This window comes from Exiguobacterium sp. s125 (genome assembly GCF_018618605.1).
Taxonomy (GTDB): Bacteria; Bacillota; Bacilli; order Exiguobacteriales; family Exiguobacteriaceae; genus Exiguobacterium_A; species Exiguobacterium_A oxidotolerans.
The window spans coordinates 1-54,428 of record NZ_JACSMI010000009.1; the positions used below are offsets into that span (position 1 = coordinate 1).

The window sequence follows — 54,428 nt, forward strand, 5'->3', positions numbered from 1 at the left end:
CGCCAGCGTTCGTCCTGAGCCAGGATCAAACTCTCCATAAAGTGTTTGACTTGCTCGTTTTTGTGACTAAAAGTCACGTTGACGAAGCTCGCGCTTCATTCATTGTTTGTATCCGAAGATACGTTTTTTGCCTCATCGTTCAGTTTTCAAAGTCCGATATGTCATTTGACGACTTTTAAATCTTACAGTAAAGTATTAACTGATGTCAATTCTTTTTTATAAGTTTTTTTCGTTGTATGACGCTCGCTTTCGGTGTGTGCCTCAGCGACATGTATTAATATATCAACTCTTGTTTTTCACGTCAACTGTTTTTCTAAAAAAACTTTTAAAAAAGATGGACTCGATGGAATAGGTCAGAACAACCATCCCTCGAGTCCTTTTCTTATGCCTGTTTTTGCGACTGTACTTTCGCTGGAGCAGGCTTTTCTTGCAGGCGATGCAACATCAGGATTTGATACGCATTACAAACCAAGAGTGTCGCCAGTGCGGCCCAAAGCATCCGCTTGTCTTGCGTTGCCTGAAGAGCTGGTACCCATTCAATCAACGTGATGACCGTCATTAAGAATAACGTCGGGATGAAAGCACTGAAATTTGTTTCACGGGCTTTCGTACGCGCGACGAGAAATGCGACGAACAATAAGACAACCATTTCACCAATATAGAGGCTTGTTTTATCGAATCCGAACGCAAGTCCACGTAAGTAGACGCCGTCAAACAAGGCGAAGGCAATCAAAACGACCTGAACCCGATTCCATAACTTTGCGCCGCGGAACAGATCAAGTCCGACCCGGTGCAAAATCAAATAAGAGAAAAAGCCCATCAGGCTGATTGCCGTCCATGTACTACTGTATGCCAAGGCCGTAATGTATCCGCTAATCGATTGATTGCGGACGTACCCTGGTTCAGCGACAAGGTTAAACACGAAGCCGGCTAGCGTCCCAATTAGGAGCGTCATCCAGAACAGCTTCAAAAATCCTTTAATCTTCATGTATTATCCCTCTACTTTTTCGATGACACGCGCTGCGAGTTCATTATAGTGTGTTTCAAATGGATGGTCATCGCGATAAATCGATGGTGCAAAGTCCGATTCATTCGCATATGGTTGTCCAAGTGGAATCTTAGCTAGAATATCTGTTTTTAGCGCTTCTGACAACTTCTCTCCGCCACCTGATCCGAAGACATACTCTTTTTCACCGGTTACCTTGCTTTCGAAGTACGCCATATTTTCAATGATACCGAGCAAACGGTGGTTCGTCTTAATCGCCATCGCACCGGCACGAGCTGCAACGAATGCCGCTGTCGCATGTGGTGTCGTGACAATCAATTCCTGACAGCTTGGGAGCATCGAGTGAATATCAAGTGCGACGTCACCCGTTCCTGGCGGCAAATCGAGCAAGAGGTAATCAAGATCGCCCCACTCAACATCCGAGAAGAAGTTATTGAGCATCTTCCCGAGCATCGGTCCACGCCAGATGACTGGTGCATTGTCTTCGACGAAGAAGCCCATCGAGATGACTTTTACGCCAAACCGCTCTGGCGGAATGATCCGGTCATTGACGACGGTCGGTCGTGTTTCAATTCCCATCATATCCGGAACACTAAAACCATAGATATCCGCGTCGATCAAACCGACTTTTTTACCTGCCCGTGCAAGGGCAACTGCGAGGTTGACGGAAACCGTCGATTTTCCGACGCCCCCTTTACCAGAAGCGATCGCGATGAACGTCGTCCCTGACTCCGGTTTAAGAATCGATGGTGTCGTCGCTGCCTGAATCCCGTGATCGCCGAGTGCCTCGAAACGAAGTCCGACCGTCTTGAAGCCTTTTTCTTTTAACTCTTTAACGATTTCTTGTTGTAACGTCAACTGTTCACCTGAACCTGCTTGCGCAAGTGCGATTTTCAGGCTGACGTAGTCTCCTTTGATTCGGACATCACGAATCCCGTTCGTATCTGCAAGCGAGCGTTCGATCGTCGGATCAATTAACTGTCCGACTACCTCGCGAATTTCTTGTTCATTCAACATAGTGCCTTCCCCCTGAGAACGTTCGATTTATTCCATTTCAGTATAACAAAAATAAGATAGCGCTTGCACATTTCGGCTCATAAAGGATGACATTTCCTTGTCGACCCGGAAGAATCAGTCCAGCAGCTTCAAAAAAAGAGATCTCCTCCGCGCTGTCGCTAAAAGGGATCTCCCGATCTGTTAAAACATCCGATTCCAGGTTGCCGGTCCGACGACTCCGTCAACTGCTAATCCTTGACGTGCTTGGTAGGCACGGACCTTTTCAACCGTCTCTACATCAAATCGTTTCGTGACGGTTGCCTTGACCGCCCGCTGAATCCGCTCGATGTCCCGACTGTTCATCTGGACGGCCCCTCGATAGAGCGGCTGTCCCGGATAAGGCACTAAAACATCCGTCGTCACTGTATTTAACTCAAAGTGCGGATAATCTTTAAATCCACTCCAATCTCCGCCCCAGGAAAAACATTGCCGTTTCATTGCCTGGACGATTTGTTGAAAGTTGGCATCGGTATTAAAGATCGCTTCCGTTCCGTCCATGGAGTATTGAAACAGATCAACGGCAATCCCGCGGTTATGATTTGATTGTCCTCCACGGGCATGCGTGACAATCGCTCCCGGCGTCGTTCGTCCTTGCGCATAGAGTTTCTCCTGCTCGGCATAGGAACGGAAGCCTTGGGCCACTCCGACATAAATTCCTTTGACATGGAGTTCCCGGATGACTTGGCGTGTCTTTCGGGCGACTTCCGGCGAGAGTCCGGGAACATTCAGTTTTCGATTGGCTCGTTCGAGCAACCAACTGACTGATAGTGTCATCTTTCACCACACTCCTTTCTCCTCTGTTCCCGAAAACAGAATCCGGTATACTTAACGATGGACTTATCCTCACCAAGCATTCGGAAAAAGGAGTTTTTTGATGAAAAAAATGTTAGTCTTCGCAAGCGTCATCACAGTCTTCTTACATATCGGCTATGCGATTTACTTTTATGCAGGGCATGAAGCAAATGTAGCTTATCAACCCGCTCTCCCTGAAAACAGCACGGTGTTAAGTCAGGAGACGTCTTTTACCGGTACAGTCGGTTCACAGACGGCGAATGATCCTCTTGCATTTTTACAGCATCTGTTCCTCTGGAGTATCCCGCTGACGTTTGTTGCTCTCACAGCACTCTTATTCCTCATCCGAACAATACGACGACGTACGTTTTGAACGGCAGACAGTTGCTTGACCGCTTTTTTAATTAGAGAGCGGTCTTTTGGCATAAAAAAATCTCCCACCCGTAAGGATGAGAGATAAAACGATTAACGTTTTGAGAACTGAGGTGCACGACGTGCTGCTTTAAGACCGTATTTTTTACGTTCTTTCATACGAGCATCGCGTGTTAAGAAGCCTTTAGCTTTGAGTGTTCCACGGAAATCTGGATCCGCTTGAAGAAGTGCACGTGAGATACCGTGACGGATAGCGCCTGCTTGACCAGTGAAGCCGCCGCCTTTGACCGTTACCATGATATCGTATTTACCTTCTGTTTCTGTGAGTACAAGTGGTTCTTTTGCAGTCATGATTAAAGTTTCATAACCGAAGTATTCGCTGATATCGCGCCCGTTAACTGTGACTTTACCGTCTCCAGCAACGAGGAAAACGCGAGCTGCCGCGTGTTTACGGCGACCAGTGCCGTAGTAACGTACATCTGCCATCGTGTAGTTCCTCCTAAATTCGTATTAACCGCGAAGTTCGTAAACTTCTGGTTGTTGTGCTTCTTGCTTATGAGTATCTCCAGCGTAAACGTGGAGTTTGTTGAACATTTGACGACCGAGGCTACCTTTTGGAAGCATCCCTTTGATCGCGAGTTCAAGCATACGCTCAGGTTTGTTAGCGAGTAAGTCGCGTGCGACAGTCTGCTTCAAGCCGCCTGGATGACCAGAGTGACGGTAGTAGACCTTTTTGTCGAGTTTGTTACCAGTTAATACGATTTTCTCAACGTTGATGAGGATAACGTGATCCCCACAGTCAACGTGTGGTGTGAACGTAGGTTTGTGCTTACCGCGGAGAAGTGAAGCCACTTCGCTCGAAAGACGACCGAGTGTTTTGCCTTCTGCGTCGATAAGGAGCCATTTGCGTTCTACATCAGTAGCTTTCGCCATGAAAGTTGTGCGCATGTAAAATACCTCCTAAGGAATTTAAAAGTTTCTTTTTTGATTTTTCATTTATTCACTGTGTGAATCTATCAGAATCTTAGGTGTACGGGGCTAAGATTGTGGTTTCATAATAAATGAAATGCCAATAAACATTGTATGTTTTTTAGCGGCTAATGTCAAATGCCTTTTTTAGACTCTGGGTAGAAAACTTCCCAAAGGTACAACCCGTGCGGTGGTGCCGTCACACCAGCGACGTTTCGATCCTTCGCGGCAAGCATCTTCTTGATGTCCGTAGCGGCAAAACGTCCGCGTCCGACATCAAACAAAGTCCCGACCATGATACGAATCTGATTATAGAGAAAACCGCTTCCTTTAAACCGAAAGATCAGCTCTTCCCCGTACTCAATCAACTCCGCTTCATAAATCGTCCGGATCCGATTATCCGTTTCCGTCTTCGCGACACAAAACGAACTGAAATCATGGGTGCCGACTAAATACGTCATCGCTTGACGCATCACGTCGAGATCAAGCGCGTACGGAATCAATACCGATTGATGACGTCGAAACGCATCTTCGGTCCGGCGTACGAAGTACCGGTACTCTTTCCCCACTACATCATACCTTGCTTCGAAGTCAGAAGCGACCTCTTTACAGTCCCGGACACGAATATCGTCCGGTAATAACGTATTTAAGGCCTTGACCATGCTGTCCGGCGCAATCGCAAGTTCCGTATCGAAATGGATGACTTGCCCCTGTGCGTGCACACGAGCGTCTGTACGCCCTGATCCAATCACCTTGACCGGGTGCTTGTGCATCCGCGCAAGCGTCTTCTCGACGACCTCCTGGATCGTTACACCATTCGGTTGGACTTGGTAACCAGAGTAACCCGTCCCGTCATATTGAATCGTACATTTAAAACGTCGCATCAGAAACCTCCCCGTAAGTAAACAAGCAGGAGCGCGACGACGACGAGGAGACCCATCAAACCGGTATCACGTGCCGTCCATTTCGATTCCCGAAGACGCGTCCGTCCTTCTCCCCCACGGTAGCCGCGTGCTTCCATCGCAATCGCGAGGTCCTCTGCCCGCTTAAAGGCCGAGATGAACAATGGAATCAAAAGTGGGATGATTGCCCGCAGACGCTCTTTAATCGGTCCTGCCGCTAAATCAACACCACGTGCCTGCTGTGCTTTCATGATCTTCTCCGTCTCTTCTGCCAATGTCGGTAAGAACCGCAGCGAAATCGAGAGCATCAAGGCAATCTCATGCGTCGGAACGCGGACGACCTTGAATGGCTTCAAAAGCAACTCAATTGCATCTGTCAGCTCGATCGGTGACGTCGTCAAGGTGACGAGTGTCGTGATCGAGACCAAATAGAAGAAGCGGAGCGAGACGATGATGGCGAGACGCAGACCTTCCGAATAAATTTTAAACCATCCAAATTCGAACAAGACGGTTCCTTCTCGCGTAAAGAACAGTTGAACGATGAAGGTGAAGACGATTAGGAAAAGAATCGGACGTAAGCCCTTCAAGACGTAGCGGAGTGGCAATTTACTACTCGCTAACGCTAAAAACGTAAAGATGAGTAAAAAAATGTTCGTCGCTGCATTGTTCGCGAGGAACACGAGCGGGATGAAACAAAATGCAAAAATAATTTTTGCAAGCGCAGAAGAACGATGAAGATAGGACGTACCCGGAATATGTTGTCCGACGATCATATACGTCCCCCCTGTACCTGTAGAATCCAATCCACGACTTCCGGTTCCGTTCGTAAGTTCGGACGCGAAAGTCCGAGTCGGTCTGCCACCGGCCAGGCAAGTGCTAAGACGTGCGGAAGATCAAGATGGAACTGCTTCAGCAGCTCCGCCTGTTGGAATAATCCGATCGGCTCTCCATCATACGCGACTTGTCCATGCTCCATGACGACGACACGATTCGTATATTCGAGCACTTGATCCATATCATGCGTGATCAAGAGTAATGTCAAACCCGTTTCCGCATGAAGCCGGGCGAAAAGACTCAGCATTTGCTTACGTCCTTGCGGATCGAGTCCAGCGGTCGGTTCGTCGACGATCAACACGTCTGGTTGACTAGCGAGTACGCCTGCGATCGCAACACGCCTCATTTGCCCACCAGACAAGTCAAACGGCGATCGGGACCAGAAGACTTCGTCTAGCCCTACTGTGCGTAATGCCTCTTTTGCGAGCCGTTCCGCCTCTTCCTGCTCATGCCCGAAGTTCATTGGACCGAACATGACATCCTTTAAGACTGTTTCTTCAAACAGCTGGTACTCAGGATACTGAAAGACGAGACCGACACGTTTTCGTAGTGCCTTTAAATCTTGTTTTCGTTTTGGTTCAATGATGATGTCATCGACTTGGACTTTTCCTCTCGTCGGTTTCAGCAATCCATTGATGTGCTGGACGAGCGTCGACTTCCCAGACCCAGTGTGCCCTACAAACGCAACAAGCGCCCCTGACGGAATCTCAAGATTCACATCACGCAGCGCGACTCGTTCGAACGGACTATTAAGTTGGTACGTATAGTTCAATTCCTGGATTAGGATTGGCATAAGCGGTTCACCAATTCACTTTCATCTAGTATCGTGTCCCCATACGAGAGACCTCGCGCCCGCAATTGCTCCTGAACTCGAACGATGAAAGGAACATCGAGACCGATTTCTTGGAGAAACGCCGATTTCGCAAAGACTTCTTGAGGTGTACCTTCTAATACGATTTTCCCGGCATCCATCACGATGACACGACTGGCCTGTAAGACCTCGTCTAATTCATGTGTAATGGCGACTACCGCCATCGGATGTCGTTCATATAATTCTTGAACGGTCGACATAACCTCTTCACGTGCGAGTGGATCAAGCATCGATGTTGCTTCATCAAGCACGAGAACATCAGGGCGCATCGCAAGTGCCGAAGCAATTGCGACACGCTGCTTCTGTCCGCCGGATAGTTGATGGGGTTCCCGATCAACAAAATCCGTAAGGCCAACGCGCGCTAGACTGTCGTCAATACGACGAACCATTTCCTCGCGTGGCACACCCCAATTTTCAAGGGCAAATGCCACGTCGTCGCGCACGGTCGTGCCAACAAATTGATTATCTGGATTTTGAAAGACGATGCCGATTGCCCGACGCATCTCCCATAGTTGCTCCGGATTCGCACTCGAGAACGTCTCGCCTACGGTCACCGTCCCTGATTCAGGAAGCAACAAGCCATTAAACAATTTAGTCAGCGTTGATTTTCCAGAGCCGTTGTGTCCAACGATGGCGACCCATTCACCAGAATGAATCGTCAGAGAGACATCTTGTAACGCAGCTTGTTCCTGTTCCGGATACCGATACGTAACGTGATCCAGTTCAATTAGCTTCGTCATGTCTACTCCTCCTTCATCAAATCAATTAATTCCATTTGTAACAAAAGGGCAGAAGCGAGTTACGCACTGCCCTTTTATAACGAATCATTTAAAAATTAAACGAGTTCGATGATGACCATTTCTGCGCCGTCACCACGACGTGGTCCCATTTTCATGATGCGTGTGTAACCACCTTGACGCTCAGCAAAACGTGGAGCAACATCAGCGAATAATTTTTGGATCGCGTCTTGTGCTTTGCCCTCTGCGTTTTGACCAGCAGCTTCACGGCGAACGAACGATGCAACTTGACGACGAGCGTGGAGATCACCGCGTTTACCTAAAGTGATGAGTTTCTCAACGACTGGACGAAGTTCCTTCGCTTTTTGTTCTGTAGTTTGGATACGCTCATTGATGATGAGATCAGTCGCAAGGTCACGCAAAAGTGCCTTACGTTGTGAGCTTGTACGGCCTAATTTCGAGTATGCCATGGATGGATTCCCTCCTTCGTGCAATTAATAGTTTTTAGTCTTCTTTACGCAAACCAAGTCCGAGTTCGTCGAGCTTCGCTTGAACTTCTTCGAGTGATTTACGTCCGAGGTTACGAACTTTCATCATCTCGTCTTCGCTCTTATTCGCGAGTTCTTGAACCGTATTGATACCAGCGCGTTTCAAACAGTTGTACGAACGAACTGAAAGATCGAGTTCTTCGATCGTCATTTCAAGTACTTTTTCTTTTTGATCTTCTTCCTTTTCGACCATGATTTCGGCATGGAGCGCTTCGTCCGTAAGACTAACAAAGATGTTTAAGTGTTCTGTCATGATTTTCGCACCGAGTGACACTGCTTCTTCAGGGCGGATTGAACCGTCCGTCCAAACATCAAGCGTCAATTTATCGAAGCTCGCATCTTGACCGACACGTGTTTTTTCAACTTGATAGTTTACACGTTGAATTGGCGTGTAAATCGAATCAATTGGGATCACACCGATTGGCATATCGTCCCGTTTGTTATCTTCAGCCTGAACATACCCACGACCGCGACGAGCTGTCAGACGCATATGAAGTGATGCACCTTCTGCAAGTGTTGCAATGTGAAGTTCTGGGTTGAGGATTTCGACGTCGCTGTCATGCGTAATGTTTGCCGCAGTAACAACGCCAGCGCCTTGAATATCGATCTCAAGTGTTTTCTCTTCTTCCGAGTAAACTTTGAGGGCGAGTTTCTTAAGGTTCAAGATGATTTGGGTAACGTCTTCTACAACGCCATCAATCGTCGAGAACTCATGAAGAACGCCATCGATTTGGACTGCAGTGACTGCAGCACCCGGAAGTGAAGATAATAGGATACGACGCAATGAGTTACCAAGCGTTGTACCGAATCCACGCTCAAGCGGTTCTACTACGAATTTACCAAACGTAGCGTTTTCGCTTAATTCGACCGTTTCAATCTTCGGTTTTTCGATTTCGATCATCTGAACCCCTCCTTGAATATCGTCCTGTTGGCCATCGCGTTCAATCGCCAACCGTCTCGTGTACGTGTCTACTGCTTGATTTGGTCAAACGATCAACAAAAGTCTACTCGATTTCCCGCTTTGCAGTACAAGACGGGTTACACGCGACGACGTTTTGGAGGGCGGCAACCGTTGTGTGGAACTGGAGTTACGTCACGGATCGCTGTAACTTCGAGACCGATTGCTTGAAGCGCACGGATAGCAGCTTCACGACCTGCACCAGGACCTTTAACGTTGACTTCTACAGTACGCATACCGTTGTCCATTGCAGTTTTTGCAGCTGTTTCAGAAGCAAGTTGTGCTGCGAATGGAGTCGATTTACGTGAGCCTTTGAAGCCCATGTTACCTGCAGTTGCCCAAGAGATTGCATTCCCTTGCACATCAGTGATCGTAACGATTGTGTTGTTGAATGTTGAACGGATATGCACGATACCAGACTCAATATTCTTTTTGACTTTACGTTTACTACGAACGTTCTGTTTACGTTTTGCCATATTAGTTTACCCTCCCTTACTTCTTCTTGTTCGCTACTGTACGGCGTGGGCCTTTACGAGTACGCGAGTTGTTTTTAGTGTTTTGACCACGAACTGGAAGACCACGACGGTGACGAACACCACGGTAGCAACCGATTTCGATCAAACGTTTGATGTTGAGTGAGATTTCACGACGAAGGTCACCCTCAACTTTTACTTTATCTAAACCATCACGAAGTTGGTTGAGTTGTTCTTCAGTCAATTCACGAGTACGAGTATCTTCAGAGATACCAGCTTCTTTCAAGACTTTCTGAGCAGTCGTTTTACCAACACCATAGATGTAAGTGAGTGAGATAACGATGCGTTTCTCACGTGGAATATCTACACCAGCAATACGTGCCATGTGTGCACCTCCTTGTTTAATTACCCTTGTTTTTGTTTATGCTTAGGGTTTTCGCAAATAACCATTACTTTGCCTTTACGGCGGATAACTTTACACTTTTCACAGATCGGTTTAACCGAAGGTCTTACTTTCATTGTGAATACCTCCTCCTGAAAAAATCGGAGTTTTTATTTGAAACGGTATGTGATCCGTCCGCGAGTTAAGTCGTATGGTGACAACTCAACTGTTACTTTATCTCCTGGTAAGATCCGAATGAAGTGCATCCGAATTTTTCCTGAGACGTGCGCGAGGACCGTGTGGCCGTTTTCTAACTCCACCTTAAACATCGCATTTGGAAGTGGTTCGATAACCGTACCTTCCACTTCGATTACATCTTGTTTCGCCATCAATTATACCCCTTTCTCTATAAAGTTGATTGGGAGCCCAGACGATTTGTAGCGCTTAGGGGCTTTCTACAGTAGCCGTTGAGAGATCATCGGTCACAAACACGAGTGGATAGCGGCTTATAGAAAGGTGACACCAATAACGCGCACAGCTCACTCTGCATCGACCGTTAAGATCTCGTAGCCGTCGTCTGTGATGGCGATGGTGTGCTCAAAGTGGGCGCACATGCTACCGTCCACTGTCACTACCGTCCAATTGTCGGATAGTGTGCGAACATAGCGTTTCCCGACGTTGACCATTGGCTCAATCGCCAGTGTCATGCCGGTTTTCAGGCGCGGCCCTTTCCCCGGTGGTCCATAATGTGGGATTTGCGGATCTTCATGCAAATTTTGTCCCACGCCGTGGCCCACATATTCGCGGACTACAGAAAAATTCGCTGCTTCGACATGTGACTGAATCGCATGCGAAATATCTGTCAGGTGCACACCAGCTTTGGCGCGCTCCAATCCTTTATACAGAGATTCTTCAGTTACGTCAAGTAACTGCTTTGTCTCTTCAGAGATTGTACCGACCGGATATGTCCAGGCTGAATCTCCGTGATATCCATTATACTCCGCCCCGATATCAATCGAGATGATGTCTCCATCGTGGAGTACGCGGTCACCCGGAATACCATGGACAAGTTCTTCATTTACTGATGCGCAGATGCTACCAGTAAACCCATTATAACCTTTAAACGATGGTGTTGCCCCTTGACTTCGAATATAACGTTCAGCGATCGCGTCGAGTTGCCCCGTCGTGATGCCTGGACGAATGTGAGCTTTAAGCTCCTTATGCGTCCGAGCGACGATTTGTCCTGCCTTACGCATAATGTCGATTTCACGCGGCGCTTTCGTAATGATCATTACTGACCACCAAGAAGTGCTTGAACATCGGAGTAAACTTCATTAATCGGACGATCACCGTCCAAATTACGAAGATACCCTTTTTCAGCGTAAAAGTCAATCAAAGGTTGCGCTTGCGCGACGTTGACTTCAAGACGACGGCGAACCGTTTCTTCTTGATCATCTTCACGTTGAACAAGTGCTGATCCGTCGATATCACAGACACCTTCCACTTTTGGTGGGTTATAGATGACGTGATACGTTGCTCCACATGTCGGGCAAATCCGGCGGCCTGTCAAACGAGGGACAAGTTTCTCCGGGTTGACTCCGATGTGAATGACGTGATCGATTTGTTTGTTAAGATCCGCAAGTAATGCTTCAAGAGCATCTGCTTGTTTCACTGTGCGTGGGAAACCGTCAAGAAGAAAACCATTTGCACAGTCTTCTTTGGCGAGACGTTCACGTACGATGCCGATTGTGACTTCATCCGGAACGAGTTCCCCTTTATCCATGTACGATTTCGCTTCCTGCCCGAGCGGTGTTTGATCTTTGATCGCCGCGCGGAACATGTCGCCTGTCGAGATGTGTGGAATGGCGTAGTCTTCGATAATTTTCGCAGCCTGCGTTCCTTTTCCAGCACCCGGCAAGCCCATCAATACAAGATTCATGTCGGTAGCCTCCACTTCTATAGACTCTATAGACACAACAGAAAGGAAAGGGATGGTCCCCTTCCTCCCGCCTTATCGGATAAAGCCTTTGTAGTGTCGTTTAACCAGTTGACTTTCAATCTGTTTCATCGTCTCAAGACCTACACCGATGACAATCAGCAAGCTTGTTCCACCAATTTGCACCGAGTTCGGTAAACCAGCGAACTTAATAAAGAACGTTGGCGTTACCGCGATGACAGCAAGGAAGAGCGAACCGAAGAATGTCAGACGATAGAGGATCTTCGTGATGTATTGTTCCGTTTGCTTACCAGGACGGATACCAGGAATGTACCCGCCTTGTTTTTGAAGGTTCTCTGCCATTTGTTCCGGGTTGACCTGAACGAATGTGTAGAAGTACGAGAAGGCGATGATCAATGCAACATAAATCGACATTCCGATTGGACTCGTATAGTCGAAGATGTCACGAATTTTCGTCGCGTTTTCCGGACTCGCAAAGAAACTTGCAATCGTTGGTGGAGTCACCATGAACGATACCGCGAAGATAACTGGGATAACACCAGCAGCATTCAGCTTCATCGGCAAGTGTGTCGATTGGCCGCCTACTGGCGCACGGTTCACCGTACGCTTAGCGTACTGAATCGGAATCTTACGTGCAGCTTGCTGCACATAGATGACACCGACGATGACCGCAATGATGATTAAAAGCAACAGTACGATATAAAGCACATTGACGAACAAAGCATCCCCTGCATTTTGGAGCTTTGTTTCGTAAATCTGGCGGAACGCGTTCGGGAAGCCTGCGACAATCCCAGCGAAGATGATCATTGATATCCCGTTACCAATGCCCTTCTCCGTAATGAGTTCACCGAGGAACATCAAGAACGCTGTACCAGCCGTCAAAACAAGTGCAATCATAACGTACGTCCAGGTGCCAAAATCTTCATTGACAAGACCTGGATAGATACGGTTAAATCCAAGCGCGATTCCAAACGCTTGGACTAAGCCGAGTACGATCGTTCCATAGCGCGTTACCGTTGCTAACTTCTTACGGCCCGCCTCTCCTTGTTTTGCCCATTCGGCAAACTTTGGAACAACGTCCATCTGTAAGAGTTGGACAACGATCGAGGCCGTAATATACGGCATGATTCCCATCGCAAAGAGTGAGAAATTCTGCAAAGCATTCCCGCCGAAGGAGTTCAAGAATCCGAGAATACCATTCTCGTCAATCTTGAATACTTCAGTGTTTACCATCGGCACTGGGATATGCGCTCCGATCCGGAACACGATAATCAGGGCCAAGGTAAAGAGAATGCGCCGACGGATGTCGGCTACGCGCCACATATTGGAGATCGCTTGAAACATTAGATCACCTCAACCGTACCGCCGGCAGCTTCGATCGCTTGCTTCGCAGCTTCGGAGAACTTGTGAGCTTTTACTGTCAGTTTCTTTTCAATCTTGCCGTTTGAAAGGATCTTAACGCCGTCTTTCATACCTTTGACTGCGCGAGTCTCGATAAGAAGTTCAGGAGTTACTTCAGTTCCTTCTTCAAAACGGTTAAGTGTGTCAAGGTTGATAACCGCGAACTCTTTACGAGTCGGGTTGTTGAAGCCGCGTTTTGGTAAACGACGGAAAAGTGGGTTTTGTCCACCTTCGAAACCTGGACGAACACCACCGCCTGAACGAGCTTTTTGACCTTTGTGACCACGGCCAGAAGTCTTACCGTTACCAGAAGACATACCGCGACCTACACGGTTGCGTTCTGAACGTGAACCAGCAGCTGGTTTCAATTCATGGAGTTTCATAGTGGGGCACCTCCTCATAAAATTATATCGTTCTATTACTCTTGAATTTCTTTAACTGTCAATAAGTGTGACACGTGGTTAATCATCCCACGCATAGCAGCGTTGTCAGGTACGACAACCGTTTGGTGCATCTTACGGAGACCAAGCGTACGAGTAGTAACGCGTTGGTTCTCCGGACGACCGATCATGCTGCGTGTGAGGGTAACTGCGAGTTTCGCCATCTGTATTCCCTCCCTTTCTTAACCGCGAAGTTCTTCGACGGTTTTACCGCGGAGTTTCGCAACGTCTTCAGCACGTTTAAGTGAAGTGAGACCTTTAACAGTCGCACGAACCATGTTGATTGGAGTGCTTGATCCAAGTGATTTCGAAAGAATGTCGTTGATTCCCGCTAATTCGAGAACCGCACGAACTGGGCCACCAGCGATGACTCCAGTACCTTCAGAAGCAGGTTTCAAGAAGACGTGACCTGCACCGAAAATTCCGTTGATTTCGTGTGGAATTGTAGTGTTAACGATTGGAACGTTAACCATGTTTTTCTTTGCATCTTCGATTGCTTTACGGATCGCTTCAGGCACTTCCTGAGCTTTACCCGTACCGAAACCTACGTGACCATTCTTGTCACCTACGACGACGAGTGCAGCAAAACGGAAGCGACGGCCACCTTTTACTACTTTCGCGACGCGGTTTACAGTAACAACGCGTTCTTCGAGTTGATCCATGTTAATTTCTAACTGGCGCATGTAGAGGTTCCCTCCTTTTCTATTAGAATTTGAGACCAGCTTCACGAGCTGCTTCAGCTACAGCTTTGATACGTCCATGATAGAGATATCCTCCACGGTCGAAAACGACTGTTTCAATACCTTTTTCAAGAGCGCGTTCAGCTGCGAGCTTACCGACTGCTGTTGCAGCGTCAGCTGTGTTGCCTTTTTCAAGATCGAGTGATGATGCAGATGCGAGTGTTGCATGTGTTGCATCGTCAATGACTTGTACGTAAATGTTCTTGTTCGAACGGAATACGTTCATGCGTGGACGTGTTGCAGTCCCGATGATTGTACGACGTACACGACCATGACGCTTTTTACGCGTAGCGTTTTTGTCTGCCTTTGAGATCATTTATGCCACTCCTTTCCGGTCAATTCGTATCAACGAATTACTTACCTGTTTTACCTTCTTTACGACGAACGACTTCATCACTGTAACGAATTCCTTTACCTTTGTACGGCTCAGGTTGACGGTACGAACGAATCAATGCAGCAACGTGTCCAACACGCTCTTTGTTGATTCCGCGGATGATGATTTGCGTATTCGTAGGAACTTCGACTTCAATGCCTTGTTCCGGAGTGTACTCGATTGGGTGTGAGTAACCGAGGTTGAGTACGATTTTGTTACCTTGCTTTTGAGCACGGTAACCAACACCTTGGATATCAAGTGTCTTAGCAAAACCGTTGTTTACACCTTCGACCATGTTCGCGATAAGCGCACGAGTCGTTCCGTGAATTGTACGGTTAGCCTTTTCGTCGTTTGGACGAACGACAGTCAATTCATTACCTTCTACGTTGATAGCCATAGTCGGGTTGAACTCACGTGTGAGTTCACCTTTAGGACCTTTTACTGTAACTGTGCTGTTTTCAACTGTTACTGTAACGCCTGCTGGGATAACGACCGGCTTTTTACCAATACGTGACATTTAAGACACCTCCGTTCTTTTTATGCGTGAATTACCAGATGTATGCGATCACTTCGCCGCCGACTTTTTGTTGGCGAGCTTCTTTGTCTGTCATAACACCTTTAGATGTTGAAACGATAGCGATTCCGAGACCACCGAGTACTTTCGGGATTTCATCAGCTTTCGCGTAAACGCGAAGACCTGGTTTCGAGATACGTTTGAGTCCAGTGATAACGCGTTCGTTGCTTGCGCCATACTTAAGGAATACGCGGAGCGTACCTTGTTTGCTGTCCTCGAGATATTCAACATCGCGGATGAAACCTTCACGTTTGAGGATTTCAGCGACTTCACGTTTGATTGTAGAAGCTGGCATTTCCAACTTCTCATGGCGAACCATGTTTGCATTACGAATGCGTGTAAGCATATCTGCAATCGGATCTGTCATAACCATGCGATGTACCTCCTTTCACAACTTTAATGAATTACCAGCTTGCTTTTTTAACACCAGGGATTTGACCTTTATGAGCAAGATCACGGAACTTAATACGGCTGATACCGAATTTACCAATGTAACCGTGTGGACGGCCAGTGATACTGCAACGGTTGTGTAAACGAACCGCTGAAGAGTTACGTGGGAGTTTGCTCAAGCCGATGTAGTCGCCTTGTGCTTTCAATTCTGCGCGTTGTTCAGCGTAGCGCTCTACGAGTGCTTGGCGTTTTACTTCACGTGCGATCATTGATTTCTTAGCCATGTGTGCGGCCTCCCTTATTTTTGGAATGGCATGCCGAGTGCTGTGAGAAGCTCACGAGACTCTTCATCCGTATTAGCAGTAGTTACGATAACGATGTCCATACCACGGACTTTAGATACGCGATCGTAGTCGATCTCTGGGAAGATCAATTGTTCCTTCACGCCTAGCGTGTAGTTACCACGGCCATCGAATGATTTCTTCGATACACCACGGAAGTCACGTACACGTGGAAGTGACACGTTGATCAACTTGTCGAGGAATTCGAACATGCGCTCTCCGCGAAGTGTAACCTTCGCACCGATTGGCATACCTTCACGAAGTTTGAAACCAGCGATTGATTTCTTAGCTTTCGTGATGAGTGGCTTCTGACCAGTGAGGAGCTGAAGCTCTTCTACTGCCATGTCAAGTGCTTTCGTGTTCGTAACAGCGTCACCAACACCCATGTTGATTACGATCTTATCGACTTTCGGCGCTTGCATTACAGAAGTATAGTTGAATTTCTCCATCATTACTTTGACGATTTCGTCTTGGTATTTAGCTTTTAAACGGTTCATCAGAAAGTGGACCTCCTTTCTTTAAATCTTCTTATTTATCTAAAGCTTCGCCCGATTTTTTAGCGATACGTACTTTCTTGCCGTCAACCACAGTGAAACCAACGCGTGTTGGAGTTCCTGTCTTAGGGTCGATGAGCATAACGTTCGATACGTGAATCGGTGCTTCTTTCTCGACAATTCCGCCTTGCGGGTTAAGTTGAGAAGGTTTTGTGTGTTTTTTGATCATGTTAACGCCTTCGACGATAACGCGATCTTTTTTAGGCATAGCAGTAAGAATAACGCCTTGTTTGCCTTTATCTTTACCAGTCATAACCTGAACTTTATCACCTTTTTTGACATGCATCGTTAGAGCACCTCCTTGTAGGAATTCTTTGGAATTAAAGTACTTCCGGTGCCAACGAGACGATCTTCATGAAGTCTTTTTCACGAAGTTCGCGTGCGACTGGTCCGAAGATACGTGTGCCACGTGGGCTTTTATCATCTTTGATGATGACTGCTGCATTTTCGTCAAAACGGATGTACGAACCGTCTTTACGACGAACGCCACGTTTAGTACGAACGACTACTGCGCGTACAACTTCACCTTTTTTGACAACGCCACCTGGTGTTGCTTGTTTAACTGTGCAAACAATTACGTCACCGATGTTAGCAGTTTTGCGACCAGATCCACCGAGGACTTTGATCGTCAAGACTTCACGAGCTCCTGAGTTGTCTGCTACTTTCAAGCGAGATTCTTGTTGAATCATACGATTGTACCTCCCTCCGGATGTTTATTCATCCGAACTAATTAGAGTTTAGATGATTACTGCTTTTTCGACGACTTCTACGAGACGGAAACGTTTGTCCTTAGAAAGTGGACGTGTTTCTTGAATGCGTACAACATCACCGATTTTAGCTGTGTTGCTTTCATCATGCGTTTTATACTTCTTAGAGTAGTTTACGCGTTTGCCGTAGAGCTTGTGCTTTACTTTAGTCTCAACTGAAACAACGATCGTTTTATCCATTTTGTCAGATACGACGCGTCCAGTTAATACTTTGCGGTTGTTAGTGCGTTCCATTGAGTGTTCCTCCTCTCAGAATCCGAGTGAATTATGCGTTGTTGATGCCGAGTTCGCGTTCACGAAGAACGGTTTTCGCGCGTGCAATCGACTTGCGCACTTCACGGATACGAGCAGGGTTCTCAAGCTGACCAGTCGCGAGTTGGAAACGAAGGTTGAACAACTCTTCTTTCCACGAACCGACTTTACCGTTGAGCTCTTCTGTAGTTTGCTGACGGAGATCAGTTGCTTTCATTCGTATCACCACCATTTTCTTCACGTTTTACGAACTTACATTTTACTGGAAGTTTGTGTGATGCAAGACGGAGAGCTTCGCGTGCGATCTCTTCCGATACTCCTGCGATTTCGAACATTACTTTCCCCGGTTTAACGACTGCAACCCAGCCCTCCGGAGCACCTTTACCTGAACCCATTCGGACTTCAAGAGGTTTTTTAGTGTATGGTTTATGTGGGAAAATCTTGATCCACACTTTACCACCACGTTTCATATAACGAGTCATCGCGATACGCGCTGATTCGATTTGACGGCTAGTGATCCAGCTAGCTTCTTGAGCTTGGATACCGAACTCGCCGAAGTGTACTGTAGTACCACGTTTCGCTTTACCACGCATGTTGCCGCGGTGAACACGACGATATTTTACACGTTTTGGTAACAACATGTTGTGTTGCCTCCTTCCCTAGACGGATGTGGATTATTGTTCGTTAGATGCTGCTTTTTTAGTAGGAAGCACTTCACCGTGGTGGAGCCATACTTTTACGCCAATTTTGCCGTAAGTTGTATCAGCTTCAGCAGTACCGTAATCGATGTCTGCACGGAGTGTATGAAGTGGAACTGTTCCTTCTGAATACTTCTCTGAACGAGCGATATCAGCGCCACCAAGACGACCAGAAACTTCAGTCTTGATTCCTTTGATACCTGAACGCATAGAACGTTGGATTGATTGCTTCATTGCACGACGGAAAGATACGCGGCCTTCAAGTTGGCGAGCGATGTTTTCAGCGACAAGTTTAGCAACTGCATCCGGGTTTTTCACTTCAACGACGTTAACGTGAACGCGTTTGCCTTTTGCAAGGTTAGTGATGTCTGTACGAAGTGTTTCGATTTCAGAACCGCCTTTACCGATAACCATACCAGGTTTAGCAGTGTGAAGTGAAATGTTCAAGCGGTTTGCAGCGCGCTCGATTTCAATTTTAGAAACACTAGCGTCTTTAAGACGTTTTTCGATATATTCACGAACTACGTAGTCTTCATGAAGGAGATCAGCATAGTCTTTATCTGCGAACCAACGTGATTCCCAGTCTTTGATGATACCTACGCGAAGACCAGTTGGGTTAATCTTCTGACCCACGGTAATCCCTCCTTATTTTTCAGATACCACGATGTGAACGTGGCTCGTACGTTTGTTGATACGGCTTGCGCGACCCATTGCACGTGGGCGGAAACGTTTGAGCGTTGGACCTTCGTTGACGTAAGCCTCTGTTACTACGAGGTTTTCGATGTTCATGTCGAAGTTGTGCTCAGCGTTCGCGATTGCCGATTTCAATGCTTTTTCAACGATTGGCGTTGCTGCCTTGTTCGTGTAAGCAAGAATCGAAAGAGCTTCGCCGATTTGCTTCCCGCGGATTAAGTCTACTACGAGACGTGCCTTACGAGGAGCAATGCGAACCATATTAGCCGATGCTTTTGATTGCATAATGAGTACCTCCCCTCAGATTAACGTTTCGTCTTCTTATCGTTACCAGCATGTCCTTTATAAGAACGCGTTGGCGCGAATTCACCAAGTTTGTGACCGACCATATCTTCTGTCACGTAAACCGGTACGTGTTTACGACCATCGTAGACAGCGATCGTGTGACCGATGAACTCTGGGAAGATTGTCGAGCGGCGTGACCAAGTTTTGATAACATGCTTGTCACCAGCTTCGTTGGCTTTATCAACCTTAGCGAGCAAATGGTGATCTGCAAATGGACCTTTTTTCAAGCTGCGACCCATAGTTGTACCTCCCTTTGGCATGATTCAGGAACGGTTCCTACGAACCGTTCAGAAATCACGTAATTATTTTTTAGAACGGCGGACGATGTATTTATCGCTCGCTTTGTTTTTCTTACGAGTTTTGTATCCGAGTGCCGGTTTACCCCAAGGAGTAAGTGGGCCCGAACGACCGATTGGAGCACGTCCTTCACCACCACCGTGTGGGTGATCAACTGGGTTCATTACAGAACCACGAACTGTAGGACGTTTTCCGAGCCAGCGTGAACGACCAGCTTTACCGATATTGACGAGCTCATGCTCTTCATTACCGACAGCGCCGATTGTAGCACGGCAAGTAGCAAGGATCATACGTGTTTCGCCTGATTGAAGACGAACAATCGCGTATTTACCATCTTTACCGAGAAGCTGAGCAGAAGTACCAGCTGAACGTACCAACTGACCACCTTTACCAGGCTTAAGTTCGATGTTGTGGATCAACGTACCAACTGGGATGTTTACAAGCGGAAGAGCGTTACCGACTTTAATGTCAGCTTCTGCTCCTGACATGATTTGCATGTCAACTTTCAATCCTTTAGGTGCGAGGATGTAGCGTTTTTCACCATCGATGTAGTGTACAAGAGCGATGTTTGCAGAGCGGTTCGGATCGTACTCGATTGTAGCGATACGGCCAGCGATGCCATCCTTGTTACGTTTGAAGTCGATGATACGGTATTTACGTTTGTGTCCGCCACCTTGGTGACGTACTGTCAAGCGACCTTGGTTGTTACGTCCGCCCTTTTTCGAAAGCTTTTCAGTTAACGATTTTTCAGGACGTGAAGCCGTAATTTCAGCAAAGTCGAGTGCAGTCATGTTACGACGACCGTTAGTGGTCGGTTTAAACTTTTTAATTCCCATCGAGAGTTCCCTCCTTTTCTACAGAGTACCGATTAACCGAGGTAATCGAGTTCTTTGCTATCTGCAGTAAGCGTGACGACCGCTTTTTTGCGGCGTGCTGTGTAACCAGCGTGACGACCTACGCGTTTTGCTTTTGGTTTTGAGATAAGTGTGTTGATTTTTTCAACTTTAACGCCGAAGATCGCTTCAACAGCATCTTTAATTTGAGTCTTAGATGCCTTCACGTCTACTTCGAACGTGTACTTTTTCTCAGCCATTTGGTTCACTGAGCGTTCAGTAATTACAGGACGTTTGATAATGTCGTGTGTATGTGCCATTATGCAAGCACCTCCTCTACTCTCGCAACTGCATCCTTCGTGAAGATGACTTTGTCGTGTCCGACAAGATCAAGGACGTTTACTCCAGCAGCGTCAACGACTGTGACACCAGGAATGTTGCGTGTTGAAAGAACGACTGTCTCGTTGTAATCAGCAGTAACGACAAGAACTTTACGTTCGATTGAAAGAGCAGCGAAGACCGAAATCATATCTTTTGTTTTCGGAGCATCGATTGTCAAACCTTCAAGAACGATGAACTCGTTGTTAGCGACTTTCGAAGAAAGTGCTGAACGTAATGCGAGACGACGAACCTTTTTAGGAAGTTTATAAGCGTACGAACGTGGTGTTGGACCGAAGACTGTTCCACCGCCAACCCATTGTGGCGAACGGATCGAACCTTGGCGTGCACGACCAGTACCTTTTTGTTTCCATGGTTTACGGCCGCCACCGCGAACTTCCGAGCGACCTTTTGTATCATGTGTACCTTGGCGACGTGAAGCTTGTTGCATGACGATTGCATCGTATACGACTGCTTCGTTTGGCTCGATTCCGAAAACGGCATCTGCGAGCTCAATATCTCCAACTTGTGTACCTGTTTGGTTAAGCAAAGCTACTTTAGGCATTCGTTATTCCTCCTTTCCTTGCAAACGGATTAGTTGCCTTTAACCGCAGTTTTGACGACAACTTGGCTCTTACGTGCGCCTGGGATAGCACCCTTGACGAGGAGTAAGCCACGTTCTACATCAACTTTTACGATTTCAAGGTTTTGAACAGTGATTTGTTCTCCACCCATGCGTCCTGGGAGCAATTTCCCTTTGAATACACGGTTTGGAGCGACAGGACCCATTGAACCTGGGCGACGGTGGTAACGCGAACCGTGAGCCATTGGACCACGTGATTGGTTGTGACGCTTGATTGCTCCAGCGAAACCTTTACCTTTCGACGTACCTGTTACATCAACCATTTCGCCTGCAGCGAAAGTATCTGCTTTAATCTCTTGACCGATTTCGAAATCTGTTACAGATGTACGGATTTCTTTAATGAAGCGCTTAGGTGTCGCACTTGCTTTCGCAGCGTGACCTTTTTGCGGTTTGTTTTGACGACCTTCTTTGATATCACCAAAGCCGAGTTGGACTGCTTCGTAACCGTCCACTTCCATTGTCTTCAATTGAAGAACAACGTTACCTTCTACTGAAACGACAGTAACTGGTACTACTTCGCCTGACTCGTTGAAGATTTGTGTCATACCGAGTTTAGTTCCTAAGATTCCTTTAGCCATGAGATACACCTCCTAATATTGAATGATTTTGATCTTCTGGCTAGTATCAACTATTTATAGAAGAAAAATTAAAGTTTGATTTCAATGTCAACGCCCGACGGAAGTTCAAGACGCATAAGCGCATCAACTGTTTTCGGTGTTGGGTTAACGATGTCGATCAAACGTTTGTGTGTACGCATTTCGAACTGCTCACGAGCATCTTTGTACTTGTGAACGGCACGAAGTACTGTGTAGATCGCTTTCTCCGTTGGGAGTGGGATCGGTCCAGATACAGTAGCACCAGAACGTTTTGCTGTGTCGACAATCTTCTCAGCCGATTGATCAAGCACGCGGTGATCGTATGCTTTCAAACGGATCCGAATTTTTTCATTTGCCATGTTGTTTCCCTCCTTTTCGCCTATTTCGTAAATAGACATTCTCCGCGGAAATTTCCACACTAGCCATGGCAATGCCGCCTGGTGTGTCATAACCTCCCGCTTCATCGCGTTGTGTTTGTGACCAACATATTCTAGTTTACTTAATTCCAAGCAAGAATGCAAGCAAAATAAATTAGAACTTGTTTTCAAGTCTCTCACCACTCGCACAAACACTTTCCTCAGTATATAAGATGTCTGACCATGTTGCAAGACTGTTTTTCAGAAAACAAAAAAAGGTCTTCCGTCACGGGAGACGGAAGACCTTTTTGCTTAAAAATTACTCAACGATTTCTGTAACTGATCCAGCGCCTACTGTACGGCCACCTTCACGGATTGAGAAACGAGTTTCTTTTTCAAGAGCGATTGGTGCGATGAGTTCAACAGTCAATTCGATGTTGTCCCCAGGCATAACCATTTCAGTACCTTCAGGAAGTTGGCACATACCAGTTACGTCAGTTGTACGGAAGTAGAACTGTGGACGGTAGTTACCGAAGAATGGCGTATGACGGCCACCCTCTTCTTTTGAAAGGATGTAAACTTGCGCTTTGAAAGTTTTGTGCGGTGTGATTGTGTTTGGTTTCGCGAGAACTTGTCCACGCTCGATGTCGTCACGTGATACACCACGAAGAAGAGCTCCGATGTTGTCGCCAGCTTCAGCATAGTCAAGAAGCTTACGGAACATTTCTACACCAGTACATACTGATTTTTTAGTTTCTTCGTGAAGACCAACGATTTCGATCTCGTCGTTGACTTTAAGAACTCCACGCTCAACGCGGCCAGTAGCTACTGTACCACGACCAGTGATTGAGAAAACATCCTCAACTGGCATCATGAAGTCTTTTTCAGTGTCGCGAGTTGGCTCAGGGATGTACTCATCAACAGCTGTCATGAGTTCCATGATTTTTTCTTCCCATTTAGCTTCGCCGTTAAGCGCGCCGAGAGCAGATCCTTGGATAACTGGGAGGTCATCGCCTGGGAAGTCATACTCAGAAAGAAGTTCGCGGATTTCCATTTCAACGAGTTCAAGAAGCTCTTCGTCGTCAACCATGTCGACTTTGTTCATGAATACTACGATGAAAGGAACACCTACTTGACGTGAAAGCAAGATGTGCTCACGTGTTTGTGGCATTGGACCGTCAGTTGCAGAAACAACGAGGATCGCGCCGTCCATTTGTGCAGCACCAGTGATCATGTTTTTAACATAGTCAGCGTGACCTGGGCAGTCAACGTGTGCATAGTGGCGTTTTTCTGTTTCGTACTCGATGTGAGCTGTTGCGATAGTGATACCGCGCTCGCGCTCTTCTGGAGCACCATCGATTTGGTCAAACTTAGTTGCAGCTTTACCTTGTGATTTTGCAAGTACAGCTGAGATAGCTGCTGTTAAAGTTGTTTTACCGTGGTCGACGTGGCCAATTGTACCAACGTTAACGTGCGGTTTAGAACGGTCGAATTTTTCTTTACCCATTCTGAATTCCTCCTCTATGTGTCTAATAATTTTTTATAACTAGGAAGGTGAATCGTCGAATAACGTACACCTTCCTTAGCTTACACTAATCAAATAATCGTGACAACCTGTGAAGGATTAGCCGTTTGATTTTTTGATGATTTCTTCAGCAACTGATTTCGGTACTTCTTCGTAGTGATCGAAGTGCATTGAGTACGTACCGCGACCTTGTGTGCGCGAACGAAGTCCTGTTGCATATCCGAACATTTCCGAAAGTGGAATCATCGAGCGAACGACTTGTGCGTTCCCACGAGCTTCCATACCTTCAACGCGTCCACGGCGTGACGTAACGTCACCCATGATGTCTCCCATGTATTCGTCTGGGATGACGATTTCAACTTTCATCATTGGCTCAAGGATAACAGCGCCGCTCTTATCTTTAAGTTGTTTGACTGCCATTGAAGCCGCGATTTTAAATGCCATCTCGTTTGAGTCGACATCGTGGTATGAACCGAAAACGAGTGCTGCTTTAACGTCAACTACTGGATAACCAGCAAGGATACCGTTTTGAAGTGCTTCTTCGATTCCGTTTTCAACCGCTGGGATGTATTCACGCGGAACAACACCACCGACGATTTTGTTGTTGAACTCGAAGCCAGCACCTTCTTCGTTCGGCTCGAATTCTACGACGACGTGACCATACTGACCACGACCACCTGATTGACGAGCGAACTTAGAATCGATTTTCGCCGCTTGGCGAATCGTTTCACGGTAAGCTACTTGTGGAGCACCAACGTTAGCTTCGACTTTGAACTCGCGACGCATACGGTCAACGATGATGTCGAGGTGAAGCTCACCCATACCTGAGATGATCGTTTGACCAGTCTCTGGGTTTGTTTCAGTGCGGAACGTTGGATCCTCTTCAGCAAGCTTAGCAAGTGCTTGACCCATTTTATCTTGGTCGGCTTTCGTTTTTGGTTCGATTGCGACCGAGATAACTGGTTCTGGGAATGTCATTGATTCGAGAACGACGTTGTCTTTCTCAGAACAAAGCGTATCACCAGTAGTCGTATCTTTAAGACCTACAGCTGCAGCGATGTCACCAGCGAAGACCATTGGGATCTCCTCACGGCTGTTCGCGTGCATTTGAAGGATACGTCCAAGACGCTCACGTTTACCTTTTGTTGAGTTCTTAACGTATGATCCTGCCGAAGCTGTACCAGAGTACACACGGAAGAACGTTAATTTACCAACATACGGGTCAGTCATAACTTTGAATGCAAGTGCAGAGAACGGCGCTTCGTCAGTAGACTCACGAACGATCTCTTCATCTGTATCCATGTTAATTCCTGTGATTGCTTTTACGTCGACTGGTGATGGGAGGTAGTCAAGGACTGCGTCAAGCATAAGCTGGACACCTTTGTTCTTGAATGCCGAACCAACGAGTACAGGGTAGAAATCAACTGTAAGAGTCGCTTTACGGATACCCGCTTTTAACTCTTCGATTGAAATTTCCTCGCCCTCGAGGTATTTCATCATCATTTCTTCTTCGTAATCCGCAACTGCTTCGATTAATGATGCACGAAGTTCTTCAGCTTCGTCTGCGAATTCTGCAGGGAAACCATCCGTTACTTCGATATCAGTACCGATGTCGTTACCATACATGTACGTTTTCTTTTCAACGAGGTCGATGATTCCTTTGAATTCATCTTCAGCGCCGATTGGAATTTGGATTGCGTGTGCGTTCGCTTGAAGGCGATCGCGGAGCGTTCCGACCGAGTACAGGAAGTCTGCACCGATTTTATCCATTTTGTTTACGAAAACGATACGTGGTACGCCGTAAGTTGTAGCTTGGCGCCATACTGTCTCAGTTTGTGGCTCAACACCAGACTGAGCATCAAGTACTGCAACCGCACCATCAAGTACACGGAGTGAACGTTCAACTTCAACAGTGAAGTCTACGTGTCCAGGAGTATCGATGATGTTTACGCGGTTACCTTTCCATTGTGCAGTTGTTGCTGCCGATGTAATCGTGATTCCACGTTCTTGCTCTTGCTCCATCCAGTCCATTTGTGAAGCACCTTCGTGCGTTTCACCAATTTTGTGGATACGACCCGTGTAATAGAGGATACGCTCAGTCGTTGTTGTTTTACCAGCATCGATGTGGGCCATGATCCCGATATTACGGGTGTTCTTAAGGGAGAATTCTCTTGCCATCTTTAAACATTCTCCTTTCGCATTTTAATTTAGTGTCCGTGTGTTGCCACACGTCATGACTATACCCGAAAGCCACCTCATATTTCCATACAAAATGGCATAGATGAGGTGGTTATTTCCGGATTTACCAGCGGTAGTGAGCAAACGCTTTGTTCGCTTCCGCCATTTTGTGCATATCTTCGCGCTTCTTAACAGAAGCACCAGTGTTGTTTGCAGCGTCCATGATTTCATTAGCAAGACGAGCATCCATAGTTTTCTCGTTACGGAGACGTGAGTAGTTCACGAGGTAACGAAGTGCGAGTGTCGTACGGCGCTCAGGGCGGACTTCGACAGGAACTTGATAGTTAGCTCCACCTACACGGCGTGCTTTTACTTCAAGAACTGGCATGATGTTGTTCATCGCCTCTTCAAAAACTTCCATTGCATCGCGACCTGAACGTTCAGCGATAGTTTCGAAAGCTTTGTATAAGATTTGTTGAGCAGTACCTTTTTTACCATCTAACATAAGACGGTTGATAAGGCGGGTAACGAGTTTAGAGTTGTAGATCGGATCAGCCATTACATCACGACGTTCTGCTTGACCTTTACGTGGCATTCCGAGTCCCTCCTTTCATATAGTGAGGTGATATCTTCAGATATCTAGATTATTTTTTTGCTGCTTTTGGACGTTTAGTACCATATTTCGAGCGACCTTGCATACGGCCGTCAACTCCAGCTGTATCAAGTGCACCACGAACGATGTGATAACGTACCCCTGGTAAGTCTTTTACGCGGCCTCCGCGAATAAGAACAACACTGTGTTCTTGCAAGTTGTGGCCGATACCTGGGATGTAAGCTGTTACTTCCATTGTGTTCGTCAAGCGTACACGTGCGTACTTACGAAGAGCCGAGTTCGGTTTCTTCGGAGTCATTGTACCTACACGAGTACAAACACCACGTTTTTGTGGTGAGCTGATGTCAGTACGAGCTTTAATGAAGCTGTTGTACCCTTTGTTCAGCGCTGGCGAATCTGATTTCACAACTTTTGATTGACGTCCTTTACGGACCAATTGATTGATAGTAGGCATCTTTGAGATCCTCCCTTCCTGAATTCATGACAAGTTTCAAAACCACCGAGCCGGGTGGTTCATCGAAAGTCATAATGAAACGTTTTGCGTGGCTCAGGCATTCCATCGCCACACAAAACGTATTATCAAACTTTCTTAATGGCAACAGCAGTTGCCGCGACATCGATTCCACAAACCTTACCAAGCTCAAGCTTAGAAGGCACGTTCACAACCGGAACGTTAGCTTGTTTCGCCGCATCGAGCAATGCTTGTTTTACGTGTTCATCTGCGTCATCCGCGATGATCACTTCCGACGCCTTGCCAGATCGCAATGCTTTGAGCGTTTGCTTTTGACCGACAAACTTCAAATCTGCGCCGACTACTTTTTTGTAAGACATGAAGATATCCTCCAAAATAACACGGCCGGTTGGCAACACTATATCATAGTAGCACCGCCATACCGACGTGTCAAGGCGTTTTATTCTACAGGAGAATCTGCTTCTACAGGTGCTTCACCAGCTACTTCGAGTCCGATTTGACGGTAACGTGTCATTCCTGTACCAGCTGGAACTAGTTTACCGATAATAACGTTCTCTTTCAAGCCGCGAAGGTAGTCGCTCTTCCCTTTGATTGCTGCATCCGTAAGGACACGAGTAGTTTCCTGGAACGAAGCAGCTGATAGGAACGAGTCTGTCTCAAGCGATGCTTTTGTAATACCAAGGAGAACTGGTTTAGCGGAAGCGAGTGCTTTTCCTGCACGGAGCGCTTCTTTACATGCTTCTTTAAAGGTACTGATATCAACGAGTGAACCAGGGAGAAGTGTTGTCTCACCTGACTCGATGACGCGAACGCGGCGGATCATTTGACGAACCATGACCTCGACGTGCTTGTCACCGATTTCAACTCCTTGCATCCGGTATACTTTTTGAACTTCCTGAAGAAGGTAGTTCTGAACACCAGATACACCTTTAACGTTTAAGAGTTCTTTCGGATCAATCGATCCTTCTGTGAACACTTGACCGGCAATGACTTCTTCACCGAGTTGAACACGAAGACGCGATCCGAATGGAATCGTGTATGTGCGTGTTTCGCTCAGACCTTGAATCGTCAATTCACGTTTGTCACGCGACTCTGTAAAGTCGATGACTTGTCCGTCGATTTCCGAGATGACCGCTTGACCTTTCGGATTACGGGCCTCGAACAACTCTTGGATACGTGGAAGACCTTGCGTGATATCATCTCCGGCAACCCCACCTGTGTGGAAGGTACGCATTGTAAGCTGCGTTCCTGGCTCACCGATTGATTGTGCCGCAATGATTCCGACTGCTTCACCGACTTCAACATCGTTACCCGTTGCAAGGTTACGTCCGTAACATTTCTTACAGACACCATGACTCGTGTTACAAGTGAAGGCAGTACGAATTTCAACGTTGTCGATACCAGCGTCCGTAATTGTACGCGCGATATCTTCGTCGATGAGTTCGTTAACAGAAACAAGAACTTCTCCCGTTTCCGGGTGAACGACTTTTTCGAATGCCGTACGTCCGACGAGTCGGTCGTAAAGACTTTCGATTTCTTCCGTTCCTTCGCGAAGAGCCATGACACGGATACCACGATCCGTTCCACAATCATCTTCACGAATGATAACATCTTGCGCTACATCAACGAGACGACGAGTCAGGTAACCTGAATCGGCAGTTTTCAAGGCTGTATCGGCAAGACCTTTACGCGCACCGTGCGTCGAGATGAAGTATTCCTGAACCGTCAGACCCTCACGGAACGAAGATTTGATTGGGAGCTCGATGATCCGTCCACTTGGAGCGGCCATGAGTCCACGCATCCCTGCAAGCTGCGTAAAGTTTGATGCGTTACCACGGGCACCAGAGTCACTCATCATGAAGATCGGGTTTAGACGGTTGAGGGATTTCATCAGACGAGACTGAATTTCATCCTTCGCGTCGTTCCACGACTTGACGACACGCTCATAGCGCTCGTCTTCCGTGATGAGACCACGGCGGTACGATTTCATAACGCGATCCACGTTATCTTGTGCTTCGACCAGGATTTCCTGTTTGTCCGGGAGTACGATGATATCCGAGATACCAACCGTGATACCGGCACGTGTCGAGTGTTTGAAACCAAGGTTTTTCATGCGGTCGAGCATACGGCTCGTCTCCGTCGTTTCGAAACGTTTGAAGACTTCCGCGATGACATTTCCAAGGAATCCTTTTTTGAATGGCTCAATGATTGGACGGTTCTTGATTTCAGCAGCAACATCCGTTCCATTTTCAAGGAAGTACTTCTCAGGCGTTGCTTCCTGTAAGTTACTCATTGTTGGCTCATTCAAGTATGGGAAAGTCGTTGGGAGGATCTCGTTGAAGATCAACTTACCGACAGTCGTAACCAATAATTTCTCGTTTTGTGATTCTGTAAACGTCGGGTTCTTAAGAACGCCGGCAGGAATCGCAACACGTGAATGGAAGTGAACATACCCGTTTTGGTAGGCGATGAGTGCTTCATTCACAGTCGAGAAGATTTTACCTTCACCGATCGCGTTTTCGCGTTCGAGTGTGAGGTAATAGTTACCGAGGACCATATCCTGCGATGGTGTAACAACAGGCTTACCGTCTTTCGGGTTCAAGATGTTTTGTGCAGCGAGCATGAGAAGACGTGCTTCTGCTTGTGCTTCTGCAGAAAGTGGTACGTGGACCGCCATTTGGTCACCATCGAAATCGGCGTTGTAAGCCGTACATACGAGTGGGTGTAGGCGAATCGCGCGACCCTCGACAAGTGTTGGTTCGAACGCCTGAATACCGAGACGGTGAAGTGTCGGTGCACGGTTCAAGAGAACCGGATGCTCGCGGATGACTTCTTCAAGTACATCCCAGATTTCAGGTTGAACGCGTTCGATTTTACGTTTCGCACTCTTAATGTTTGGTGCGATACCACGTGAAACGAGTTCTTTCATAACAAACGGTTTGAAGAGCTCAAGGGCCATTTCTTTTGGAAGACCACATTGATACATCTTCAAGTTTGGACCAACGACGATAACCGAACGACCAGAGTAGTCGACACGTTTACCGAGTAAGTTTTGACGGAAACGTCCTTGTTTCCCTTTCAACATATGTGAAAGAGATTTAAGTGGACGGTTACCTGGTCCAGTGACCGGACGGCCACGACGACCATTATCGATCAAGGCATCAACCGCTTCTTGTAACATCCGTTTTTCATTCTGAACGATGATGTTCGGAGCGCCAAGGTCAAGAAGACGCTTGAGACGGTTGTTACGGTTGATAACACGACGGTATAAATCGTTTAAATCTGATGTCGCGAAACGTCCACCATCAAGCTGGACCATCGGACGAAGTTCCGGCGGGATGACTGGCAATACTTCGAGAACCATCCATTCCGGGTTGTTGCCTGAGTTGCGGAAAGCATCTAAGACTTCAAGACGTTTGATCGCACGTGTACGACGTTGTCCTTGAATCATTCGAAGGTCTTCACGTAAACCAGCTACTTCTTTTTCGAGTTCAACGTCGCGGAGCAATTTACGAACTGCTTCCGCACCCATTTCAGCTGTGAATGAGCTACCGAATTTCTCACGGTATGCACGGTATTCTTTTTCTGAAAGGAGTTGTTTTTTCTCGAGTGTCGACTCGCCCGGATCTGTAACGACGTACGATGCGAAGTAAATGATCTCTTCGAGCGCACGTGGTGACATATCTAAGACAAGACCCATACGACTTGGGATTCCTTTGAAGTACCAAATGTGCGAAACCGGTGCTGCGAGCTCAATGTGACCCATGCGCTCACGACGGACTTTCGACTTCGTGACTTCAACGCCACAGCGGTCACAAATGATTCCTTTATAACGGATTCGTTTGTATTTCCCACAGTAACATTCCCAGTCTTTCGTTGGACCAAAAATCCGTTCACAGAACAAGCCGTCTTTCTCTGGCTTGAGCGTACGATAGTTGATCGTCTCCGGCTTTTTCACTTCCCCGAAAGACCACGAACGGATCTTTTCGGGGGAAGCGAGGCCGATTTTCATATATTCAAATCTATTAACATCTACCAAGGGGTGGACCTCCCTTTCGCTTATTCCTCTTCAGTAACAACTGGTGCGACAGGCGCTTGAACTTCTTCGAGTGCTGGAGTCGCGTTCGGGATGTTGTCCTCGTCGTCGTCCTTCATTTCGATCTCTTCGTCCTCAGCAGACATCATCTTAACGTCCATACCAAGTGATTGAAGTTCTTTAATGAGAACTCGGAACGATTCCGGTACGCCCGGTTGCGGTACATTTTCGCCTTTAACGATCGCTTCATACGCTTTAACACGACCGATCGTATCATCCGATTTGATCGTTAAGATCTCTTGGAGTGTATACGCGGCACCATATGCTTCAAGTGCCCAAACTTCCATCTCTCCGAAACGCTGTCCACCGAACTGGGCTTTACCACCGAGCGGCTGTTGCGTAACGAGTGAGTAAGGACCCGTCGAACGTGCGTGAAGCTTATCATCGACCATGTGGGCGAGTTTAATCATATACATGACACCGACCGAGATGCGGTTATCAAACGCTTCACCTGAACGACCGTCATAAAGAACAGTCTTCGCGTCGCGATCCATACCGGCTTCTTCAATCGTTGCCCAAACATCTTCCTCACGTGCACCATCAAATACCGGTGATGCGACTTTGATTCCGAGTTGGCGTGCAGCCATACCAAGGTGAAGCTCGAGCAACTGCCCGATGTTCATCCGTGATGGTACACCAAGTGGGTTCAACATGATGTCGATTGGTGTGCCGTCTGGCATGTACGGCATGTCTTCTTCTGGCAAGATACGTGAGATAACACCTTTGTTACCGTGACGACCTGCCATTTTATCTCCTTCGTGAATCTTACGTTTTTGAACGATGTACGCACGGATCAACTGGTTGACACCAGGAGATAGTTCGTCGCCGTTATCACGATCGAAGATTTTGACGTCAAGGATGATACCGTCGCCGCCGTGTGGTACACGGAGTGATGTATCACGCACTTCACGTGCTTTTTCACCGAAGATCGCATGTAACAGACGTTCTTCAGCTGTCAATTCCGTTACGCCCTTAGGTGTAACTTTACCGACTAAGATATCCCCATCTTTTACTTCAGCACCGACACGAATGATTCCGCGGTCGTCGAGGTTTTTCAGGGCGTCGTCACCGACGTTCGGAATATCACGAGTGATTTCTTCCGGTCCGAGTTTTGTATCGCGTGATTCACATTCGTATTCCTCAATGTGGATCGATGTGTAGACATCATCTTTCACAAGACGTTCGCTCATGATGACGGCATCCTCGTAGTTGTAACCATCCCATGTCATGAAACCGACGAGTACGTTACGACCGAGCGCAAGTTCCCCACCGTCCATTGATGGACCATCTGCAAGAATCTCGCCTTTATCGACAGGATCGCCTGCTTTGATGATTGGTTTTTGGTTATAGCACGTTCCTTGGTTAGAACGAATGAATTTTTGGATTTTATAACGATCAAGTTCACCTTGAACGATGTTGCCATCGACTTCCGTCGTACGACGGACAAGGATTTCACGAGCCGTTACGCGCTCAGCGATACCAGAGTGTTTTGCAACAACGGCAGCTCCTGAGTCTTTCGCAGACACGTACTCCATCCCAGTTCCAACAATCGGAGATTCTGGATCGAGAAGTGGTACGGCCTGACGTTGCATGTTCGCTCCCATGAGGGCACGGTTCGAGTCATCGTTCTCAAGGAACGGAATACATGCTGTCGCTGCCGAAACAACCTGTTTCGGAGAAACATCCATGTAATCGACACGTGATGGCTCAACAGACAAGTTTTGTCCACGGAAACGTGATAGGACGTGTGTATCTTGGAACGTCTTCTCTTCCGTCAACAACATGTTTGCCTGCGCAACGACGTAGAGATCTTCTTCGTCTGCCGTCATGTAGTGAATTTCATCCGTGACAACACCCGTTTCCGGATTGACACGGCGGTATGGTGCTTCGATGAAACCATACTCATTGACTTTCGCGAACGAAGACAGTGAGTTGATCAAACCGATGTTTGGTCCCTCTGGCGTTTCGATTGGACACATACGGGAATAATGCGAGTAGTGAACATCTCGAACTTCAAAGCCAGCACGCTCACGTGTCAAACCACCGGGTCCGAGAGCAGATAGACGACGTTTGTGCGTCAACTCAGCGAGCGGGTTTGTTTGGTCCATGAACTGTGATAACTGTGAGCTACCGAAGAACTCTTTAATTGACGCGATAACAGGACGAATGTTGATCAATGCCTGTGGCGTGATCGCATTCTGATCTTGAATCGACATACGTTCCTTAACGACACGTTCCATACGTGAAAGACCAATACGGAACTGGTTTTGGAGCAATTCACCGACAGAACGGAGACGACGGTTACCGAGGTGGTCGATATCGTCTGTTGTTCCTACTTCATGCAACAAGTTGAAGAAGTAGTTGATTGCAGCAATCATGTCAGCAGGCGTAATGTGCTTGATGTCACGATCGATGTTACCGTTACCGATGATATTGATGATGCGTTCACCTTCAGCATCGTCCGGTGCGAACACCTTGATCGACTGTAAGTTGAAGGCTTCGCCTTGTGTTACGCCGCCAGTTGGCGTCGCTTCGATGTAACCGACAGATCCTTCAAGGAATGGCAAGACTTTGTCGAGCATACGACGGTCAAGAACCGTTCCAGCTTCTGCGATTACTTCACCTGTTTCAGGGTCAACGAGCGTTTCCGCAAGCTTTTGTCCGAACAGACGATTCTTCAGATGAAGCTTCTTATTGATTTTATAGCGACCAACGTTTGCCAAGTCGTAACGTTTCGGGTCGAAGAACCGTGACACGAGAAGTGCTTTCGCATTTTCAACTGTCGGTGGCTCACCCGGGCGTAGACGCTCATAGATTTCGATGAGGGCTTTTTCCGTTGATTCTGTATTATCTTTTTCAAGCGAATTCCGGAGGTACTCATCATCTCCAAGGAGATCGATGATTTCCTGATCCGTACCGAAACCAAGAGCACGTAAAAGAACCGTTACAGGAATCTTACGCGTGCGGTCGATTCGGACATATACGATATCTTTCGCATCTGTCTCAAGTTCGAGCCATGCTCCACGGTTCGGGATGACCGTTGCCGAGAATCCACGTTTACCGTTCTTATCTAACTTATTGTTGTAATACACACTTGGCGAACGAACAAGCTGAGAAACGATAACTCGTTCCGCACCATTAATAATGAATGTTCCCGACTCCGTCATAAGCGGGAAGTCACCCATGAAGACTTCTTGTTCCTTCAATTCACCCGTCTCTTTGTTTTGAAGACGGACTTTAACGCGCAGTGGTGCCGAATAGGTCACGTCGCGTTCTTTCGATTCATCAATCGAATACTTCGGCTCACCGAGCGAGTAATCGATGAATTCTAATACGAGATTTCCTGTGAAGTCGGAAATCGGCGAAATGTCATGAAACATCTCACGAAGACCTTCCCGTAGGAACCATTCGTATGAATTCGTTTGAATCTCAATTAGATTTGGAAGTTCTAATACTTCGCTGATACGTGCATAGCTTCTTCTCTGACGGTGACGACCGTACTGAACAAGTTGACCAGTCAACTGATTCACCTCTCAGACCCACTTCTTCTTCTAGAGAAGGACGGGTGTAATATCGAACATTGAAGCCATTTTTTGACCGATAAGCGCAAAAAAGCGACGTCTTGTCTACTCAATCATCTGTAGTCGAGAACGCCAGCTACTTTCAACCTGCTTATCCAAAAATCACTCCAATGGCATTTTATAATACTATCATAGACACAACACAAGGTCAACGACAAATCACCCGATTTGTCAAGACCGAATTGATTTAAATATTGAATACCCTTTATCGCGGGTTACTGTCTCGCAAGAACCGAAGACTTCTTCCATCAGTTTCTTCGCTGATGGTCCCCCTTGTTTTTTCTGAATGACGACCCAGAGGGCGCCCCCTACTACGAGGTGATCATAAGCTTCACGTAAAATCCGATGAACAACTGCTTTTCCTGCCCGAATCGGTGGATTCGTCACGATCGCTGCAAATGTCTCATCACCTACGCCAACATACCCGTCACTTACACCGGTCGTCACGGAAACACCATTCGCACGTGCATTTTCAGCCGCTAGTTCAAGTGCCCGTTCGTTAACATCAACGAGTTTCGCGTCACGCCCGGTCGCTTTTGCCAGTGAAATCCCCATCGGTCCATATCCGCAACCGACATCTAGAATCGCACCCGGTACATCCGGCTCAACGAATGCCTCAATCAATAGACGCGAACCAAAGTCGACGCCACCTTTTGAGAACACACCGTGGTCCGATGTGAAGCGGAACGTTTCGCCGCGTAGGACGAACTCCCATGATTTCGGATCTCGTTTTGAGGAGGGATCATTCGTATAATAATGGTCTGCCATGTTTCCTTCCCCTCTCTTGATTAAAGATGAAAACAAAAGAAGCCCGCAAAGCGAGCTTCTTTTGTCTGCGGAAGAAGAAAATTACTTAACTTCTACGCTTGCGCCAGCTTCTTCAAGCTTAGCTTTGATTGCGTCAGCGTCTTCTTTCGAAACGCCTTCTTTAACTGGAGCCGGAGTTCCGTCAACGAGTGCTTTCGCTTCTTTAAGACCGAGGCCTGTCAATTCGCGAACTGCTTTGATGACGTTGATTTTACCAGAACCTGCGTTAGTAAGGATTACGTCGAATTCAGTTTGCTCTTCAGCTGCTGCTGCGCCTGCACCTGCTGCTGCTACTGGAGCTGCTGCTGATACGCCGAATTCTTCTTCGATTGTTTTTACGAGTTCGTTAAGTTCAAGAACAGTCATGCCCTTGAGGTCTTCGATAAATTGCTCTTTGTTGAAAGCCATTATGGTTTTCCTCCTTTGATTTAGCCCACGTTGGGGTTTGAAAAATTGTGTGTTTGCCTATCCCGCTAAGCGGACATTAAGCAGATTGTTCTTCTTTTTGCTCTGCGATTGCGTTCGTTGCCACCGCGAGACCGCGGATTGGCGCTTGAAGCACGCTGAGGAGCATTGAAAGGAGACCTTCGCGTGATGGAAGTTCTGCAAGGGCTTTGACATCTTCTACTGAAGTGACTTTGCCTTCGATGATACCACCTTTAAGTTCGAGAGCCTTGTGTTCTTTAGAGAAGTTGTTCAAGATCTTAGCTGGCGCGATAACGTCTTCATTGCTGAATGCGATCGCACTAGGACCAGTGAATACTTCGTCAAGACCTTCAAGGTTGCTTTGAACTGCTGCGCGGCGAAGGAGACCGTTTTTGTAAACTTTGAATTCAACACCCGCTTCGCGGAGTTGTTTACGAAGTTCAGTGACTTCGTCTACTGTGAGACCACGGTAGTCGACGACGATTGTTCCAGCGCTCGCTTGCATTTTCTCAGCGATCTCAGATACGAGATCCGCTTTGACAGCGATAACTTTTTCGTTTGCCATTTCTGTTGCACCTCCTGGTAAATAAATTGTACCGGCGCGAGGGGCTGCTCGATTTCAAATAAAAAGCCTCCTTCTGCAGGGCAGAGGAGGCGTAATCGTCAAAAAGGATACCTGAACAAACAGGCTCTCTGAGCAAGAACACCTCGGAAGGGTTTAAGCTCAATCGATGAGCACCTTCTGTCTACGGTATGTCGAATATATCAACGTTTTATACTGTAACAGCGTTCTTAGAACGTTGTCAAGTTCGTTTTAGACGAAATTATTTCGCGAAGTCAGCTGAAGATACTTTAACACCAGGACCCATTGTAGAAGCGATCGCGATGTTTTTAAGGTAAACACCTTTAGCAGTAGCAGGCTTAACTTTTACGAGAGTTTCCATAACGGTAGTGATGTTTTCAACCAACTTCTCGTTATCGAATGATTTTTTACCGACAGGAACGTGGATGTTACCTGATTTGTCGACACGGTACTCAACTTTACCAGCTTTGATATCGTTGATTGCTTTTGTGACGTCAAATGTAACAGTTCCTGTTTTCGGGTTAGGCATGAGGCCTTTAGGTCCGAGAACACGACCGAGTTTACCAACTTCACCCATCATGTCAGGTGTCGCAACGATAACATCGAAGTCGAACCATCCTTTTTGGATTTTAGCGATATACTCAGAATCACCAGCGTAATCTGCTCCAGCAGCTTCCGCTTCTTTCAATTTCTCACCTTTCGCGAAGACGAGAACGCGTTGTGTTTTACCAGTACCGTGTGGCAATACGACTGCTCCACGGATTTGTTGATCTGCTTTCTTCGGATCGACTCCGAGACGAACAGCAAGTTCGATCGTTTCATCGAATTTCGCTGTTGCAGACTTTTTAGTTAAGTCTACAGCTTCAGCGAGTTCGTATGAAACCGTACGATCGATAAGTTTAGCAGCTTCTTTGTACTTCTTACCCATTTTAGGTTCCTCCTTTGTGGTTGTGCGGAAAATCCTCCCACATAATGAAAGGGTAGCAAGGCTTCAATTAACTATCCGCCTGCGACCCTCATCGTTGTTCATTGTAATTCGAAAGACTTAGTCTTCGATTACGATACCCATAGAACGTGCAGTACCTTCAACCATCAACATCGCTGTTTCAACAGATGCTGCGTTGAGGTCTGGCATTTTCGTTTCAGCGATTTCGCGAACTTTGTCACGTTTGACAGTCGCTACTTTCTTACGGTTAGGCTCGCCTGAACCGCTCTCGATTCCAGCTGCTTTCTTCAAGAGAACTGCTGCTGGTGGAGTTTTAGTAATAAACGTAAATGAACGATCTTCAAAAACCGTGATGACTACAGGGATAATCAAGCCGGCTTGGTCTTGTGTACGAGCGTTGAACTCTTTACAGAAGCCCATGATGTTCACACCTGCTTGACCGAGTGCCGGTCCAACTGGTGGAGCTGGGTTTGCTTTGCCCGCAGGAATTTGAAGTTTAACTAGTTTCATAACCTTCTTCGCCACGAGACACACCTCCTTAATTCTTTAATGTGGTTTAATTGGACGTTGCGCGTCCTCCCACTCATTCTATTCGACGAGTTATTTATCGAAATAAGCACAACATCAAACAGGAAAAATTGTACCATTAAAACAAAACATTCGCAATAGGAAACTTAATCGATTTTTTCAACTTGTGAAAAATCGAGTTCTACTTTCGTTTCGCGACCGAACATATCTACAGAAACTTTCATTTTTTCTGTTTCTGTATCAAGCTCTTCAACCGTTCCTTCAAGGTTCTCGAAGGCACCCTCTTTGATTCGGACGATTTGACCGAGTGAGTAGTCATAACGACTCTTCATGTCGACAAGTCCCATTGAACCAAGGATGTTTTCAGCTTCTTCAGGAAGAAGCGGCGTCGGTTTCGATCCACCACCCACTGAACCGAGGAATCCGGTTACGTTCGGTGTGTTACGAACAACATACCAAGAATCATCCGTCATGACCATTTCAACGAGGACATACCCCGGGAAAATCTTAACTTCACGCTCTTTGATTTTTGTTTCGCCTTTTTTATTCGTTACTTCTTCCTGTACCGTTTCAATCGGAACGAGTACACGGAAGATTTTCTCGTCCATGTTCATAGACTCGATCCGACGTTCAAGGTTAGCCTTGACGTTGTTTTCGAATCCAGAGTACGTTTGGACGACAAACCACTGTTTATCCATGGTACGCCACCTCTTCTTTTACTTAATCAACCAACTCATGAGTGCGCTGAGACCAGAATCGATACCAAAGATGAAGACGCCCATGAAGATAACCATACCGATTACCGTCAATGTGTACTTCGTCAATTCTTTTCGTTTTGGCCAGCTCGTCTTTTTCAGTTCATTCCATACGTCACGCAAAAATTTCATCGTACTTTCCCTCCAGGATGTATTAAATCGGGATAGATGAAGCCTTATTTCGCTTCTTTATGAATCGTATGCGCGTTACAACGCCGACAGAATTTTTTCAATTCCAAGCGGACTGTGACATCCTCTTTTTTCATCGTCGTATAATCGCGGGCACCGCAAATATCACAAGCAAGGCCTACTTTCTTCGCCATCTCAAAAGACCTCCTTCTTTGCCGCTCTCTCTCTCGAACGGAGGAGATTCCTCCAAAAAAGAGCGTAAAAAAAAACGCCTATGAGCGGCGTCTCGCTAGTAAGGCGCTATTTATACAGTAGCATACGGTAGTCGGATTGGTCAATCTACCTCGCGGTTAGACAATCAACTCACGTGCCTCGAGGTATCGCTCCAGTTTCCGTTTGACACGCTGTAACGCGTTATCAATTGATTTGACGTGGCGATCGAGATCATCCGAAATCTCTTGGTACGTTCTTCCGTCGAGATAAAGTGCCAACACTTTTCGTTCTAAGTCACTAAGAATTTCATCCATCTTCGTTTCGATGTCTGCATACTCTTCTCGGTTGACGATCAAGATTTGCGGATCCGATGGTGCCGTTGAAGTGATGATATCAAGCAACGTCCGTTCAGAAGATTCATCATCATAAATTGGTTTATCGAGCGAGATGTACGAATTGAGAGGAATATGTTTTTGACGGGTCGCCGTCTTGATTGCCGTGATCATTTGCCGTGTGATGCAGAGTTCGGCAAATCCTTTAAAAGAAGCCAACTTATCAGTCCGGTAGTCACGTACTGCTTTGTATAGGCCAATCATACCTTCTTGAATGATATCTTCGCGGTCCGCACCAATCAAAAAATATGACCGGGCCTTCGCACGTACGAAGTTACGATAGCGCTCGATCAAAAATTCAAGGGCATCGCTATTATCGAATACCTTCGCTTGTTCCACAAGCGCCTCATCAGACATGCACTCAAACTGGTCGAACGAAACCAAACTCATCCTTCATCCCTCCAAGCTTCTATGACGAACTAATCAATTGCCTACAATTATACAATAATTTCCTATCCTGCGACAGTGAAAATTGGCATGACCTCTTTTTATCTGTATTTCGCCCTTAAAAAAACCGCCTTCTCGACAGGTACGTCAAGAAAACGGTTTACTTTTAAGGGGAGACCCCCTTACTGATCTGAATTTTTTCTTCTTCGGATTTGTTCAAGCCGTTCGATGACATCTGCCGGCAAATCGATAGTCGACCGCGGTTTCTTGCTCGTCTTCGACATCGTCGTCTGTCCCTGAATGACGGCGACCGCTGCTTTCCAGTCCCGTCTCAACTCTTGTGCCGAGATGCGGAGTGCGCCGAGCGTAAAGATCACCCATTGTTCCGTGAAGTCGTTCGTCGCGACCGTCAGCTTGACACGGATGTCTTGTAACCACTCGGCTGCCGTTTTTTCTATCCATTCGTCAGCAGTTTCATTCTCGCGTGTATAAATGACCTCGAGTCCACTCTTTTTTAAGCGTGACTCGCGCCCCGGCTGAAGATAGGCATCAAAGACGATGGTGACACTAATTCCTGTCACTGCCTGATATTCCGCCATTGCATCGACCAATCGTTCCCGTGCTAATTCAAAATCTTGCTCCCGCAATGTCCGGAATTCCGGCCATGCGCCAATGATATTGTAGCCATCAACGATCAGACGGTCATATTTCATCGCGCGTACGGCTTTCTCGTCCGGTACACTTCATACAATAAGAGTGACGCGGCAACGGAAGCATTGAGTGACGTGACATGGCCCGCCATCGGAAGGTGGACAAGGAAATCACATTTCTCTCGGACGAGGCGACTCATCCCTTTTCCTTCACTACCAATGACGATTCCAAGCGGCATCGTTCCGTCAAGCGTCCGGTAATCATCACTTTCACGCGCATCCGTCCCGACGAACCAAAGTCCTTTTTTCTTGAGGTCTTCCATCGTCCGCGTTAAGTTCGTCACGCGAACGACCGGAATATGCTCGATTGCACCCGTCGATGCTTTTGCGACGACTTGTGTCAATCCGACCGAGCGCCGTTTCGGAATGATGACCCCGTGCGCACCGACAGCGTCTGCCGTCCGAAGAATCGAACCGAGGTTATGCGGGTCTTCCAGCTCGTCGAGTAAGACGATGAGTGGTGTCTCATCCTTCTTCTCTGCTAAGGCAAAGATATCGTCGAGTTCCGCGTATTCATAGGCGGCAACTGCCGCAACGACACCTTGGTGGTTGTCGCTTCCTGTCAGACCATGCAGTTTTGAACGGGGGACGATTTGAATTTGGACATTCGCTTCTTGCGCCATCGCATGGATGACGGCGAGTGGACCTTTTTGTTGACCTTCCTGGATAAAGAGTTTATTCATTTCGCGTCCACTTCGTAACGCTTCGAGAACGGGATTTCGTCCGTAAAGGAAATCCTGCCCTTCCGCGAGTGGTTCGATGACGACCGGGTCCTCTTGTTTCTTTTCAACACGTTTTCGTTTTTCGCCAGTCTTAGGGCGCTGTCCTTGATCGACTGGGTTATTTTCCGTCTGTCGTTTCGGCTTCGAGTAATTCGAACGCTTGCCCGATGAGTTCTTCAAGACGATCCCCTCCTTCTGAAAGATAAATGTAGCCTAACAATGCTTCGAACGCCGTCGCGTAGCGGTACGTATGGACATCCGTACTTTTTGGTACAGAACCGGACTTCGCATTTTTCCCACGCCGGACGACGGCTTGTTCCTCTTCTGTCAGTGTTCCCTGATTGAGCCAATGTGTAACGACGGTCGCCTGTGCTTGCGCCCGGACATACTGGACCGCTGCTTTATGCAACTCGCCTGGTTTGACGAAACCACGGTCAAGTAGTCGCTCTCTTACATGCATCTCATAGACGACATCTCCCATATAGGCGAGCGCGAGCGCGTTCAATTGTTTATAGTTCTTCATCCGCGCTTCCACCGCATCCCTTGTGCTGTATCTTCAAGCAAGATGCCCTGGTCGCGTAACTGATCGCGGATTTCATCTGCCCGTCCGAAATCACGATTTTTCCGTGCTTCGTTTCGTTCTGTGATCAACTGTTCGACTTCTTCGTCGAGCAGTCCGCGGTCGACCGTCAACGTTACACCTAATACGCCCGACAATTCATTGAAAACGGTCAGGAAGCGCTCAAGAACTTCTTTTGACACTTGTGCTTCTGCAAGATAAAGATTTGCTTCTTTCGATAAATCGAACAAATCCGTTACAGCGTTCGCTGTATTGAAGTCATCATCCATCGACGTGATGAAATGTTGCTTGATGTCTTCAATCCGCTTTAACCATTTTTCGTTTGCCGTTCCGAGATCTGCCGTCATCGCGAGACGATGCTCGACGTTTGCGACCGACTCCCGAATTCGCGCGAGACCGTTGACCGCTTGATCAATCAGCTCACGGCTGTAGTTGATCGGATGACGATACTGAACAGACAGCATGAAGAAGCGTAAGACCATTGGATCAACGACTTGAATCGCTTCATGGACCGTCAAAAAGTTTCCGAGTGATTTCGACATCTTCTCGTTTTCGATGTTGACGAATCCATTGTGCATCCAGTAGTTCGCGAATTTTTGAGAATTGCATGCTTCCGACTGGGCAATTTCATTTTCATGGTGCGGGAATTTCAAGTCTTGTCCACCGGCATGGATATCAATCGTATCGCCAAGGTATTTCTTTGCCATCGCCGAGCACTCGATGTGCCAGCCCGGACGTCCTTCACCCCATGGACTTGTCCAAGACGGTTCGTCCGGCTTAACGGCTTTCCAAAGAACGAAATCGAGTGGATCTTCTTTTTTCTCGCCGACTTCAATCCGCGCGCCCGATTGTAATTCATCAATCGATTGCTGACTCAACTGACCATACGTCTCAAAACTCCGTGTCCGGAAGTAGACATCTCCGCCTGAAGCATAGGCATTCCCTTTTTCAACGAGAACTTTGATGAAGTCGATGATATCATCCATCGTCTCCGTAACGAGCGGATGGACGTCCGCTTGTTGCACGTTCAAAGCTCCAGTATCTGCATGATACGCGGCAATGAAACGTTTCGTTAAGTCATGATAATCTTCACCGAGTTCATTTGCCGTCCGAATGATTTTATCATCGACATCCGTAAAGTTCGAGACGTACTGAACCTCATAACCGCGGTACGTAAAGTAGCGGCGGACTGTATCGAAGACAATTGCCGGGCGGGCATTACCAATGTGGATATAGTTATAGACGGTCGGTCCACAGACGTACATCTTGACCTTACCTTCTTCTAACGGTTTAAATGGTTCCTTTTTTCCGGTCATGCTGTTGTAGAGTTGTATCATTCCGAAGTCCTCCTTTGATTCGTTCAATTTCCCGTTTTAGTTCATCGATTTCAATTTCAATCCGTTCCTGGCACTCACTAACGGGATCCGGTAGACGGTGATCGAGAGGGGCCTCGACTTTCATTCCGTCCTGGATGACGACACGTCCCGGAATCCCGACGACGGTTGCGTTAGCAGGGACGTCTTTCAGGACGACTGAGCTTGCCCCGATTTTTGATGCATCCCCGACCGAAATATCACCGAGTACACGTGCTCCGGCTGAAACGAGCACGCCGTTCCCGAGCGTCGGATGACGTTTGCCCGTCTCTTTGCCCGTCCCGCCGAGCGTCACGCCTTGGAAAATCGTCACATCGTCGCCGATGATGGCTGTTTCTCCGATGACGACACCCATCCCATGGTCGATGAAGAAGCGACGACCAATCGTCGCACCCGGATGAATTTCGATCCCTGTCAAGAAGCGGCTGAACTGTGAAATGCTTCGCCCCAGTAACTTTAAGTTCAACTTCCATAACCGATGGGCTACACGGTGCATCCAAATCGCATGTAAGCCGGGGTACGTCAAGATGACTTCAATGCTACTGCGTGCAGACGGGTCTTGGTTGAATACATTGCGAATGTCTTCTCGTATACGTGTCATGTTCAATCTCCTCTCCATAAGAAAAAGCGCCCCCGTGCATCGCTGCACAGAGACGCTAATTAGCGCGGTCCCACTCTGTTTGGACGAATCAATCGTCCCTCTCCGTGTCCGTTAACGCCGGAGATACGTCTACGCCTACTCTCACTGATTTCGGGTAGCACTCAGAGGGGCATTTCATGACAATTTTCTTCAAGCTCTCGCACCACACAAGCTTGTCTCTGGAGAAGAAACATTGACACTACTTTCCTCATCTACGCTTTATTTATACGTCTAGTCGCGCAAGTACGCGGTCTTTTCCTAATAGTTGAATCGTATTCGGAAGTTCTGGACCATGTGTTTGCCCCGTCGTTGCGACGCGGATTGGCATGAACAGATTTTTTCCTTTTTGACCGGTTGCTTTTTGTGTTGCCTTAATCGATGCTTTGATCGCTTCCGGCGTCCACTCTTCAAGTGTCCGCAATTGGTTCGCGAATTCAGCTAAGACGGTCGGAACCGTTTCGCCACTCAAGACAGTGTTTGCTTCTTCATCATACACCACTTCATCTTCAAAAAACATCTCTGAAAGCTCAACGACTTCCGCTCCGTGTGTCATCTGCTCACGGTAAAGTCCGACGAGGTTCTTCGCCCAGTCGAGTTCTTCTGCTGACGGCTCGTTTGAGACGCGTCCTGCTGCTTGAAGGAATGGAAGACTCGCTTCGAATACTTCTTCGAACGATTGATGTTTCATGTACTGCCCATTGATCCAAGCGAGTTTTTGTTGATCGAAAACAGCTGGACTCTTCGACAGGCGGGACGCATCAAAGATTTCGATGAATTCTTCTTTCGTAAAGATTTCTTGTTCTCCGACCGGCGACCAACCAAGCAACGTCACGAAGTTAAGTAACGCTTCCGGGAGATACCCGAGGTCTTTATACTGCTCGATGTACTGAATGATTGATTGATCACGTTTCGACAGTTTTTTATGCTCTTCGTTGACGATGAGCGTCATGTGACCAAATGTTGGATACTCCCAACCGAACGCATCATAAATCATCATCTGTTTCGGCGTGTTTGAGATGTGGTCGTCTCCACGTAAGACATGGCTGATTGCCATCAAGTGATCGTCGACGACAACGGCGAAGTTATACGTCGGAATCCCGTCTTTTTTGACGATGACCCAGTCCCCGAAGTCTTTTGATTCAAACGATACGTCTTCTTTGACGATATCGTTCCACGTATATGTCACGCTTTCCGGTACACGAATCCGAATCGATGGTGTCCGTCCTTCCGCGACGAATGCGTCTTCTTGTTCTTGCGATAAATCTCGGTGTGCACCTGAATAACGCGGTGCTTCACCACGTGCGATTTGTGCTTCACGTTCCGCCTCAAGTTCTTCCGAGGTCATGTAGCAACGGTAGGCGAGTCCTTTTTCAAGTAACTCGTCTGTGTATTTTTGATAAAGATCAAGCCGTTCCATTTGGAAGTAAGGACCGTAATCGCCACCGCGGCCTGGACCTTCATCCCAATCGATTCCGAGCCACTCGAGGTACTTCATCTGACTTTCAACGCCACCATCAATGTTTCGTTTTTGGTCCGTATCCTCAATCCGTAAAATCATTTTCCCGCCCGCATGACGTGCGAACAAATAGTTGAATAAAGCCGTCCGTGCATTCCCAATATGAAGGTGCCCGGTCGGACTTGGTGCATAACGTACACGTACTTCTGCCATTGCCGATCACTCCTTTAGTCTCAAATTCGCTTAATTAGTATACCTTATTCTTCGATTCGTTTCAGCAGAATCACAGCTTGGCACGCAATTCCTTCTTCACGCCCTGTAAACCCGAGCCATTCCGTCGTCGTCGCTTTGACATTGATCTGCTCGATGTCCGCTTCAAGCAGTTCCGCAATCCGCGCACGCATCGTATCGATGTACGGGCGTAATTTAGGCGCTTGCGCGATGACGGTCGCGTCTAAGTTACTCAATTCATATCCTTTACGCTTGACGAGTGCATAGACATGTTCGAGCAGTTTAGCAGAGTCCGCATCTTTGAACTCAGGATCGGTGTCCGGAAAATGTTTGCCGATATCCCCTTCTGCAATCGCTCCGAGTGCTGCATCCGCAATCGTATGGAGCAAGACGTCCGCATCCGAGTGACCGAGTAATCCTTTCGTATGTGGGATTTCAATCCCACCTAAAATGAGTTTCCGATCTTCTGCGAATGCATGTACATCAAAACCTTGTCCAATTCGAATCATCGTTATTTCCCTCGTTTCATTAAGATCGCTTCACCAAACCATAAATCATCCGGTGTCGTCACTTTAATATTTTCATACTGACCGGTGACGAGCGTCACCTTTCCTCCGTCCCATTCTATCAAACTTGCATCATCTGTACCTAAATAGTGTTCTGCTGCTTTTTGATGGACGGTTCGGATCGTGTCGAGATCGAAGGCTTGCGGTGTTTGAGCTGCCATCAGTTCGTCACGCGGAACCGTTTCGACGATCGTCTCTCCGATGATCCGTTTGACCGTATCTTTGACCGGGACGGCGAGAATCGCTGCTTTGTGCTCGACTGCCGCCGCGACGACGGCATGAATCGCTGTCTGTTCGATGAATGGCCGGGCGCCGTCATGAATCAACACGATACCGGGTGCTTCGATGACTTCCAGTCCGCGTAAGACACTTTCTTGCCGTTCTCGTCCTCCGGCAACAAGGCGTACAGGCGTTGCGTATCGGTCCGTCACTTGCTCAAACCAGACTTGTTCCGCCGGATTGATGGCAAGAATGATTTCTTCACATAAGGGATCGGCTTCAAACACATCGAGTGTCCACTCAATGATTGAACGGTCCCGTAACAGCAGCATCAGTTTATTACGATCTGCGCCCATTCTTTTTCCGGCACCAGCTGCCGGAATGACGACGCGGTATGTCTGTTCTATCACTGCATTCCCTCTTTTCTCATAAGTAAAGACTGCCACAGTTGTGGCAGTCCCTTATTTTTCTTGTGGCTTCGCAAAAATCATCCGTCCAGCAGACGTCTGAAGGACACTCGTCACGACAACACCAATCGTTTTCGAAATCAAGTGTTTACCACCTTCGACGACGACCATCGTGCCATCTTCGAGGTAGGCAATCCCTTGCTTTTGCTCTTTTCCTTCTTTGATGACAAGCACCATCATCTCTTCACCCGGAATCACAACTTGCTTGACGGCATTTGCTAAATCATTGATGTTCAAGACGGGTACGTTCCGGACTTCACACACTTTATTCAAGTTGTAATCGTTCGTAACGACAATTCCTTTCATCAACTCTGCCAGCTTAATCAGTTTGATGTCGACTTCTGGTACATCCTCGAAGTCACCATCATAAATTTCGACTTCCATTCCAGGGATTGATTGGAGTTCTTTTAAGACGTCAAGCCCCCGGCGTCCACGATTTCGTTTTAATGTATCCGATGAATCGGCAATGTATTGAAGTTCCCCAATCACGAACTGCGGAACGATCAGTTTCCCTTCAACAAATCCGGTCTTCGCGATATCTGTGATCCGTCCATCGATGATAACACTCGTATCGAGTACTTTACTGTTTGATTTTGCGACAACAACGGGTTCCGGTGTCGACTTTTTATCCGAGTTACTACTGTTTGACCGTAAAAAGATTTTCGTCAACTCATGCCGTTTGCGATATCCGACCGTAAAGCCGAGGTATCCGAATAAGGCAGTCGCGAAAATGGTTAAGACATTACTAAGCAGCGGAATCCCGACAAGTTCAATCAACATGCTGACGAGAAATGCCATCACGAGACCTAGCAAGAGACCAAATGTTCCAAAGAATAAATCTGCAGCGGGCGCCTTTACTAGTTTTTCTTCTAAAAATCGGAGAAGTCGAATAACCGCATCCGTAATGAATAATCCAATTAATAAAAATATGAGTGCACCAATCGTTCCGGTTACGTATGTCGTCATCAACCATTCCGGGAAAGTCATCCCTGTCGCCGCTTCAATTAATTGAAATAACTGGGGCAATAACAAGACACCAAGCGCAAGACCGAGTAACGCGAAAAAGATTCGAATGATGATTTTCAATCTTCCCACCTCCTTCTATTATTTTAAGTTCATTGTAACATGTATTTATTTGAATCACCTACGCCTTAAGGTGGGGAAACTGTTTACATATCCATTACAGCCTCCCCATCTTTTCCTACATTTCAGGCGTTTAAAACGGGATGGTTTCGCGTAACGCTTCGTCAACACTTTCGACACCGATGACCGTGATGCCGTCCGGATAGGTCCATCCCCCGAGATTGTTTTTCGGAATGATGGCTCGTGTGAATCCGAGCTTCGCAGCTTCTGCGACGCGTTGCTCAATCCGTGAGACGCGCCGGACTTCTCCCGTCAAACCTACTTCACCAATGACGACATCTGTCGGACGTGTCGGCTTGTCGCGAAAACTCGAGGCAATCGCGACACAGACGGCGAGGTCAATCGCCGGTTCATCGAGCTTGACGCCACCAGCTGCTTTCAAATAGGCATCTTGTGTCTGGAGCAGTAAACCAGATCGTTTCTCAAGCACTGCCATCAGCAAGGCCACTTTATTTTGGTCAATCCCTGTTGCCATACGGCGTGGATTACCGAATGATGTCGGTGAAATCAGGGCTTGTAACTCAACGAGAACAGTCCGTGTCCCCTCCATCGAAGCAACGATTGTCGAACCCGATACACCGGACGTCCGCTCCTCGAGGAAGATTTCCGATGGATTCAAGACTTCTTCTAAACCAGACTCCCGCATTTCAAAGATTCCAATCTCGTTCGTCGAACCAAACCGGTTTTTGACGGCACGGAGAATCCGGAACGTATGGTGACGTTCCCCTTCGAAGTACAGGACGGCATCGACCATGTGTTCGAGCAAACGGGGTCCGGCAATCGAACCTTGTTTCGTGACGTGACCAACGATAAAGATGGCAATGCCGCGACTCTTCGCGATTTTCATCAGCATCGCCGTACATTCACGTACTTGCGTGACGCTACCAGGGGCAGACTGAATTTCATCGATATAGACCGTTTGAATCGAGTCGATGATTAAAAAGCCTGGTTTTTCTTCGTCGACGACCCGCTCAATCATATTCATGTCCGTTTCACTGAGCACGAATAAGTCTTGAGTCGGTAAACCGAGCCGTTCAGCGCGGAGTTTTGTCTGTTTGAGCGATTCCTCACCTGAGATATAGAGGACTTTTTCGCCGCGTTGTGCAAGGCGAGCACTTGTCTGTAACAGAATCGTCGATTTCCCAATCCCCGGGTCACCTCCGACGAGGACCATCGATCCGGGCACAATCCCGCCGCCGAGCACACGGTCAAATTCACTACTCCCCGTGAAGACACGACTTTCTTCTTGTGAGACGATATTTGCGAGACGTTCCGGTTTCAATTGTTTCGTCGTCGTATGGACAAAAGCGGAACCGCGTCGTGCTTTCTTCTCCTCGACGACTTCTTCGACCATCGTATTCCATTCCCCACAGCCGGAGCAGCGTCCCATCCATTTCGGTGACTCCGTCCCACAGCTTTGGCAAACAAATTTCGTCTTCATTTTAGCCACTCTGTTCATCCTTTCTCTATCCAAGAAAAAGCCCAGCTTTCGCTTCGTACTTGCGAAAGCTGGACCCTGTTGATCACTTATTCTGTCGTTGCCGGTTCCACTTGGTGGCGGCGGACGACGAATTCATCGTTTTCTACATCAAGTGCAACACGTTCTCCTTTTTGAATGTCTCCCGCAAGCAATGCTTCCGACAAACGATCCTCAGCTTCTCGTTGAAGTGCACGACGGATTGGGCGAGCTCCGTATTCTGGGTCGTATCCGATGTCGGCAATCTTCGAAAGCGCGGCAGGTGTCAATTCAAAGTGAACCTGTTGTTCCGCAAGGCGTTTTTCGAGAGTCTTCGCCATGAGTTTGACGATCTCTTCGATGTGTTTTTTCTCAAGTGAGTGGAAGACGATCGTTTCGTCAATCCGGTTCAAGAACTCAGGACGGAAGGCTTTCTTCAGTTCGTCCATCACTTTCCCCTTCATGTCTTTGTATTCGCGGTCCGTATCGTCCGACACTGTGAACCCGACGTATTTATTCCGTTTGAGGGCACTTGCACCGACGTTCGACGTCATGACGATGATCGTATTACGGAAATCGACTGTCCGGCCTTTTGAATCCGTAAGACGTCCATCATCGAGCACTTGAAGCAAGATGTTGAAGACTTCAGGGTGAGCTTTTTCAATTTCATCAAGCAAGATGACGGAGTACGGTTTACGGCGTACTTTTTCAGTCAATTGACCGCCTTCTTCATATCCGACATATCCAGGAGGTGAACCGACGAGTCGGCTTGTTGCATGTTTCTCCATGTATTCTGACATGTCGATTCGGATGATGGCATCCTCGTCACCAAACATCGATTCTGCGACGGCACGGGCAAGCTCTGTTTTACCGACACCCGTTGGACCGAGGAAGATGAATGAACCGATTGGACGTTTAGGATCTTTGAGTCCGGCACGTGCGCGACGGATTGCTTTTGAGATTGATTTGACCGCTTCATTTTGACCGATGACCCGACTATGAAGAATTTCTTCGAGACGGAGCAAACGATCGGTTTCTTCTTCAGCGATTTTCGTTACGGGTACGCCCGTCCAGCTCGCGACGACCTGCGCGATATCATCTTTTGTGACTTCAAGCTTCTCATTGCCTTGTTTGTTCTGCCATTCTTCTTTTAAGCGCTCGAGCTCATCGCGAAGTTTTTGCTCTGTGTCGCGTAAGCTTGCTGCTTTTTCGAATTCTTGGCTTTGGACGGCTTCGTCTTTATCTTTTCGGATGCCTTCAAGTTTTGCTTCGACTTCTTTTAAGTTCGGTGGTGCTGTATATGAACGAAGACGAACTTTTGAAGCCGCTTCGTCAATCAAGTCGATTGCTTTATCCGGTAGGAAACGGTCTGAGATGTAACGGTCAGAAAGCGTCACCGCTTCTTGAATCGCTTCATCCGTGATCGTGACACGGTGGTGGGCTTCATAACGGTCACGAAGACCAAACAAGATTTGTGTTGCTTCGTTCGCTGTTGGTTCAGCGACTTGAATTGGTTGGAAACGACGCTCAAGCGCTGCATCTTTTTCGATATATTTGCGGTATTCGTCAAGTGTCGTCGCACCGATACATTGGAGTTCACCGCGCGCGAGTGATGGTTTTAAAATGTTTGACGCATCGATTGCGCCTTCTGCTCCACCTGCACCAATCAATGTGTGCAATTCGTCGATGAAGAGAATGATGTTTCCAGCTTGACGGATTTCATCCATGACCTTTTTCAAACGGTCTTCGAACTCACCACGGTATTTCGTCCCGGCGACGAGCGTCCCCATGTCGAGAACCATGACGCGTTTATTCCGTAACGTTTCCGGCACTTCATTGTTGATGATTTGTTGAGCGAGTCCTTCGACGACAGCTGTTTTACCAACACCTGGCTCCCCAATCAAAACCGGGTTGTTTTTCGTCCGACGACTCAAGACTTCGATGACACGTTGAATTTCTTTTGCGCGTCCGATGACTGGGTCGAGACGTGTCTCACGTGCTTGTTGCGTCAAGTCGCGTGCCAAGCCATCTAGCGTTGGCGTCGCGACGCCTGAGCCTGCTTGTGATGCGTTAGCTGTCGTTTCGCTGTTCCCAAGCAGTTGCAATACTTGCTGACGTGCTTTAGAAAGACTGATTCCAAGGTTGTTTAAGACGCGTGCCGCAACACCTTCACCTTCACGAATCAAGCCGAGTAAGAGGTGCTCCGTGCCGACATACGAATGACCGAGCTTACGTGCTTCATCCATTGAAAGTTCGATGACTTTTTTTGCGCGCGGCGTATAGTGAATCGTCGTCGCACCATCTTGTCCACGACCGATCAATGCTTCGACTTCCATTTGAATTTTATCTGAACTGAGTCCGAGTGCTGTTAAAGCTTTCGCAGCAATCCCGTCTCCTTCACGTACAAGCCCGAGTAAAATATGTTCTGTCCCGATATTATGGTGTCCGAGTCGTACTGCTTCTTCCTGTGCAAGTGCGAGTACGCGTTGGGCACGTTCTGTGAATCGTCCAAACATCATTACGCAAAACCTCCTTGTGTGTGATCCCTGTGTTTCTGTTCGGTTAACATCTGACGAATCACATTCGCTCGCTCGATGTCCCGTTCTCTTGTTGTTAATTGATTCCCGAAATGCTTTTGTAGAAAACCTGTTTGTAAGGATACAAGTAAATGATGAAACACATTCGGTGCGAGATTGACAGCTAATCCTAGCCCATCTGCTAAGCGAACATCGGATAGACGTTCCGTTGCTTCTCGTGCCGTAATTAAACGGGCGGATGTTAAAATGCCATACGACCGGTATAACCGGTCTTCTAGTTCTTCTTGATACATCTCCATTAATCCTTTTCTTGCGGCCTGTTCTGCCTCAATTAATGCTTCAACAGCAAAAAGATAATCCGTAATCAGCATATCTTCACTCGCTCCAAGAGTCCGTTGATTCGACAGTTGAAACATCCGCCCAGAGGCGTCGCTGCCTTCACCATACCGGCCACGAATCGCAAAACCAAGCTGTCTCAAGTGCTTGACGTATCCTTGAATTTGATTCGTCAAGACAAGTCCAGGTAGATGCAGCATGACAGAAGCGCGAAGTCCCGTCCCGACATTGCTCGGACAGGTTGTCAAATAACCGAGTGTATCATCAAAGGCAATCTTAAAACGTTCACTAATCAATTGATCGACTTGTTTCGCGATCCGAAAAGCTTCTTCGAGTTGTAGACCCGGAAACAATGTTTGAATCCGGAAATGATCTTCTTCATTCACCATGACGCTAATCTGTTCATCTTCACTAATGAACAATCCCGTCCGTGGATGGGATGCAAGTGCGGGACTGATTAAGTGTTTTTCCACTAAAGCAGTCCGTGTCAGCGCATCCGCCTGGTCGACCCGTCCAAATCGGAATCCTTTTAGTCCACTCAACTGGCGTTCCGTTTCATCAATCAGTTCATTCGCCTCTTTTTCCGACAGCATCGTCGAGAACGGATATTGCATCGCATTTCGAGCTAAACGAATCCGTGTCGAGACGACGATGTCATCATAAGGGGCTTGTTGATTCATTTTTTCACTTAAAGGATGCGTCAATAATTCTTTAAACATGGCGCAAATCCTCCTCGACGCTAACAATCTGTTGTTTAATCAGTTCAGCTTCTTCGTAATCTTCTGACAAGACCTTCCGATTGAGTTGTTCTTTTAACCGGCTTAACTGTTGCTTCAAACGCTTTTCGACTGATTCTTCATCAGGGCGTGATCCATAATGTTTGGAGTGGCCATGCTGGAATTGACGGACCATTCCATCGACTTCATCCTTAAATACGGTGTAACACGTCGCACAACCAACTTTTCTCAAATGCAACAACTGTTGTCGTGTCATACCACAAGAAGGACACGTTGTACCTTGATACTCGCGCGCAAGCTCTCGGACACATACAGAACATAAAACACGCTCTGCTCCTTCCGTTTCTTGTGGAAGTTTGACACGTACGATTGCCTCGCGCTCTAAACAACGTTGACATCGCATATGGCATTCCTCCAATGCTACAATCGCTTGATGGTTTGGAGAAGTGATTGCATCAGATGCGCTCGCATCCGGTGTTGATCTTCTACATCCATCGGTAGACTTTCTTTTCGTAACAACGCTTGGATGATAATCGCTTCACGTCGCGTTAATAATTGTTCATTCATTAATCGAATCAAATAATCTTCAGCAGCCTGTTCGGTTAATTGATCACCGACCCAGGCACTCATCTCGTCTAAGAGATCGTGACTATCTAGCAAAACGATTTTCTGAATCCGGATATACCCTCCACCACCACGCTTACTTTCGACAAAATAGCCTTTTTCGACTGTAAAACGTGTGTTGATGACATAATTGATTTGGGAAGGAACACAATCAAAACGCTGGGCAATTTCTTGACGTTTGATTTCAACTTTTGTTTCATCATTTAAGATTTGTTTTAAATAGGCTTCGATGATATCTGTGATGTTTTGCATGGGCACCACCTCTCTGACCATCTTTGACTATTGTTTGATTTAATAGTAATCATCTTAAAAGTGAATTGCAAATAATTTAACTCTAAATGAACATACACAAAAAGACCGACCTGCAAGATGCAGATCGGTCTTTTTCAATTGCCTGGCAACGTCCTATCCTCACAGGGGGAAGCCCCCAACTACTTTCGGCGTTCAAGTGCTTAACTTCCGTGTTCGGCAT

At 47.2% G+C, this 54,428-nt stretch carries 70 protein-coding genes, 1 rRNA gene and 2 other annotated features; of the genes, 1 reads left to right on the forward strand and 70 read right to left on the reverse strand.

Going from position 1 to position 54,428, the window contains the following annotated elements:
- Positions 1-382 precede the first annotated feature (382 nt).
- The 3 genes from KNQ05_RS14685 to KNQ05_RS14695 all read right to left on the reverse strand — a co-directional run bounded on the left by KNQ05_RS14685 (position 383) and on the right by KNQ05_RS14695 (position 2,836).
- Positions 383-988, reverse strand: coding sequence for a KinB-signaling pathway activation protein (locus tag KNQ05_RS14685; RefSeq protein WP_088836014.1), 606 nt, complete (start codon positions 986-988; stop codon positions 383-385).
- 3 nt (positions 989-991) lie between these two features.
- Complete coding sequence (locus KNQ05_RS14690) at positions 992-2,023, reverse strand: Mrp/NBP35 family ATP-binding protein (protein ID WP_029332281.1); 1,032 nt, start codon at positions 2,021-2,023, stop codon at positions 992-994.
- A 180-nt stretch (positions 2,024-2,203) separates the two neighbouring features.
- Entirely contained in the window at positions 2,204-2,836 is a 633-nt protein-coding gene (locus tag KNQ05_RS14695) for a M15 family metallopeptidase (protein ID WP_214805988.1), read from the reverse strand.
- 100 nt (positions 2,837-2,936) lie between these two features.
- On the opposite strand from KNQ05_RS14695, the gene KNQ05_RS14700 reads away from it, so the two are divergent.
- Positions 2,937-3,227, forward strand: a complete 291-nt coding sequence (locus tag KNQ05_RS14700) for a hypothetical protein (protein ID WP_088836012.1) — start codon at positions 2,937-2,939, stop codon at positions 3,225-3,227.
- A gap of 92 nt (positions 3,228-3,319) precedes the next feature.
- Here KNQ05_RS14700 and rpsI read toward each other — a convergent pair whose 3' ends face one another.
- The 67 genes from rpsI to rrf form a co-directional block, all read right to left on the reverse strand.
- The gene (rpsI, locus tag KNQ05_RS14705; protein ID WP_012369042.1) at positions 3,320-3,712 is read right to left on the reverse strand and encodes a 30S ribosomal protein S9; all 393 of its coding nucleotides are present in this window, start codon (positions 3,710-3,712) and stop codon (positions 3,320-3,322) included.
- 24 nt (positions 3,713-3,736) lie between these two features.
- On the reverse strand, positions 3,737-4,174 hold the full coding sequence (rplM, locus tag KNQ05_RS14710) for a 50S ribosomal protein L13 (protein ID WP_012369041.1): 438 nt from the start codon (positions 4,172-4,174) through the stop codon (positions 3,737-3,739).
- Positions 4,175-4,329: 155 nt separating this feature from the next.
- On the reverse strand, positions 4,330-5,079 hold the full coding sequence (gene truA, locus KNQ05_RS14715) for a tRNA pseudouridine(38-40) synthase TruA (protein ID WP_029332277.1): 750 nt from the start codon (positions 5,077-5,079) through the stop codon (positions 4,330-4,332).
- Entirely contained in the window at positions 5,079-5,870 is a 792-nt protein-coding gene (locus KNQ05_RS14720; protein WP_088836011.1) for an energy-coupling factor transporter transmembrane component T family protein, read from the reverse strand. The genes truA and KNQ05_RS14720 overlap by 1 nt, the downstream gene beginning before the upstream one ends.
- A complete protein-coding gene (locus KNQ05_RS14725; protein WP_029332275.1) occupies positions 5,867-6,724 on the reverse strand; it encodes an energy-coupling factor transporter ATPase in 858 nt (285 codons plus the stop codon). The genes KNQ05_RS14720 and KNQ05_RS14725 overlap by 4 nt, the downstream gene beginning before the upstream one ends.
- Complete coding sequence (locus tag KNQ05_RS14730) at positions 6,712-7,542, reverse strand: energy-coupling factor ABC transporter ATP-binding protein (RefSeq protein WP_029332274.1); 831 nt, start codon at positions 7,540-7,542, stop codon at positions 6,712-6,714. The genes KNQ05_RS14725 and KNQ05_RS14730 overlap by 13 nt, the downstream gene beginning before the upstream one ends.
- Positions 7,543-7,637: 95 nt before the next feature.
- Positions 7,638-8,009, reverse strand: coding sequence for a 50S ribosomal protein L17 (gene rplQ, locus KNQ05_RS14735; RefSeq protein ID WP_023466649.1), 372 nt, complete (start codon positions 8,007-8,009; stop codon positions 7,638-7,640).
- A gap of 34 nt (positions 8,010-8,043) precedes the next feature.
- The gene (locus KNQ05_RS14740; RefSeq protein WP_214805991.1) at positions 8,044-8,988 is read right to left on the reverse strand and encodes a DNA-directed RNA polymerase subunit alpha; all 945 of its coding nucleotides are present in this window, start codon (positions 8,986-8,988) and stop codon (positions 8,044-8,046) included.
- A 137-nt stretch (positions 8,989-9,125) separates the two neighbouring features.
- Positions 9,126-9,521 carry a 30S ribosomal protein S11 gene (gene rpsK / locus KNQ05_RS14745; RefSeq protein ID WP_029332272.1) on the reverse strand — a complete coding sequence of 132 codons (396 nt, stop codon included), beginning with the start codon at positions 9,519-9,521 and terminating at the stop codon, positions 9,126-9,128.
- Positions 9,522-9,537: 16 nt separating this feature from the next.
- The gene (gene rpsM, locus KNQ05_RS14750) at positions 9,538-9,903 is read right to left on the reverse strand and encodes a 30S ribosomal protein S13 (RefSeq protein ID WP_012369033.1); all 366 of its coding nucleotides are present in this window, start codon (positions 9,901-9,903) and stop codon (positions 9,538-9,540) included.
- Between the two features lie 20 nt (positions 9,904-9,923).
- The gene (gene rpmJ, locus KNQ05_RS14755) at positions 9,924-10,037 is read right to left on the reverse strand and encodes a 50S ribosomal protein L36 (RefSeq protein ID WP_003156543.1); all 114 of its coding nucleotides are present in this window, start codon (positions 10,035-10,037) and stop codon (positions 9,924-9,926) included.
- A gap of 33 nt (positions 10,038-10,070) precedes the next feature.
- Positions 10,071-10,289 carry a translation initiation factor IF-1 gene (gene infA / locus KNQ05_RS14760; RefSeq protein ID WP_012369032.1) on the reverse strand — a complete coding sequence of 73 codons (219 nt, stop codon included), beginning with the start codon at positions 10,287-10,289 and terminating at the stop codon, positions 10,071-10,073.
- Positions 10,290-10,439: 150 nt separating this feature from the next.
- Positions 10,440-11,192 (reverse strand): type I methionyl aminopeptidase, encoded by a 753-nt coding sequence (gene map, locus KNQ05_RS14765; RefSeq protein ID WP_029332271.1) that lies wholly within the window; start codon positions 11,190-11,192, stop codon positions 10,440-10,442.
- Positions 11,192-11,839 (reverse strand): adenylate kinase, encoded by a 648-nt coding sequence (locus tag KNQ05_RS14770; protein WP_026834297.1) that lies wholly within the window; start codon positions 11,837-11,839, stop codon positions 11,192-11,194. Before KNQ05_RS14770 ends, map begins: the two co-directional genes overlap by 1 nt.
- A 72-nt stretch (positions 11,840-11,911) precedes the next feature.
- Positions 11,912-13,201, reverse strand: a complete 1,290-nt coding sequence (gene secY / locus KNQ05_RS14775) for a preprotein translocase subunit SecY (protein WP_088836008.1) — start codon at positions 13,199-13,201, stop codon at positions 11,912-11,914.
- On the reverse strand, positions 13,201-13,641 hold the full coding sequence (gene rplO / locus KNQ05_RS14780; protein ID WP_029332269.1) for a 50S ribosomal protein L15: 441 nt from the start codon (positions 13,639-13,641) through the stop codon (positions 13,201-13,203). The genes secY and rplO overlap by 1 nt, the downstream gene beginning before the upstream one ends.
- Before the next feature lie 35 nt (positions 13,642-13,676).
- Positions 13,677-13,862 carry a 50S ribosomal protein L30 gene (gene rpmD, locus KNQ05_RS14785; protein ID WP_012369027.1) on the reverse strand — a complete coding sequence of 62 codons (186 nt, stop codon included), beginning with the start codon at positions 13,860-13,862 and terminating at the stop codon, positions 13,677-13,679.
- A gap of 18 nt (positions 13,863-13,880) precedes the next feature.
- Entirely contained in the window at positions 13,881-14,381 is a 501-nt protein-coding gene (gene rpsE / locus KNQ05_RS14790; protein ID WP_012369026.1) for a 30S ribosomal protein S5, read from the reverse strand.
- A gap of 22 nt (positions 14,382-14,403) precedes the next feature.
- Positions 14,404-14,754 (reverse strand): 50S ribosomal protein L18, encoded by a 351-nt coding sequence (gene rplR / locus KNQ05_RS14795; protein WP_029332268.1) that lies wholly within the window; start codon positions 14,752-14,754, stop codon positions 14,404-14,406.
- Positions 14,755-14,791: 37 nt separating this feature from the next.
- Positions 14,792-15,328: a 50S ribosomal protein L6 gene (rplF, locus tag KNQ05_RS14800; RefSeq protein ID WP_029332267.1), complete on the reverse strand. Its 537-nt coding sequence runs from the start codon at positions 15,326-15,328 to the stop codon at positions 14,792-14,794.
- Between the two features lie 31 nt (positions 15,329-15,359).
- Complete coding sequence (rpsH, locus tag KNQ05_RS14805; RefSeq protein WP_012369023.1) at positions 15,360-15,758, reverse strand: 30S ribosomal protein S8; 399 nt, start codon at positions 15,756-15,758, stop codon at positions 15,360-15,362.
- Between the two features lie 31 nt (positions 15,759-15,789).
- Complete coding sequence (gene rpsN, locus KNQ05_RS14810; protein ID WP_012369022.1) at positions 15,790-16,059, reverse strand: 30S ribosomal protein S14; 270 nt, start codon at positions 16,057-16,059, stop codon at positions 15,790-15,792.
- A gap of 14 nt (positions 16,060-16,073) precedes the next feature.
- The gene (gene rplE / locus KNQ05_RS14815) at positions 16,074-16,613 is read right to left on the reverse strand and encodes a 50S ribosomal protein L5 (protein WP_029332266.1); all 540 of its coding nucleotides are present in this window, start codon (positions 16,611-16,613) and stop codon (positions 16,074-16,076) included.
- A 31-nt stretch (positions 16,614-16,644) separates the two neighbouring features.
- The gene (gene rplX, locus KNQ05_RS14820; RefSeq protein WP_029332265.1) at positions 16,645-16,956 is read right to left on the reverse strand and encodes a 50S ribosomal protein L24; all 312 of its coding nucleotides are present in this window, start codon (positions 16,954-16,956) and stop codon (positions 16,645-16,647) included.
- Positions 16,957-16,990: 34 nt separating this feature from the next.
- Positions 16,991-17,359, reverse strand: a complete 369-nt coding sequence (gene rplN / locus KNQ05_RS14825; RefSeq protein ID WP_012369019.1) for a 50S ribosomal protein L14 — start codon at positions 17,357-17,359, stop codon at positions 16,991-16,993.
- 48 nt (positions 17,360-17,407) lie between these two features.
- A complete protein-coding gene (gene rpsQ, locus KNQ05_RS14830) occupies positions 17,408-17,671 on the reverse strand; it encodes a 30S ribosomal protein S17 (protein WP_014969155.1) in 264 nt (87 codons plus the stop codon).
- Positions 17,672-17,702: 31 nt separating this feature from the next.
- Positions 17,703-17,906, reverse strand: a complete 204-nt coding sequence (rpmC, locus tag KNQ05_RS14835) for a 50S ribosomal protein L29 (protein WP_012369017.1) — start codon at positions 17,904-17,906, stop codon at positions 17,703-17,705.
- Complete coding sequence (rplP, locus tag KNQ05_RS14840; protein ID WP_012369016.1) at positions 17,893-18,330, reverse strand: 50S ribosomal protein L16; 438 nt, start codon at positions 18,328-18,330, stop codon at positions 17,893-17,895. Before rplP ends, rpmC begins: the two co-directional genes overlap by 14 nt.
- A 33-nt stretch (positions 18,331-18,363) precedes the next feature.
- Entirely contained in the window at positions 18,364-19,020 is a 657-nt protein-coding gene (rpsC, locus tag KNQ05_RS14845; protein WP_026834299.1) for a 30S ribosomal protein S3, read from the reverse strand.
- A 12-nt stretch (positions 19,021-19,032) separates the two neighbouring features.
- Positions 19,033-19,365 carry a 50S ribosomal protein L22 gene (gene rplV, locus KNQ05_RS14850; protein ID WP_029332264.1) on the reverse strand — a complete coding sequence of 111 codons (333 nt, stop codon included), beginning with the start codon at positions 19,363-19,365 and terminating at the stop codon, positions 19,033-19,035.
- Positions 19,366-19,385: 20 nt separating this feature from the next.
- Positions 19,386-19,664, reverse strand: coding sequence for a 30S ribosomal protein S19 (gene rpsS, locus KNQ05_RS14855; RefSeq protein WP_012369013.1), 279 nt, complete (start codon positions 19,662-19,664; stop codon positions 19,386-19,388).
- Between the two features lie 63 nt (positions 19,665-19,727).
- Entirely contained in the window at positions 19,728-20,558 is an 831-nt protein-coding gene (rplB, locus tag KNQ05_RS14860) for a 50S ribosomal protein L2 (protein WP_029332262.1), read from the reverse strand.
- A 32-nt stretch (positions 20,559-20,590) separates the two neighbouring features.
- Entirely contained in the window at positions 20,591-20,875 is a 285-nt protein-coding gene (rplW, locus tag KNQ05_RS14865; RefSeq protein WP_029332261.1) for a 50S ribosomal protein L23, read from the reverse strand.
- Positions 20,875-21,498: a 50S ribosomal protein L4 gene (gene rplD / locus KNQ05_RS14870; protein WP_029332260.1), complete on the reverse strand. Its 624-nt coding sequence runs from the start codon at positions 21,496-21,498 to the stop codon at positions 20,875-20,877. Before rplD ends, rplW begins: the two co-directional genes overlap by 1 nt.
- A gap of 29 nt (positions 21,499-21,527) precedes the next feature.
- The gene (rplC, locus tag KNQ05_RS14875) at positions 21,528-22,154 is read right to left on the reverse strand and encodes a 50S ribosomal protein L3 (RefSeq protein WP_029332259.1); all 627 of its coding nucleotides are present in this window, start codon (positions 22,152-22,154) and stop codon (positions 21,528-21,530) included.
- 68 nt (positions 22,155-22,222) lie between these two features.
- Complete coding sequence (rpsJ, locus tag KNQ05_RS14880) at positions 22,223-22,531, reverse strand: 30S ribosomal protein S10 (protein ID WP_029332258.1); 309 nt, start codon at positions 22,529-22,531, stop codon at positions 22,223-22,225.
- A 316-nt stretch (positions 22,532-22,847) separates the two neighbouring features.
- On the reverse strand, positions 22,848-24,035 hold the full coding sequence (gene tuf / locus KNQ05_RS14885; RefSeq protein WP_088836007.1) for an elongation factor Tu: 1,188 nt from the start codon (positions 24,033-24,035) through the stop codon (positions 22,848-22,850).
- Between the two features lie 117 nt (positions 24,036-24,152).
- Positions 24,153-26,231, reverse strand: coding sequence for an elongation factor G (gene fusA / locus KNQ05_RS14890; RefSeq protein WP_029332256.1), 2,079 nt, complete (start codon positions 26,229-26,231; stop codon positions 24,153-24,155).
- A gap of 124 nt (positions 26,232-26,355) precedes the next feature.
- A complete protein-coding gene (rpsG, locus tag KNQ05_RS14895; protein ID WP_023466623.1) occupies positions 26,356-26,826 on the reverse strand; it encodes a 30S ribosomal protein S7 in 471 nt (156 codons plus the stop codon).
- A gap of 49 nt (positions 26,827-26,875) precedes the next feature.
- Positions 26,876-27,298, reverse strand: coding sequence for a 30S ribosomal protein S12 (rpsL, locus tag KNQ05_RS14900; RefSeq protein ID WP_012369004.1), 423 nt, complete (start codon positions 27,296-27,298; stop codon positions 26,876-26,878).
- Between the two features lie 125 nt (positions 27,299-27,423).
- Positions 27,424-27,675, reverse strand: coding sequence for a ribosomal L7Ae/L30e/S12e/Gadd45 family protein (locus KNQ05_RS14905; RefSeq protein WP_088836006.1), 252 nt, complete (start codon positions 27,673-27,675; stop codon positions 27,424-27,426).
- 80 nt (positions 27,676-27,755) lie between these two features.
- Positions 27,756-31,355 (reverse strand): DNA-directed RNA polymerase subunit beta', encoded by a 3,600-nt coding sequence (gene rpoC, locus KNQ05_RS14910; RefSeq protein WP_088836005.1) that lies wholly within the window; start codon positions 31,353-31,355, stop codon positions 27,756-27,758.
- A 20-nt stretch (positions 31,356-31,375) separates the two neighbouring features.
- The gene (gene rpoB / locus KNQ05_RS14915; RefSeq protein ID WP_088838389.1) at positions 31,376-34,933 is read right to left on the reverse strand and encodes a DNA-directed RNA polymerase subunit beta; all 3,558 of its coding nucleotides are present in this window, start codon (positions 34,931-34,933) and stop codon (positions 31,376-31,378) included.
- 231 nt (positions 34,934-35,164) lie between these two features.
- The gene (locus tag KNQ05_RS14920; RefSeq protein ID WP_088836004.1) at positions 35,165-35,761 is read right to left on the reverse strand and encodes a class I SAM-dependent methyltransferase; all 597 of its coding nucleotides are present in this window, start codon (positions 35,759-35,761) and stop codon (positions 35,165-35,167) included.
- An 81-nt stretch (positions 35,762-35,842) separates the two neighbouring features.
- Positions 35,843-36,208 (reverse strand): 50S ribosomal protein L7/L12, encoded by a 366-nt coding sequence (gene rplL / locus KNQ05_RS14925; protein WP_214767887.1) that lies wholly within the window; start codon positions 36,206-36,208, stop codon positions 35,843-35,845.
- A gap of 76 nt (positions 36,209-36,284) precedes the next feature.
- Positions 36,285-36,791, reverse strand: coding sequence for a 50S ribosomal protein L10 (gene rplJ, locus KNQ05_RS14930; RefSeq protein WP_029332251.1), 507 nt, complete (start codon positions 36,789-36,791; stop codon positions 36,285-36,287).
- Between the two features lie 50 nt (positions 36,792-36,841).
- Positions 36,842-36,996: a sequence feature (ribosomal protein L10 leader region), on the reverse strand.
- Between the two features lie 54 nt (positions 36,997-37,050).
- The gene (gene rplA / locus KNQ05_RS14935; protein ID WP_029332250.1) at positions 37,051-37,737 is read right to left on the reverse strand and encodes a 50S ribosomal protein L1; all 687 of its coding nucleotides are present in this window, start codon (positions 37,735-37,737) and stop codon (positions 37,051-37,053) included.
- Positions 37,738-37,854: 117 nt separating this feature from the next.
- Positions 37,855-38,280: a 50S ribosomal protein L11 gene (gene rplK, locus KNQ05_RS14940; protein ID WP_012368996.1), complete on the reverse strand. Its 426-nt coding sequence runs from the start codon at positions 38,278-38,280 to the stop codon at positions 37,855-37,857.
- 149 nt (positions 38,281-38,429) lie between these two features.
- Positions 38,430-38,981, reverse strand: coding sequence for a transcription termination/antitermination protein NusG (gene nusG, locus KNQ05_RS14945; RefSeq protein WP_088836003.1), 552 nt, complete (start codon positions 38,979-38,981; stop codon positions 38,430-38,432).
- An 18-nt stretch (positions 38,982-38,999) separates the two neighbouring features.
- Entirely contained in the window at positions 39,000-39,170 is a 171-nt protein-coding gene (gene secE, locus KNQ05_RS14950) for a preprotein translocase subunit SecE (RefSeq protein WP_029332248.1), read from the reverse strand.
- A gap of 44 nt (positions 39,171-39,214) precedes the next feature.
- Positions 39,215-39,361 carry a 50S ribosomal protein L33 gene (gene rpmG, locus KNQ05_RS14955; RefSeq protein WP_029332247.1) on the reverse strand — a complete coding sequence of 49 codons (147 nt, stop codon included), beginning with the start codon at positions 39,359-39,361 and terminating at the stop codon, positions 39,215-39,217.
- A 156-nt stretch (positions 39,362-39,517) separates the two neighbouring features.
- Positions 39,518-40,162, reverse strand: a complete 645-nt coding sequence (gene sigH / locus KNQ05_RS14960) for an RNA polymerase sporulation sigma factor SigH (RefSeq protein ID WP_088836002.1) — start codon at positions 40,160-40,162, stop codon at positions 39,518-39,520.
- Positions 40,163-40,341: 179 nt separating this feature from the next.
- Positions 40,342-40,872 carry an NYN domain-containing protein gene (locus tag KNQ05_RS14965; protein ID WP_088836001.1) on the reverse strand — a complete coding sequence of 177 codons (531 nt, stop codon included), beginning with the start codon at positions 40,870-40,872 and terminating at the stop codon, positions 40,342-40,344.
- Positions 40,869-41,630 (reverse strand): 23S rRNA (guanosine(2251)-2'-O)-methyltransferase RlmB, encoded by a 762-nt coding sequence (rlmB, locus tag KNQ05_RS14970; protein ID WP_088838388.1) that lies wholly within the window; start codon positions 41,628-41,630, stop codon positions 40,869-40,871. Before rlmB ends, KNQ05_RS14965 begins: the two co-directional genes overlap by 4 nt.
- Before the next feature lie 79 nt (positions 41,631-41,709).
- Positions 41,710-42,114 carry a Mini-ribonuclease 3 gene (locus tag KNQ05_RS14975; protein ID WP_214805995.1) on the reverse strand — a complete coding sequence of 135 codons (405 nt, stop codon included), beginning with the start codon at positions 42,112-42,114 and terminating at the stop codon, positions 41,710-41,712.
- Entirely contained in the window at positions 42,111-43,508 is a 1,398-nt protein-coding gene (gene cysS / locus KNQ05_RS14980; protein WP_088835999.1) for a cysteine--tRNA ligase, read from the reverse strand. The genes KNQ05_RS14975 and cysS overlap by 4 nt, the downstream gene beginning before the upstream one ends.
- Positions 43,462-44,145: a serine O-acetyltransferase gene (gene cysE, locus KNQ05_RS14985; RefSeq protein WP_214805997.1), complete on the reverse strand. Its 684-nt coding sequence runs from the start codon at positions 44,143-44,145 to the stop codon at positions 43,462-43,464. Before cysE ends, cysS begins: the two co-directional genes overlap by 47 nt.
- A 45-nt stretch (positions 44,146-44,190) precedes the next feature.
- Positions 44,191-44,408: a binding site (T-box leader), on the reverse strand.
- Positions 44,408-45,853 (reverse strand): glutamate--tRNA ligase, encoded by a 1,446-nt coding sequence (gene gltX / locus KNQ05_RS14990; RefSeq protein ID WP_214767893.1) that lies wholly within the window; start codon positions 45,851-45,853, stop codon positions 44,408-44,410. (Overlaps the previous feature by 1 nt.)
- 44 nt (positions 45,854-45,897) lie before the next feature.
- Complete coding sequence (ispF, locus tag KNQ05_RS14995; protein ID WP_029332239.1) at positions 45,898-46,380, reverse strand: 2-C-methyl-D-erythritol 2,4-cyclodiphosphate synthase; 483 nt, start codon at positions 46,378-46,380, stop codon at positions 45,898-45,900.
- Between the two features lie 2 nt (positions 46,381-46,382).
- Positions 46,383-47,066, reverse strand: coding sequence for a 2-C-methyl-D-erythritol 4-phosphate cytidylyltransferase (gene ispD, locus KNQ05_RS15000; RefSeq protein WP_088835996.1), 684 nt, complete (start codon positions 47,064-47,066; stop codon positions 46,383-46,385).
- A 51-nt stretch (positions 47,067-47,117) separates the two neighbouring features.
- Positions 47,118-48,209, reverse strand: a complete 1,092-nt coding sequence (locus KNQ05_RS15005; RefSeq protein WP_088835995.1) for a PIN/TRAM domain-containing protein — start codon at positions 48,207-48,209, stop codon at positions 47,118-47,120.
- A 130-nt stretch (positions 48,210-48,339) separates the two neighbouring features.
- Positions 48,340-49,716 (reverse strand): DNA repair protein RadA, encoded by a 1,377-nt coding sequence (radA, locus tag KNQ05_RS15010; RefSeq protein ID WP_029332236.1) that lies wholly within the window; start codon positions 49,714-49,716, stop codon positions 48,340-48,342.
- A 77-nt stretch (positions 49,717-49,793) separates the two neighbouring features.
- Positions 49,794-52,241 (reverse strand): ATP-dependent Clp protease ATP-binding subunit, encoded by a 2,448-nt coding sequence (clpC, locus tag KNQ05_RS15015; protein WP_214805999.1) that lies wholly within the window; start codon positions 52,239-52,241, stop codon positions 49,794-49,796.
- Positions 52,241-53,314, reverse strand: a complete 1,074-nt coding sequence (locus tag KNQ05_RS15020; protein ID WP_214771737.1) for a protein arginine kinase — start codon at positions 53,312-53,314, stop codon at positions 52,241-52,243. The genes clpC and KNQ05_RS15020 overlap by 1 nt, the downstream gene beginning before the upstream one ends.
- Positions 53,307-53,735 (reverse strand): hypothetical protein, encoded by a 429-nt coding sequence (locus KNQ05_RS15025; protein WP_088835992.1) that lies wholly within the window; start codon positions 53,733-53,735, stop codon positions 53,307-53,309. Before KNQ05_RS15025 ends, KNQ05_RS15020 begins: the two co-directional genes overlap by 8 nt.
- Before the next feature lie 17 nt (positions 53,736-53,752).
- Positions 53,753-54,208, reverse strand: a complete 456-nt coding sequence (locus tag KNQ05_RS15030; RefSeq protein WP_088835991.1) for a CtsR family transcriptional regulator — start codon at positions 54,206-54,208, stop codon at positions 53,753-53,755.
- Between the two features lie 140 nt (positions 54,209-54,348).
- Positions 54,349-54,428 (reverse strand): 5S ribosomal RNA (rrf, locus tag KNQ05_RS15880); the annotation flags it as partial.

What these genes read in the sequence shown, in the direction of transcription:
- KNQ05_RS14725 (WP_029332275.1), bottom strand. Translation starts at nt 6,724, where the DNA reads ATGCCAATCCTAATCCAGGAATTGAACTATACGTACCAACTTAATAGT.
- rpsQ (WP_014969155.1), bottom strand. Translation starts at nt 17,671, where the DNA reads ATGGAACGCACTAACAACCGCAAAGTATTAACTGGACGCGTCGTATCT.
- KNQ05_RS14685 (WP_088836014.1), bottom strand. Translation starts at nt 988, where the DNA reads ATGAAGATTAAAGGATTTTTGAAGCTGTTCTGGATGACGCTCCTAATT.
- KNQ05_RS15030 (WP_088835991.1), bottom strand. Translation starts at nt 54,208, where the DNA reads ATGCAAAACATCACAGATATCATCGAAGCCTATTTAAAACAAATCTTA.
- rplW (WP_029332261.1), bottom strand. Translation starts at nt 20,875, where the DNA reads ATGGCACATACACACGACATTATCAAACGTCCTGTAATTACTGAACGC.
- rpsJ (WP_029332258.1), bottom strand. Translation starts at nt 22,531, where the DNA reads ATGGCAAATGAAAAAATTCGGATCCGTTTGAAAGCATACGATCACCGC.
- nusG (WP_088836003.1), bottom strand. Translation starts at nt 38,981, where the DNA reads ATGGATAAACAGTGGTTTGTCGTCCAAACGTACTCTGGATTCGAAAAC.
- rpsK (WP_029332272.1), bottom strand. Translation starts at nt 9,521, where the DNA reads ATGGCAAAACGTAAACAGAACGTTCGTAGTAAACGTAAAGTCAAAAAG.
- rplL (WP_214767887.1), bottom strand. Translation starts at nt 36,208, where the DNA reads ATGGCTTTCAACAAAGAGCAATTTATCGAAGACCTCAAGGGCATGACT.
- rplM (WP_012369041.1), bottom strand. Translation starts at nt 4,174, where the DNA reads ATGCGCACAACTTTCATGGCGAAAGCTACTGATGTAGAACGCAAATGG.
- sigH (WP_088836002.1), bottom strand. Translation starts at nt 40,162, where the DNA reads ATGAGTTTGGTTTCGTTCGACCAGTTTGAGTGCATGTCTGATGAGGCG.
- rpsL (WP_012369004.1), bottom strand. Translation starts at nt 27,298, where the DNA reads ATGCCTACTATCAATCAATTGGTCCGTAAAGGACGTCAATCAAAAGTT.
- rplA (WP_029332250.1), bottom strand. Translation starts at nt 37,737, where the DNA reads ATGGGTAAGAAGTACAAAGAAGCTGCTAAACTTATCGATCGTACGGTT.
- infA (WP_012369032.1), bottom strand. Translation starts at nt 10,289, where the DNA reads ATGGCGAAACAAGATGTAATCGAAGTGGAAGGTACGGTTATCGAACCA.
- KNQ05_RS14695 (WP_214805988.1), bottom strand. Translation starts at nt 2,836, where the DNA reads ATGACACTATCAGTCAGTTGGTTGCTCGAACGAGCCAATCGAAAACTG.
- cysE (WP_214805997.1), bottom strand. Translation starts at nt 44,145, where the DNA reads ATGACACGTATACGAGAAGACATTCGCAATGTATTCAACCAAGACCCG.
- map (WP_029332271.1), bottom strand. Translation starts at nt 11,192, where the DNA reads ATGATCATTACGAAAGCGCCGCGTGAAATCGACATTATGCGTAAGGCA.
- rpsN (WP_012369022.1), bottom strand. Translation starts at nt 16,059, where the DNA reads ATGGCTAAGAAATCAATGATCGCACGTGAAGTAAAACGCCAAGCACTC.
- gltX (WP_214767893.1), bottom strand. Translation starts at nt 45,853, where the DNA reads ATGGCAGAAGTACGTGTACGTTATGCACCAAGTCCGACCGGGCACCTT.
- rplV (WP_029332264.1), bottom strand. Translation starts at nt 19,365, where the DNA reads ATGCAATCAAAAGCATCGGCTAATATGGTTCGCATTGCTCCTCGTAAG.
- KNQ05_RS14740 (WP_214805991.1), bottom strand. Translation starts at nt 8,988, where the DNA reads ATGATCGAAATCGAAAAACCGAAGATTGAAACGGTCGAATTAAGCGAA.
- rpmC (WP_012369017.1), bottom strand. Translation starts at nt 17,906, where the DNA reads ATGAAAGCAACTGATCTCCGTCAGCAAACTACAGAAGAGCTCAACGGT.
- rpsG (WP_023466623.1), bottom strand. Translation starts at nt 26,826, where the DNA reads ATGCCACGTAAAGGTCAAGCAGAACGTCGTGATGTAATGGCTGATCCG.
- rplR (WP_029332268.1), bottom strand. Translation starts at nt 14,754, where the DNA reads ATGATCTCAAAGGCAGACAAAAACGCTACGCGTAAAAAGCGTCATGGT.
- rplD (WP_029332260.1), bottom strand. Translation starts at nt 21,498, where the DNA reads ATGCCTAAAGTAGCTTTGCTTAACCAAACAGGTACACAAGTTGGAGAT.
- KNQ05_RS14965 (WP_088836001.1), bottom strand. Translation starts at nt 40,872, where the DNA reads ATGAAATATGACCGTCTGATCGTTGATGGCTACAATATCATTGGCGCA.
- KNQ05_RS15025 (WP_088835992.1), bottom strand. Translation starts at nt 53,735, where the DNA reads ATGCGATGTCAACGTTGTTTAGAGCGCGAGGCAATCGTACGTGTCAAA.
- rplC (WP_029332259.1), bottom strand. Translation starts at nt 22,154, where the DNA reads ATGGCTAAAGGAATCTTAGGAACTAAACTCGGTATGACACAAATCTTC.
- rplJ (WP_029332251.1), bottom strand. Translation starts at nt 36,791, where the DNA reads ATGGCAAACGAAAAAGTTATCGCTGTCAAAGCGGATCTCGTATCTGAG.
- rplF (WP_029332267.1), bottom strand. Translation starts at nt 15,328, where the DNA reads ATGTCACGTATTGGTAAAAAGCCGGTCGTTATCCCAGCAGGCGTTACA.
- truA (WP_029332277.1), bottom strand. Translation starts at nt 5,079, where the DNA reads ATGCGACGTTTTAAATGTACGATTCAATATGACGGGACGGGTTACTCT.
- KNQ05_RS14905 (WP_088836006.1), bottom strand. Translation starts at nt 27,675, where the DNA reads ATGTCTTACAAAAAAGTAGTCGGCGCAGATTTGAAGTTTGTCGGTCAA.
- rpmJ (WP_003156543.1), bottom strand. Translation starts at nt 10,037, where the DNA reads ATGAAAGTAAGACCTTCGGTTAAACCGATCTGTGAAAAGTGTAAAGTT.
- rplP (WP_012369016.1), bottom strand. Translation starts at nt 18,330, where the DNA reads ATGTTGTTACCAAAACGTGTAAAATATCGTCGTGTTCACCGCGGCAAC.
- ispF (WP_029332239.1), bottom strand. Translation starts at nt 46,380, where the DNA reads ATGATTCGAATTGGACAAGGTTTTGATGTACATGCATTCGCAGAAGAT.
- rplE (WP_029332266.1), bottom strand. Translation starts at nt 16,613, where the DNA reads ATGAACCGTTTAAAAGCTAAATACCAAGACGAAATCGTCAAAGTAATG.
- rpmD (WP_012369027.1), bottom strand. Translation starts at nt 13,862, where the DNA reads ATGGCGAAACTCGCAGTTACCCTCACACGCAGCATGATCGGTCGTCCG.
- rplQ (WP_023466649.1), bottom strand. Translation starts at nt 8,009, where the DNA reads ATGGCATACTCGAAATTAGGCCGTACAAGCTCACAACGTAAGGCACTT.
- fusA (WP_029332256.1), bottom strand. Translation starts at nt 26,231, where the DNA reads ATGGCAAGAGAATTCTCCCTTAAGAACACCCGTAATATCGGGATCATG.
- rpsI (WP_012369042.1), bottom strand. Translation starts at nt 3,712, where the DNA reads ATGGCAGATGTACGTTACTACGGCACTGGTCGCCGTAAACACGCGGCA.
- KNQ05_RS14700 (WP_088836012.1), top strand. Translation starts at nt 2,937, where the DNA reads ATGAAAAAAATGTTAGTCTTCGCAAGCGTCATCACAGTCTTCTTACAT.
- KNQ05_RS15020 (WP_214771737.1), bottom strand. Translation starts at nt 53,314, where the DNA reads ATGTTTAAAGAATTATTGACGCATCCTTTAAGTGAAAAAATGAATCAA.
- KNQ05_RS14720 (WP_088836011.1), bottom strand. Translation starts at nt 5,870, where the DNA reads ATGATCGTCGGACAACATATTCCGGGTACGTCCTATCTTCATCGTTCT.
- rpmG (WP_029332247.1), bottom strand. Translation starts at nt 39,361, where the DNA reads ATGGCGAAGAAAGTAGGCCTTGCTTGTGATATTTGCGGTGCCCGCGAT.
- secY (WP_088836008.1), bottom strand. Translation starts at nt 13,201, where the DNA reads ATGTTTCAAGCGATCTCCAATATGTGGCGCGTAGCCGACATCCGTCGG.
- KNQ05_RS14975 (WP_214805995.1), bottom strand. Translation starts at nt 42,114, where the DNA reads ATGAAGAACTATAAACAATTGAACGCGCTCGCGCTCGCCTATATGGGA.
- rpsM (WP_012369033.1), bottom strand. Translation starts at nt 9,903, where the DNA reads ATGGCACGTATTGCTGGTGTAGATATTCCACGTGAGAAACGCATCGTT.
- rplO (WP_029332269.1), bottom strand. Translation starts at nt 13,641, where the DNA reads ATGAAACTCCATGAATTGAAACCAGCTGCTGGTTCACGTTCAGAACGC.
- KNQ05_RS14770 (WP_026834297.1), bottom strand. Translation starts at nt 11,839, where the DNA reads ATGAATCTTGTATTGATGGGCTTGCCGGGTGCTGGAAAAGGAACGCAG.
- clpC (WP_214805999.1), bottom strand. Translation starts at nt 52,241, where the DNA reads ATGATGTTTGGACGATTCACAGAACGTGCCCAACGCGTACTCGCACTT.
- KNQ05_RS14920 (WP_088836004.1), bottom strand. Translation starts at nt 35,761, where the DNA reads ATGGCAGACCATTATTATACGAATGATCCCTCCTCAAAACGAGATCCG.
- rpsH (WP_012369023.1), bottom strand. Translation starts at nt 15,758, where the DNA reads ATGGTTATGACAGATCCGATTGCAGATATGCTTACACGCATTCGTAAT.
- tuf (WP_088836007.1), bottom strand. Translation starts at nt 24,035, where the DNA reads ATGGGTAAAGAAAAATTCGACCGTTCTAAACCGCACGTTAACGTTGGT.
- rpsE (WP_012369026.1), bottom strand. Translation starts at nt 14,381, where the DNA reads ATGCGCCAGTTAGAAATTAACATGGATCAACTCGAAGAACGCGTTGTT.
- rplB (WP_029332262.1), bottom strand. Translation starts at nt 20,558, where the DNA reads ATGGGAATTAAAAAGTTTAAACCGACCACTAACGGTCGTCGTAACATG.
- KNQ05_RS14730 (WP_029332274.1), bottom strand. Translation starts at nt 7,542, where the DNA reads ATGACGAAGCTAATTGAACTGGATCACGTTACGTATCGGTATCCGGAA.
- secE (WP_029332248.1), bottom strand. Translation starts at nt 39,170, where the DNA reads ATGAAATTTTTGCGTGACGTATGGAATGAACTGAAAAAGACGAGCTGG.
- rplX (WP_029332265.1), bottom strand. Translation starts at nt 16,956, where the DNA reads ATGCATGTCAAAAAAGGTGATAAAGTTCAGGTTATGACTGGTAAAGAT.
- KNQ05_RS14690 (WP_029332281.1), bottom strand. Translation starts at nt 2,023, where the DNA reads ATGTTGAATGAACAAGAAATTCGCGAGGTAGTCGGACAGTTAATTGAT.
- rpsS (WP_012369013.1), bottom strand. Translation starts at nt 19,664, where the DNA reads ATGGGTCGCAGCTTGAAAAAAGGTCCATTTGCAGATCACCATTTGCTC.
- cysS (WP_088835999.1), bottom strand. Translation starts at nt 43,508, where the DNA reads ATGATACAACTCTACAACAGCATGACCGGAAAAAAGGAACCATTTAAA.
- rplN (WP_012369019.1), bottom strand. Translation starts at nt 17,359, where the DNA reads ATGATTCAACAAGAATCTCGCTTGAAAGTAGCAGACAACTCAGGAGCT.